We start from the raw sequence: 55,103 nt of genomic DNA on the forward strand, positions 1-55,103 counted from the left end.
CTTCTTTCACTTCCCTATCCCTTTTAATTAAATGGCTTTTGTCTTTATCGCGGTGGCGGGGTTTCGGTTTCCCGCGCCCACGTCCGGGCTGATGCGTCAGCCCGCGCTTCGTTAATCCACCAAGGAGACAGACATGACAGCGTCGCAACAGCATGCGGGCGGCTTGCCGCTCTCGAAGGAAGAACTGCTGGGCGCGTATCGCAAGATGCGCACGATCCGCGATTTCGAGGAGCGTCTGCACGTCGATTTCGGACGCGGCGACATTCCCGGCTTCGTGCACCTGTACGCGGGCGAGGAGGCGGCGGGCGTCGGCATCATGAGTCATCTGACCGATGGCGACCGCATCGCGAGCACGCATCGCGGACACGGACACTGCATCGCGAAGGGCGTCGATCCTGTCGCGATGATGAAGGAGATTTACGGCAAGAAGGGCGGTTCGTGCAACGGCAAGGGCGGCTCGATGCATATCGCCGATCTGTCGAAAGGAATGATGGGCGCGAACGGCATTCTCGGCGCTGGCGCGCCCCTGATTTGCGGCGCGGCGCTCGCGGCGAAGTTTCGCGGCAAGGGCGAAGTGGGCATTACCTTCGCGGGCGACGGCGCGTCGAACCAGGGCACGTTCCTCGAAAGCCTGAACCTCGCGGCCGTGTGGAATCTGCCGGTGATCTTCGTGATCGAGAACAACGGCTACGCGGAATCGACGGCGCGCGATTACGGCACGGCGGTCGATAGCTACGTCGATCGCGCGGCGGGCTTCGGCATTCCGGGCGTGACCGTCGACGGCACCGATTTCTTCGCGGTTCACGAGGCGGCGGGCGAAGTGATCAAGCGCGCGCGCGAAGGCGGCGGCCCGGCGCTGCTCGAATGCAAGATGATCCGTTTCTACGGCCATTTCGAAGGCGATGCGCAGACTTATCGCGCGCCGGGAGAACTCGACGATATCCGCTCGAACAAGGATTGCCTGAAGAAGTTCGCGGCCGCCGTCACGCAAGCCGATGTGATTTCCCCCGCCGAACTCGACGCGATCGACAAGGAAGTCGCCGCGCTGATCGACCGCGCGGTGCAGGAAGCGAAGGACGCGCCTTTGCCGACCGCCGCCGATCTGCTCACCGATGTCTACGTCAAATACTAAATCGAGGAGATAACCACCATGGCCCGCAAACTGAGCATGAAGATGGCGATCAACGAAGCCATCGATCAGGAAATGACGCGCGATCCGAGCGTGATCGTGCTGGGTGAGGACATCGTCGGCGGCGCAGGCGCGGACGGCGAGAAAGACGCGTGGGGCGGCGTGCTCGGCGTGACGAAGGGACTCTACGCGAAACACGGCGACCGGTTGCTCGACACGCCGCTGTCGGAATCCGCGTATGTCGGCGCGGCGATCGGCGCGGCGGCGTGCGGCATGCGGCCGGTCGCGGAGCTGATGTTCATCGACTTCATGGGCGTGTGCTTCGACCAGATCTTCAATCAGGCCGCCAAGTTCCGCTATATGTTCGGCGGCAAGGCGGAAACGCCCGTCGTGATTCGCGCGATGGTCGGCGCGGGCTTTCGCGCGGCGGCTCAGCACAGTCAGATGCTGACTTCCCTGTTCACGCATATTCCGGGTCTGAAAGTCGTCTGCCCGAGCACGCCTTACGACACCAAGGGCTTGTTGATCCAGGCGATCCGCGACAACGATCCCGTGATCTTCTGCGAGCACAAGAATCTCTACGGCTTCGAAGGCGAAGTGCCCGAGAACTCGTACGCGATTCCGTTCGGCGAGGCGAACGTCGTGCGCGACGGCAAGGACGTGTCGATCGTTACGTATGGACTGATGGTGCATCGCGCGCTCGAAGCGGCATCGACGCTCGCGAAGGAGGGCATCGAAGCGGAAGTCGTCGATTTGCGCACGCTGTCGCCGCTCGATCTCGACACGGTGCTCGAAACCGTCGAGAACACGGGGCGGCTCGTCGTCGTCGATGAAGCGAATCCGCGCTGCAATATCGCCACCGATATTTCCGCGCAGGTCGCGCAACAGGCGTTCGGCGCGCTGAAATCTGGCATCCAGATGGTCTGCGCGCCGCATACGCCGGTGCCGTTCTCGCCGACGCTCGAAGACCTGTACATTCCGAGCGCCGCGCAGATCGCCGACGCCGCACGAAAAACCATGAAGGGAGGAAAGCACTGATGTCCGCAATCACACCGATCGTGATGCCCAAGTGGGGCTTGTCGATGAAGGAAGGCACGGTCAATGAGTGGCTCGTGGAGGAGGGCACGGAGATCACCGTCGGCATGCCGATTCTCGATGTGGAAACCGACAAGATCGCCAATGCCGTCGAAGCGCCCGACGCCGGCTTGCTGCGGCGCAAAGTGGCGGCGGCGGGCGATACGCTGCCGGTGAAGGCGCTGCTCGGCGTGCTCGCGGCTTCCGACGTGAGCGACGCCGACATCGACGCGTATGTCTCCTCGTACGTGACGCCCGCCGAAGACGAAGAAGAGGGCGAGGAAGCGGCGGCGTATCACTTCGTCGATGTCGATAGCATCCGCGTGCGCTACGCATCGCGCGGCGGCGACGATGCGAACCGTCCAGCCGTGCTGTTCATCCACGGCTTCGGCGGCGATCTCGACAACTGGCTCTTCAATCTCGATGCGCTCGCGGAGAAGAATCGCGTGTTCGCGCTGGATTTGCCGGGCCACGGGCAATCGACGCCGAAAGTGCCGGGAACGACGCTGGCGGACCTCGCGGGCTTCGTCGGCAAGTTCATGGACGCGGTGTCGATTGAAAAGGCGCATCTCGTCGGGCACTCGATGGGCGGCGGCATCGCGGCGCAGATGGCCGTCGATCAGCCGGCGCGCGTGCAATCGGTATCGCTGATTTCGCCTGCCGGTTTCGGCGATGAAGTGAACAACGCGTACACCGAAGGCTTCGTGACAGCGGAATCGCGGCGCGAACTGAAGCCGGTCGTCGAACTGCTGTTCGCGAATCCCGATCTGGTGAGCCGCCAGATGCTCGACGATCTGCTGAAGTACAAGCGGCTCGATGGCGTCAGCGACGCGCTGACATCGCTCAATGGCGGACTGTTCGCGGGCGGCAGGCAGAGCGCGCAGCCGGGCGGCAAGCTGGCCGCGACGGGCAAGCCGGTGCTCGTGATCTGGGGCGAGAAGGACCAGATCATTCCCGCCGCGCACGCGAAGCACGCACCGGAAGGCGCGACCGTGCGCGTGTTCGAGGACGCCGGCCACATGAGCCAGATGGAGAAGGCGAACGAAGTCAATGCGTTGCTGAAGGAGCACGTGGCGAAGGCAGGCTGACCGCGCCCGAGCCGCACGCGCCCCGCCGGAGAAGGCCGCCGACGGGGCGCGCTCGCTTGTGCGGTTATTCGCTACCATGCTTGGATGGCGTCGCCCGCGACGCGCCCGGACATCGATGCCATGCCCTTCCAACTGATCGATCCCGCTTCCCTTTCCGGCGATCCGCTAGACGCCGAGGAAGCGCTGCTCTCACGCGCGGCCGCCGGCGAGGCCGTCGCGCACGTCTGGGATGCGCCCGTGTCGCTGGTCGTGCCGCGCAGCTATCAGCGTTACGCGGCGCTCGCCGATGCGCGCGAGGCTTTCGCGCAGCGCGGCTGTCCCGTGTGGCTGCGTCTGTCGGGCGGCGGCCTCGTGCCGCAAGGCCCGGGCATTCTCAATCTGAGCCTCGCGTATCCGGTGCGCGCGCCGATGGGCACGCTCTCCGAAACCGTCTACGTGCATCTGTGCAGGATTCTCGCGGATGCGCTCAACTCGCTCGGCGTGCTGACGCACTGGCAGGCCGTCGAAGGCTCGTTCTGCGATGGCCGCTTCAATCTCGCGTGGGGCCCCGGCGACGACGCGCGCAAGGTCGCGGGCACGGCGCAGTACTGGCGGCGCGTGCCGCACGGCGACAAGGATCAGCCGCTTTACGCGGTGCTCGCGCACGCCGTTCTGCTCGTCGATGCCGATCCGATCGAAATCAACGAGCGCGCCAACGCGTTCGAAGCGATGATCGAAAGCGGTCGGCGCTACGAGGAAATGCGCATCGTGACCGTCGCGCAGGCGCTCGCCTACGAATGTTTTTCGATGCCCGCCGACTTGCGCGAGCGCGTGCGCACGGCGTTGATCGACCGCGTGAAGGAAGCGCCGCTGCCGGAACAATAAAAACGCATCGAGGTGGCCATGCCGCTCAGAAGTGCTTCGAACGGGTTCTTCTTCGCGCTGTGGGTGGCCGTGTGCGCGGCCGCGCCCGAATTTCTGTGGCAAGGTCTCTTTTCCGTCTTCGGCCATTTTTCGCTGACCGACGCCGCCGCCGCGCTGCTGATCGGCGCGATTCTCGCGTTCTTCGTCGAACCTGTGCTGGAACGCGTGCGCGGTCTCGGCGACGCGCCCGAGCACACGGAGAAATCGCCGGCCTTCGCCGCGTGCGAGGCGTTGAGCTTCGCGATCGTCGCCGTCTGCGTGCACGAAGCGATCACCGTTTATGTCGCGGCGAGCCATTCGAACGAGCACGCGGGCGAGAACCTCGCGAAAGCCGTCGCGCAGGCTTTGCAATGGGCGCTCATACCGTTCTTCATCACGCTGGCGTGGATGGCGGCGCGCGCGTCGTCGTGGATCGCGTGGTCCGTGGCGGCGCTCGCGGTGATCGTCAGCTTCGTCGCGGGCGTGATATTCGGATGGAGCGCGCACGTGCTCGTGACGAGCGTGATTCCGGCGACCGGCGTGCTGATCGCAGGATGCATCATCGTGCGGGAACAGTGGGATGCGTCGACGTTCAGGCGCTGCGCCCGCGCGACCGGGGTGATCGCGCTCGCCTGGCTCGCGCTGACCGGCGCGCTGCAACTCGTGCTATGGCTCGCGCACGTCGAGGCGTTTCGCGTTTATGAACGATCGGAATTCTGGAGCGACTTGCGGTTTTATATCGGCTGGGTGACGGGCCTGCTCGTCGCACCGGCGTTCGTGCCGGGCGCGCCGCTAAACGCCATCGACGACGACCAGCGCGTGCGGCGCTGATGACCCTGTCAGTACGCTCCAGGCGGCGGCTGCCAGCCCGGCGGCGGAGGCGGCGGCGGTGGTGTGGTGCTGTACGCGCCGGAAGGCTGGACGGTGCGCGTGGCGCCGCGCACGGGCACCTTGTCGCCGGCGGCGTACATGCATTGCAGATACGCGTAATCGTAGCGTTGCTGCACGTTGTAACCCGATGCCTGCGATGCGCCGACGCCGAACGCGCTGCCGGTCAGCAAGCCCGCTCCCGCGCCGATGGCCGCGCCCGAGCCGCCGCCGAACGCCGCGCCCGCCGCCGCGCCGAGCGCAGTGCCTACGACCGCGCTGCCGACCGCGCTATTGGTTGCCGCCTGATTGGCGTCGACGCCGCCGACCTGATTGAGGGCGAACTGGCGGCATGAGGAATCGTCGGCGCGGAACTGGTCGAACGTTTTGGTGCTGCCGGGCAGCGCCATCACGCTCGGGCCGGTAGGCATCACGGTGCAGGCCGAAACGCCGATTGCCGCGAGGAGCAGGGCAAGCCTTGAGTAGTTCATGGAGTCTTGCGAATTCGCTTCGTAGTCTGTTTCGGGGCGCAGAAAAGGCATCAGTTCGACGGCGGCGGCGTGGCCGGAACCGGACGCCAGGCGTCGGAACATTGCTTCACGTACGGGTAGTAGGCCCTCGCGGAGTCGCAGTAGTACCACATGCCGGCCTGCTGGGCGGGCGCGCCCGGATCGGCGGCGGCCTGGCCCTGCTCGACATACTGAACCGGCGCGGACGGCTGGACGACCACGGGCGGCGGCGGATAGTAGTAATACGGCACGGGCGCGACGGGATACGGGTAATACACGGGTCCGCCGACCCACACGCCGACGCGCGCCCATGCATACGCGTTGGCGGTCACGCCCGCGCTCGCGATCAGCGATAGCGCGATAAAAGCCTTCAGGCGATTCACGACCTTCTCCAGAAAAATTGTTTGCGGTGTCGATGCCTATAACGGAAAACCGACCTCCGCTGTTGACTGGACATGGCGCATCTTTCAACGCTATTCCACTTGCCGGAGAAATTCAATTACACGAGCGGTCCGGTATTTTTCGGCGCGTTACCCGGTAAGAAATTGTCGCGGTTTCAGGCGCGCAGCACGGTAATTCCGGCCTGTTCGATCGGCTCGGTCAGCTTCGTGTCGGCTGCTTCCTCGACGATGATCGTCTGCGCGAGTTCGATCCCGCCGATCTTGTAAGCCGACGCCGCATTGAGCTTCGCCGCCGACGCGAGCACGACGGTTTCCGCCGCCCGCGCCGCGAGCGCGCGCTTGATGTGCGCTTCCTCGAAATCGCCGGTGGTGAGTCCGGCCGTCGGATGCACGCCGGTCACGCCCATGAAATAGATATCGGCATGGATGTGCGACATGGCTTCGACGGCGGCCGCGCCCACGGTGACGATCGAATGCTTGTAGAGCTTGCCGCCGATCAGCACGACTTCGACCGATGCGTGTTCCGCCAGCGCAACCGCGACGCTCGGGCTATGCGTGACGATCGTCGCGCGCAGATTCTCGGGCAGTTGACGCACGAGCAGCGCGGACGTCGTGCCGCCATCGACGATCACGACCTGTCCCGGCGCGATCGTTTCCGCCGCCTTCTTCGCGATGCGCCGTTTCGCGTCCGATTCCATTTCCTCGCGCCGCGCGAACGGCGCGATCGCGGGCGAAGCGGGCAGTGCGCCGCCATGCACGCGTTGCAACAGTCCTTCGGCGGCGAGTTCGCGCAGGTCGCGCCGTACGGTGTCCTCGGAAACGCCGAAACGCGCGCTCAGTTCCGTGGCGAGCACCTGGCCGTCGCGTTTCAGGGCGTCGAGGATCGCTTTCTTGCGTTGGCTGGTCAACATGAGATTGCACGAATTATCTTGATGTTGCACGAAATTGCACGTTACCATGAGTCCAACGAGTTGTCGAACAGGTGATCCGATGGAAACGAAAGACCGCGTGCGCATCCTCAAAACCGAAGTGCTGTCTGACGACTGGTACGTTCTCAGGAAAGTGACTTTCGATTTTCAGCGTCGCGACGGCGCGTGGCAGCGTCAAAGCCGCGAAACCTATGATCGCGGCAACGGCGCGACCATCCTGCTGCGCGATCGCAAGACCGGCAACGTGCTGCTGACGCGGCAGTTCCGTATGCCCGCGTTCGTCAACGGACACGACGGCATGCTGATCGAAGCGCCCGGCGGCCTGCTCGACGACGCAACGCCGGAAGAGCGCATCCGCGCCGAAGTGGAAGAGGAAACGGGCTACCGGGTGCATCACGTCGAAAAAATCTTCGAGGCGTTCATGAGTCCCGGATCGGTGACGGAGAAGCTCTACTTCTATATCGGCGATTACGACGGCTCGATGCGCGTGTCGGCGGGCGGCGGCGTCGAGGAAGAGGGCGAGGAGATCGAGACGATCGAAGTGCCGCTGCAAACGGCCATGCAGATGATCGAGCGCGGCGAAATCATGGACGGCAAGACGATCATGCTCCTGCAATACGCCGCGCTCAAGGCGCGCTCAGGCGAGTAGCGACACCGTCTTGACCTGCGCCCACAGGCGCATGCCTTCGACGATCGCGAGCCGGTCCATCGAATAGCGTGTGACGCGCGCGAGCAGCGGCGAGCCGTCGACATCGAGGCGCACCACGGCTTGCGACGGATTGGCGTCGCTCGCAATGCCGACGACCGTCGCGGGCAGCACGTTGAGCACGCTGCTGCGTTCATGTTCGTGCGTGCCCGTGATGAGACTCACGTCGCGCGCCTTCACGGCCACGCGCATCGATTTGCCTTCCGCGACGGGCGCATGCACGACGGCGAGCTTCGCGCGCGAACCCGGCAACGCGAGCGTCAGCAGGCCGTACGCGCTGTCGTATCCATCGACGATGCCTTCGAACACGACCGATGCATCGTCGGCGACCGCTAGCGGCAGGTCGAGGCGGGCGAGCGTATCGGCGATCGGGCCGCTCGCGAGCGCGCGGCCGCCTTCGAGCAGCACGAGGTGATCCGCGAGGCGCGCGACTTCTTCCGGCGCGTGGCTCACGTAGAGCACCGGGATATCCAGCTCGTCGTGCAGGCGTTCCAGATAAGGAAGGATTTCGAGCTTGCGCTTCTGATCGAGCGACGCGAGCGGTTCGTCGAGCAGGAGCAGACGCGGGCTCGTCAGGAGCGCCCGCGCGATGCCCACGCGCTGCCGCTCGCCGCCCGACAAGCCGGCGGGCATGCGCTCCAGCAGATGCCCGATGCCGAGCAGTTCCGCCGCTTGCGACAGATCCACGCGCCGCTCCGCCGCCTGAACGCGATCGAGCCCGAAGCGCAGGTTCTTCTTCACGCTCAGATGCGGAAAGAGGCTCGCTTCCTGAAAGACATAGCCGAGCGGCCGCTTGTGCGTCGGCAGAAAGATGTTGCGATCGGTATCGAGCCACACTTCGCCATTGACGACGAGCCGTCCGACGCGCGGCCGAGCGAGCCCCGCGAGACATCGCAGGAGCGTGGTCTTGCCGGAACCGGAATGGCCGAAGATCGCGGTGACGCCGCGCCCGGGCAGCGTGAGATCGAGATCGAACGTGAAGCCCTTGTGCTCGACGAGAAAGCGCGCCGCGATGGCTTCGTCGGAACGGGTGTGCGCGCGGCCGAGCGTCAGACGGGAGGAAGTGAGTTCAGACATGAGCCGCAACGGAACGTCGGCTGGAATAGAGCATGAGAAGAACGACGAACGAGAATACCACCATGCCGCCGGCGAGCCAGTGCGCCTGGGCGTATTCGAGCGCCTCGACGTGATCGAAGATCTGCACGGACACAACGCGCGTGCGCCCCGGAATATTGCCGCCGATCATCAGCACGACGCCGAATTCGCCGACGGTATGCGCGAAGCCGAGAATCGTCGCCGTGACGATGCCCGGCCGCGCGAGCGGCAGCGCCACCGCGAAGAACGTGTCCCACGGACCGGCGCGCAGCGTCGCGGCTGCTTCGAGCGGACGGCGGCCGATTGCTTCGAACGCGTTCTGTAACGGCTGCACGACGAAGGGCAGCGAATAGATCACCGAGCCGACCACGAGCCCGGTGAACGTGAACGGCAACAGGCCGATGCCGAGCGCCTGCGTCAGCTTGCCGACATAGCCGTTCGGCCCCATCAGCACGAGCAGATAGAAGCCGATGACCGTCGGCGGCAGCACGAGCGGCAACGCCACCACCGCGCCGACGATGCCTTTCACCTTCGAGCGCGTGTGCGTGAGCCACCACGCGATCGGCGTGCCGACGAGGAGCAGGAGCACCGTCGTCAGCGACGCCAGTTCGAGCGTCAGCGTGATGGCCTGGAGATCGGCGCTATCGAGCGGCATCGGCGGAATTACAGTTGATAGCCGTAGGACTTGATCACCGCGGCGGCTTTCGGTCCCTTCAGATAATCGATGAACTGCTTCGCGACCGGATTGTCCTTGCCCTTGTTCAGGATCACGGCGTCCTGCTTGATCGGCTCATGCAGGTCGGACGGGACGATCCACGCCGAGCCGCTCGTGATCTTGCCGTCCTTGTAGATCTGCGACAGCGCGACGAAGCCGAGTTCCGCATTGCCCGTCGCGACGAACTGCTGCGTCTGCGAGATGTTCTGACCTTCGACGACCTTCGGCTTGATCTCCGTGGTCAGGCCGAGCTTGTCGAGCGTCTGATAGCCGGCGAGGCCGTAAGGCGCGGCCTTCGCATTGGCGATCGCGATATGCCGGAAGTCGTTCTTCTTCAGCACTTCGCCCTTGTCGTCGACGTAACCGTCCTTCGCGGACCACAGCGCGAGCGCGCCCGTCGCGTACGTGAAGCGGCTGCCGGGCACCGTCACGCCTTCGCTGTCGAGCTTGGCGGGCGTGGAATCGTCGGCGGCGAGGAACACTTCGAACGGTGCGCCGTTCTTGATTTGCGCGTAGAACTGACCCGTCGCGCCGAAGGATGCGACGACCTTGTTGCCCGTATCTTTCTCGAAGTCGGCGGCGATTGCCTGCACGGGCGCCGTGAAGTTGGCGGCGACCGCGACCTGCACTTCACCCGCGAGCGCCGACGTGGCAGCGATGCTCGCGGTGACGCCGACAGCTAACGGAACGAAGGCGGAAAGCAAAGCGCGCAAAATACGAGTCTTCACGTAAAACTCCTTGGAATCGAGTTGAAATTCTGTTTATGGATCGATCTTGGACGGCACGTTGGAGGCCGCGAGCGTGCGGCAGTACGGTTCCGCGAGCACCGTAATATATACGACTATATTACGTCGGCGCATGCTGGCTTTATGACATGTTGGGTATGAGTCTCGTCGGATGATTGTCGCGTCACGCAATTGTGAGTGACGCTCAAAGAATTGAGTTGACGTTTTGCGCGTTTTTCGAAGACACTAAACGATCAACGCCGACAGGCTGCCTATATAAACTGAGTAACGCTCAAGTCGAGTACATCAGGGAGACGACACCGTGACCGACGCATCGAATCTGCAACGCCTGAAGCTCGGCATCGAAGGACACGTCGCGCGTGTGACGCTCGATCGCCCCGACGTGCGCAACGCCTTCGACGACGCGACCATCGTCGAGCTGACCGCCGCCTTCCGCGCGCTCGACGACGACGCCAACGTGCGGGTCATCGTCCTCGCCGCGAGCGGCCCGGCGTTCTGCGCGGGCGCGGATCTCAACTGGATGAAGCGCATGGCGGGCTATTCGGAAGCGGAGAATCGCGCCGATGCGCTCGGCCTCGCGACCATGCTCAACACGATCTACGCGTGCAGCAAGCCCGTGATCGCGCGCGTGCAGGGCGACGCCTATGCGGGCGGCATGGGGCTCGTCGCGGTGTGCGATATCGCGGTCGCGGCCGATACCGCGCACTTCTGCCTCTCCGAAGCGAAGCTCGGCCTGATGCCCGCGACGATCGCGCCCTACGTGATCCGCGCAATGGGCGCGCGCGCGGCGCATCGGTACTTCGTGACGGCGGAACGCTTCGACGCCGCCGAAGCGCTGCGACTGGGCTTCGTCCATGAAGCAGTCGCCGCCGATCAACTCGACGTCTGCGTCGATGCGATCGCCGCGAGCATCGCCGCGAATAGTCCGAACGGCGTGCGCGAATGCAAGCGGCTCGTCGCGGATTTCGCGGGCAAGGACATCGATGAAGCGTTGATCGGGGAGACCGCCGAACGCATCGCGCGGATTCGCGCATCGGACGAAGGTCGCGAAGGCGTGCGCAGTTTCCTCGAAAAGCGCAAGCCTTCCTGGCTCGGCTGAGCGGAGCATATCGACGTGATTACGCTGCATCACTGCGTGAGCGCGCGCTCGTTCCGGCCGCTGTGGGCGCTGGAAGAGATCGGCGTGCCGTATGAACTGAAGATGTTGCCGTTTCCGCCGCGCGTGTTCGCTCGCGGTTTCAAGGACGTGAATCCGCTCGGCACGATTCCCGCGTTCGAGGACGGCGCGCTCTTCATGACGGAATCGTCGGCGATTTGCCAGTATCTGGCGGCGCGCTATTCGCCGGGCGCGCTCGATGTCGCGCCGCACGAGGCGGATTTCGGCCGCTATCTCAACTTCCTGCATTTCGGCGAAGCGACGCTCACTTTTCCGCAGACGCTCGTTCTGCGCTATGCGCATCTGGAGCCGCCGGATCGCCTGCAGCCGCAGATCGTCGATGATTACGCGCGCTGGTTCCACGCACGCTTGCGCACGCTCGCGCCGCTTCTCGACGCTCAAACTTTTCTGTGCGCGGGGCGTTTCACGGCGGCGGACATTTCCGTCGGCTATGCGCTGATGCTCGCGGAGTTTCTGGATTTGAGCGAAGGCTTCGCGCCATCGATTGCCGCGTACTGGCGCCGCCTGCGCGAACGCGAAGGCTTTCTCCGCGCGATACGCGCGCAGGAAGCCGCGGCGCTCGCGCAAGACGTTCCGACCACGCCCTCGCCGCGCTTGCGTCCGTAGTTACCCTCCTTCAAGTCCCCCCGTCCGGAGGGCTGTGCGAAGCATCGCGCGGCCGTACTCTTCACATCACGCGCTGACGTTCACGCGCGCCGATTCAGAGAGACTTTTCTTGACGAGGTTGGCGATGGCCTTCATTTCCTGGTTCCTGTCGGTGGTTGTTGCGCTGCTCGCGACGGCCACTATTGCGATGGCGCTGCCGCGCTCCGCCGCGGACGAATTGAACGCCACCGCGCCGCAGTCGATTTTCAGCATCGAGATGAATCGCATCGACGCGATACTCGCGTCCTGCATGCCGAACGCCGACTGAGCCGGCGGGCGCGAACGGGGCGCGTCGCTGGGCGGTGGGTGTAAGCGTTGTCGAATCAATGCGTTGCAGCAAAACCCAAAACGATATCCACAGGCTTGTGCACCAAAAATGTGGACAACATAAAGCATCGAGGCCTAAGAGCCTGGGAAGGTAACCCCAAGCCTTGCGCGCGGGGCGCGTCGGGAGACCAACACAGACGCAGCAATACGCGATCGCCGGAATCGCAGCCGCGCCTCGCCGGGGAGAGGCGCGGTTGCGTGGGCGACATGTTCCGACAGGTCGAATCCGTCGATAATGACCGCTCCAGAACAACCGGCGTCCAACCAGAACTGCATGACCGCCAATCTTTCCACCGTCTGGGGCGACGATTACCGGCGCTGGCTCGCCGATCTGAAACTACGCGTCGAGCGAGCGCGCCAGCGTGCCGCGGCCAGCGCGAACCGCGAACTCGTCACGTTGTATTGGCAGATCGGTCGCGACATTCTCGATCGCCAGCGTCGACAAGGCTGGGGCGCCGGCGTCATCGATCAGCTCGCGCGTGACCTGAAATCCGCGTTTCCCGACATGCGCGGATTCTCGCCGCGCAATCTCAAGTACATGCGCGCACTGGCGCAGGCGTGGCCGGACGAAGAATTCGTGCAGCAGCCTGCTGCACAATTGCCGTGGTTCCATCTCTGCACACTGCTGGACAAGCTGAAGAATCCCGACGACCGGAGCTGGTACGCGGCAAAGGCGCTCGAGCACGGCTGGTCGCGTCAGATTCTCGTGATGCAGATCGAAACCCTCGCGCACGCGCGCAACGGCGGCGCCGTCACGAATTTCGGCGAGCGGCTGCCGCCGCCGCAATCCGATCTGGCGCGCGACGCGCTGAAAGATCCCTATATCTTCGATTTCCTCGGATTGACCGAGAACGCGCAGGAACGCGATATCGAACAGGCGCTCACGCGTCACATCACGCGGTTTCTGCTGGAACTGGGGGCGGGTTTTGCTTTCGTCGGCCGGCAATACCGGCTCGACGTGGGCGGCGACGAGTTTTTCATCGATCTGCTGTTCTACCACCTGAAGCTGCGCTGCTACGTGGTTGTCGAACTGAAAACGACGTCGTTCAAACCGGAATACGCGGGCCAGCTCAATTTCTACCTGTCCGCCGTCGATGCGCAACTCAAAGCGCCCGAAGATCAGCCGACGATCGGGCTTTTGCTGTGCAAGGAGAAGAACCGGCTCGTCGCCGAATATGCGCTGCGAGGCGTCGCCAACCCGATAGGCGTGGCCGAATATCAACTGCTTCGGGAAGTTCCGGCGTCGCTGGAGACCACGCTGCCGTCGATAGACCGGATCGAGGCCGAATTGCGCGGTGAAATGCCGGACGAGCGCTAGCGCAGAGAGCGGCGAAAAAAGGCCAAAAAAAAGCCCGCTTCAGTTGAGCGGGCTTGAATCCACATCGGTTGAGACATGGAGGAGACAGGTGTAAGTATAAACCCTTAAGCCTCCGAGTCAACACCTAAAACAAAAAAAATCGCAATCGGGTTTGTACCGCAGCAAATTTGCAACAGTTTGTCGCCGTTCACTGCTTGCCGAGGCTGTGGTAGTACGCCGCCAGATTGGCGACATCCGCATCCGACAAGGTTTTCGCCATCATCGACATCATCTCGTTCTTGCGCTCGCCCGAGCGGAAATCGTTGAGCGCCTTCACGAGATATTCCTCCGTCTGCCCGGCGAGATTGGGCGCTTCCGGCAGTTTCGACATGCCGTCGATGCCGTGACACGCCGCGCATGCCGTCGCTTTCGCACGCCCGGCTTTGACATCGCCAGCGGCGAACGCGGCGTGCGACATCGCCGCGAGCACGCCCGCCAGCATTGCCGCCGTCAACGCGATCCTCATTTGGCCCCCGTATACGAGATGCGATAAATCGCGCCCGCGTAGTCGTCGGAGACGAGGAGCGAACCGTCCTGCAGCATCTGCACGTCGACGGGGCGGCCCATGTATTCGCCCGTCGACGTGAGCCAGCCTTCCGCGAAGACTTCCGCTTCGCCCGCGGTGCCGTCGTCCTTGATCGGGATGAACATGAGGCGCGCGCCGATCGGCTTGGTGCGGTTCCAGGAGCCGTGCTCCGCATCGAAGACGCCGCCCTGATACTTCTGCGGGAACATCTTGCCGTTATAGAACGACATGCCGAGATCGGCGGCGTGCGCGGCGAACTCGACCTGCGGGAACACGACGCCCGCCGGCGGATTCTGGTCCTTGTATTCCACCGTGCGCACCTTGCCGCCGCCGTACCACGGGAAGCCGAAATTCTCGCCGCCCTTGGTCGCGTGGTTCAGCTCGCCGGGCGGGATGTCGTCGCCCATGCCGTCGACCTGGTTATCGGTGAACCAGAGCGTCTTGTCCTTCGGATTGAAATCGAGGCCGACCGAATTGCGCACGCCATGTGCATACACTTCGCGGTTCTTGCCGTCCTGATCCAGACGGATGATGCCGGCGAGCCCGTTGCGATCGAGCTCCGCGAGCTTGTCTTTCGGCGGCACGTTCCACGGCTGGCCGAGCGCGACGTACAGCTTCTTGTCCGGCCCGATGCGGCAGTAGCGCGCACCGTGATTGAAGCTTTCGAACTGCGTCGGAATCAGCTTGCCCTGCGGCACGACGACCGCCGCCGCGACATCCGGTCCGCCTTCGCCGAAGAACTGCGCGGCCGGAAAACCCAGCACGCGATTCTGCTCGACCACGTAAAGCACGCCGTCCGGCGAGAAGCACACGCCGTTGGGCACCTTGAACGTCACCGACGACGCGAACTGCACCACATCGCTCGCGACGCGCTGCTTGGTCCGATCGGTGACCTGCCACACGCGATTCTTGCGCGTGCCGACGAACACGACGCCCGTCGAAGGCTCGATCGCCATCGCGCGGGCTTCCGGCACCACCGCATACAGTTCGATCTTGAAGCCCGGCGGCAGCTTGATCTGTTCGAGATTCTTGCGCAGCGCGTCGGCGGTCTGGCCGGCTTGCGGGATGGTTTCCGCCGGCGTGGCGTTGCCGGTCTGACGGAAGTTCGACAGCGTGTTGACGTTGTCCTGCGCGGCGTTCGCATACGGCAGGCAGGCGAACATTGCACCGACGGCCAGCGGCAAAAGCTTCAGCGTTGCATTCATCTGGTTTGTCTCCTGTTGTTGTCGACCGGATCGGGCGCCTCGGCGCCGTGGACCGGTTCCATGCAAAGCAAGACTCCTTCGGGAAATTGCACTGAACGACACACGACTACGATCGCCGAAGCGCGCGACCGGAAACGACTGGACGCGAGCGCCGCGACGCTGCCTGCAGTGAAACAATCTTAGGATAGAAAACGCTTATGTAAGCATTGGATGACTAATTTTCAGGGCCGCGCAACGATCCATGCGGCATCTATTTCCGGCCATCAAAAAGAAACACGTCGGACCGATTCGGGCTTGGCAGCGCCACGATGAGACGCGCGCTGTCGAGCACCGCGTTACCGGTCACGGTCGCATCGGGAAGCGGGCAGGGCGCGGGGCCGAACGTCACCGAGACGTCGTATGCGTTCGCGCCTTCGTGCGGCGCCGCGGTGCCCTTGAAGATGCAGCCGGATGTCGTCGTGCCGGCCAGATAGCCGTCGCCTGCGATCGTGATGCGCGTCTGCGTCGTGCCGCCGAGCGCCATGCCGCGCCCGCTATACAGTCCGCCCAGGTTGGCGCGGGTCGGCGCGATGTCGAGTATCGTCGCGGCGCTGGCGGAGAACGCGAGCCCCGCGCTGCCGTCCTTGTTCGCGATGGTTCCATCGACGACGGGCGCGTGCGCGAAGTCCGCGTTGAACACGGCCGGCGATGCGCTTCCCCGGCCGATGCGGTAGTCGAACGCGGAGTCGCTGGTGAAGCGCCCGTTGCCCGATTGCGCGCCGTTCTTCGCGACCGCGACGCCCGCGAGTCCCGTGCCGCCCGCGCCTCCGTAGAAGAGATACGCGGTGCCGTCGAAGAGCATGAGCAGGGTGGCTTCGGCGGTGCTGCCTTTGAGCGTGCCTTTGTAGATGCCGCCGGAGGGCAGCGTCGTCGTCGTGGTGCCGGGCGGTGGTGGCGTATTGGAGCCGTCGGTGGAACACGCAGCGAGAGCGACGGCGCAAACCACCATGGGAATCGCGTTTCTTGTCATTCAGGACTCCGGTCGCGAGCGGTGAGAGTTCTGTATAAGCGCTTCAATCATGAAGGTCAAGCGCGCCGCGCGTCATCATTCAGCGCTCATTCAGCCTCTTTACGATGCATTCCATGGCAACGCGACACACGCAGCGCGAGCCGAACCCAACAAAGACATCGTCCGATCTGAGGAGCAAAAAATGAACAAATCGACTATCGCGGTATGCGCGCTTGCCGTCGCCTGCGCGGTGGGGATGAGCGGCTGTGCGTCGATGGGCAGTTCCGCCGACGTGTACAACAGCATGCAGACGCAGCACGAAGAAACGGTGCGCATGGCGACCGTCGAAAGCGTGCGCGGCGTGACGATCGAAAACAACAATGGCCAGTCGAGCCCGCTCGGTGCGCTCGGCGGCGGCCTGCTCGGCGCGGTCGCGGGCAGCGCGGTCGGAGGCGGACACGGCTCGTTGCTCGCGGGCGTGATCGGCGGACTGGCCGGCGCGGTGGCGGGCGATCAGGTGCAGGACCATTTCGAACGGCAGAAGGGACTCGAGATCACGGTGCGGCTCGACAACGGCGATCTGCGCGCGATCACCCAGGCAGCCGATGGCCAGATGTTCTATGCCGGCCAGCGCGTGCGGCTCCTGTCGAGCGGCGGCATCACGCGCGTGACGGCCTGACGCTGTACGCCACGACGAACCGGCTCCGGCCGGTTGCGTCGCGCGAAGGCTCGCACAAACGCGAGAAGAGGCCGCTCATCGATGCGGCCTCTTGTATTTTCGTGTGTGCGTCCGCCGCCTGGCTTCAACGATAAATCGATGCCCGCGTGCCGCTCTTCGCGCGGCCCCAGATCTGCTCGTCGGTGAGTGTCGTTTCGATGAGTTCGACGGGCGCTTCGCCGTCTCGAATCACCGCGACGCGAAAGCCGTCGATCGGTTCGTAGGGGCCGAGCAGCACCAGCTTGCCTTCGATCGCTTTCGTCAGATCGCTGACCTTGAACGCGACATGCGGCACGGTGCGCATCAGCTCGGGCAGCGTGCTGCCTTCGTCGAAACGGTGATATTGCACGCGCATGAGTTCGCAATCGGCGTCGCTCGTATGCATGCGGAACTGCGCGCTGTAGCGCTCGCCTTCGCGCGGCTCGCGCGTCGGGATGCCCATGTGATGGAACTCATAGGTAACGCCGTTTCGGATGAACATCGGGTGCTCCAGAGTTTCGGATTCAATACGCGCCGGCCATCGGCAAAAGCAGATAGGGCAGGAGGTCTTCGTAGCGCATCGGTTCTGAAGAGGCGATGCCGTCGTCGCGCGTTTCTCCGGGCGATGCATCGCGCTCACCGTCCCCCGCGATCAGCGATGCGGCCACGATGGGCGTCGGTTCGATCTTCATCTCTCCCTCCTGTCATGCAGCGTGTGAGAGGAAGTTTGATCGGGGAGAATTAGACGATCGTGAGGGCGTCTCCGCGTCTTTCCCGCTGCCCGAAAGGAGGCCATCTGGCAAACGCTCGCTCCGTGTCGAAGCCGCGCATCGTCATCTTCGGCGCATTCGATCGGCACAACTTCGGCGACATGCTGTTCGCGCACGTCGTCGCGCATCTGCTTGCGGAGCGTCGTCCGGATGTCGATTTGATATTCGCCGGATGCGGGCGGCGCGACTTGCGCGCGCACGGCGGTCACGATGTCGCCGCGCTGTCGCAACTGGCAAAGCGCTGCCGCGACGAACCCATCGCGCTGATTCACGCAGGCGGCGAACTGCTGACGTGCGACGCATGGGAAGCGGCCGTGATGCTACAGACGCGCGAAGAAGCGCAAACCCGCATCGCCCGATACGGCTCGCGCGCGGCAGACCGCGACGCATGGGCGCGCGCCGAACTCGGAACGGATGCGCTCGCGCCCTATGTCATCGGCCGGGAGACGTTCGCGCAGGCCGCGTCGATCTGCTTCAACGCGATCGGCGGCGCGACGCTCGACGCCCGCGAAATTGCCTTGCGCGAGGACGTGCTGAACAAGCTTCGATCGGCCGACCAGATCAGCGTGAGGGACACGCAAACGCAAGCGACCTTGAAGCGCGCGGCCATCGATGCGCAACTCGTCCCGGACCCGGCATCGATGGTCGCCGAGCTTTTCGATGCGCGCATCCGGACACACTCGGATGCACGCCGCGGCTATCTGGCGGTTCAGTTCAGCGCGGATTTCGGCGATGACGCCACGCTCGCGCAGATCGCGCATCAACTGGACTTGCTCGGCACAACGACGGAACTCGGCATCGTGCTGTTTCGCGCGGGCGCGGCGCCGTGGCACGACGATATCGCCGTCTACGCGCGCCTCGCCGCACGCATGCGCCACGCGGCCGTGACGATCTTCGAGTCGCTGAACGTCTGGGACATCTGCGCGCTGATCGCGAACAGCGATGGTTTCGCGGGCAGCAGCCTGCATGGCCGGATCGTCGCGATGGCGTACGGTTTGCCGCGCGTGAATTTCCAGCACGTGGATGCCGCGAAGCAGCGCGCGTATGTGTCGACTTGGGAGATCGCGGATGCGCCGGGCGTCGTGCGGGTCACGGACCTGTATGCAGCGATGCGCGACGCGCTGACGATGGATCGCGCAACGCTTCGCGACAAGGCATCGGCGCTGGCAAAGGCGTATCGCGCGGGATTCGAACCTATCGCGCAGTGTGCGCTTCGATCATGAAGCCGCGAAATCCAGATACGCCCTGACCGCCGCCGCGCGCTCGAAGCGGCGGTAGACCATCGCCACTTCCGACGGCACCGCTTTCCCCGCGATTTCCCGATACTCCACGCCCGGCACCGTCACGCACTGCGCGAGCGAGCGCGGCACGACGGCGACATCGCCGCCCAGCGACACATGCGCGAGCACGTCCGCGAGCGTGCCGGGCTGCGCGACGACCCGCGCCGTGAAGCGCCCGCGCCGCGCCACTTCGAGCGTGCCGGATTCCTGCTCGGGCACGACGAACGACTGATCGCACAGTTGCGCCGGCGTGATGACGCTCGACGCCGCCAGCGGCGAATCGGCCGGCAACGCGACGATGAACGCATCGCGATGCACGGTGCGCGCCTCGACGCCTTCCGGGTACGGCACCGGCGGCCGCACATAGGCGATATCGATGCGCCCTTCCATCAACAGCGTGCCGGCCTCGCGCATCACGATTTCCTCGATGCCGATCTCGACGAGCGGATAACGCGCCCGAAAGCCGCGCACCGTGGCCTGTAGCACGCCCGAATAGACCGCCGACCCCACATAGCCGATGACGATCTTCCCCAGTTCGCCGCGCTCCGCCAGCGCCGCGCGTTCGGCGCCGCGCGCGAGATGATCGAGCGCGCTGACGGCCTCGCCGAGATAAGCCTCGCCGGCCGCCGTCAGCGCGACCGATCGCTTCGTCCGATGAAAAAGCCGCACGCCGAGCAGCCGTTCGGCTTCCTGAATCTGCTTGGTGAGCGCGGGCGGCGCGATGCCGAGCTCGTCCGCCGCGCGCGCGAAATGCAGATGACGGGCAACGCTCAGAAAACAGCGCACATGACGCAACTCGACAGGCATGTCCGTATTTACGAATTCGATAATTATTCGACGATTCTATGCCAATGACAGGAAAGACGGACGCCACTAGCATCGGGAGACTCTTTCGCTTTCATCGCGCACGCCATGTCGAACACATCCGGGAACCGCTTCGTCCTGCTCACCGCGTCCGCGACGTGTGCGCTGATCACGCTCGACACGAACGTCGTCGCGGTGGCGCTGCCGTCCATCGCACGCGATTTCCACGCCGGTTTCGCCGATGTCGAATGGGTCGTGAGCGCGTACATGGTCGCGTTCGCCGCGTGCCTGCTGCCCGCGGGCGCGCTCGCCGACCGCATCGGCCGCAAGAAAATGCTGATTGCGGGCCTCGCCGTGTTCTCGCTGGCGTCGCTCGGTTGCGGGCTCGCGCCGTCCGCGCTGGCGCTGAACCTCGCGCGCGCGGCGAAGGGCCTCGGCGCGGCGATGCTGCTGACATCCGCGCTCGCGATCATCGCGAACACGTTTCACGAAGGCGCGGCGCGTGCCCGCGCGTGGGCGGTGTGGGGCACGTGCATGGGCGTATCGACGACCATCGCGCCGCTCGTCGGCGGCGTCATCACGCAATGGGCGGGCTGGCGCTGGATCTTCCTGATGAATCTGCCGATCTGCGCGCTGCTCGCGGCGTGCGCCTGGCGCGGCATGCGCGAATCGCGCAATCCACACGCGGGATCGCTCGATCTCGCCGGCAGCGCGCTCTTCGCCGCAGCGCTTGCGCTCGGCATCTGGGCGCTGATCGATGCGCAGGCCGACGGCTGGACCGACTGGCGCACCGTCGCGCGCCTCGTCGCGTGCGCGGTGCTTTTCATCGTCTTCGTGCGGGTGCAGCGCTCGCGCACACACGCGATGATCGACCTCGCGCTGTTCCGCCAGCCGCGCTTCGTCGCCGCCGTGCTCGCGATGTTCGGCTACGCCGCGTGCGCGCAAGTGATGATGACCTTCCTGCCGCTCTACTTGCAGAACGCGTTCGGCTTGCCGGCGGTGCGCGCGGGCCTCGGCATGCTGCCCTTCGCGATCGCGATGATCGTCGGTCCGCATATCGGCGCGTCGCTGAGCAGGCGTGTCCCGCCGATGATGCTTTTGACGCTCGGCCTCGCGATCATCGGCGCGGGCAATCTGCTGACGGCGCTCTTCGCGGGCATGTCGAGCTACGGGATGATCGCGGTCGGCATGATCGTCACGGGACTTGGCGCGGGCGTGCTCAACGGCGATACGCAGAAGGCGATCATGGCCTGCGTGCCGCCGAACCGCACCGGCATGGCTTCCGGCATCAGCACGACGACGCGCTTCACCGCGATCGTCACTTCAGTGGGCGTGCTGGGCGCCGTGCTCGCGACGCGCACGCACGCCGCGCTCGATACCCACGCGTCGAGCCTCGCCGATCCGCAACGCGTGCTCGATGCCACGTTCCTCTCGCGCCTGCTCGCCGGCGATCTCGTCCATGCGGGCGGAAGCCTCGCGGGGCCGCAGGGCGTGGCGATCATGCGGATCGCGCGGGAGAGTTTCGCGAGGGGCTTCGCGTCATCGCTCGGTGTGGCGGGCGTATGCGCGCTGACGATCGCGGCGGCGGTCTGGTTGCTCGCGGGCCGTTCGACTGTCGAAGGCGGCGCGACGGGATCGGCGCTGGCCGAATGACGCGAGGTGAACGACTCGCCGCACGCCACGTTCCGTCCTATCCTTCTTCTGGCGCCATTGAACGGAGTGATCACGCAATGAACAGCCTGGAAGGAAAAATCGTCGCCATCACGGGCGGCTTCGGCAGTCTGGGACTCGCGACGGCGCGCGTGCTCGCCGAGCGCGGCGCGCGCGTCGCGTTGATCGGCCACGGAGGACCATCGGACGCGTTGCCCGCGCCGCTCGCCGATGCGTGCGTCGTCACCGGCATCGATCTGACGGATGCGACGTCGGCGCAGAAGGCCATCGACACCATCGTTCAGCAGACGGGCGGCCTGCACGCGCTGGTGAACGTGGCGGGCGCGTTCAGTTGGGAAACGATCGCGGACGGCAGCGTCGACGCCTGGCAATCCATGTTCGACGTCAACGTGAAGACCGCGCTCAATGCATCGAAGGCGGCGCTCGCGCAATTGAGCGCGAAGGAGGGCGGGCGCATCGTCAATATCGGCGCGCTCGCGGCGATGAAAGCGGGCATGGGCATGGGCGCGTATGCGGCATCGAAGGCGGCGCTGCTGCGCCTGACCGAAGCGCTCGCGGAAGAACTGAAGGACAAGGGCGTCACGGTGAACGCGGTGTTGCCCTCGATCATCGATACTGCGCCGAATCGCCGCGACATGCCCGACGCCGATTTCTCCCGCTGGGTGAAGCCGGAGGAACTCGGCGCGGTGATCGCGTTCCTGCTTTCGCCCGCGGCGCAATGCATCACGGGCGCGGCGATTCCGGTGACGGGGCGCGTCTGACGCTCAGCGGGTCTGCGCCTTGAACGTTTCACCCCGCATGCCCGCGCGATCCACGGCCGCGATGCGATTGCGGCCATTGTCCTTCGCTTGATACAACTGCGCGTCGGTGAGATTGATGAATGCCGTGACGTCCATGCGTTCGCCGGGCACGACGGTGCCCACCCCGAAGCTCGCCGTCACTTGCTGATCGTGCGGCGAGCGCACGTGCGGGATCGCTTTTTCGGCGATCAGCGCGCGGCAACGCTCCGCGATGCGCATCGCGGCTTCGGCGTCGGTATCGGCGAGGATCAGCGCGAACTCTTCGCCGCCGAAACGGCCGAGAAAGTGTCGCGGACCGGCCGCTTCGCCGAGCACGCCGGCGATGCGCTTCAGGCATTCGTCGCCCTGCACGTGGCCGTAATAGTCGTTGTACGACTTGAAGAAGTCGATATCGATCATGACGAGCGACAGCGGCGTGCCCGATTCCTTCGCGGCATTCCATTCGCGCGCCATCACGTCGTCGAAACGGCGGCGGTTGCCGACGCCCGTCAGGCTGTCGCTGAACGACAGGCGCTCCAGTTCCCGCTGCAATTGCGCGAGCTTTTCTTCGGTGCGCTTGCGTTCGCTGATATCGAACATGAAGCCGATCAGCGCCTCGACCTCGCCTTTCTCGTTGCGCTCGACGTGCACGACGTCGCGCAGCCACACGTAGCCGCCGTCGCGGGTGAGCGCGCGGTAATCGGCCTCGTGATCCGTGCCGGCTTTGGATTGCGAAACGCAGAAGGTGACGACGGCTTCGCGATCGTCCGGATGCATGCGCTCGGCCCAGTCGTGGACCGTTTTCCACGATGACGGAGCCCAGCCGAGCAGCGACTCGATCTGCGGCCCGATGTAGGCGAATTCCATCGTCGCCCAGTCGATCTTCCAGGGAATCGCTTTGGTCGATTCGAGCAGCGTGCGGTAGACGGCGTGATCGTCCTCGCCCAGTGCGCGGTCGGGCGGCGCGAGGGTGTCTTCGTGGCGCAGGAATGCGGCTTTGAGCGAGGGGGCGGAGGGGGCGCGAGTCATCGTGTGGGGGGAGGATGGGGTGGCGGTTGGGTGTGTTAACGGCGGGGCGTTGAAGATTCTGAAGGGTGACAAGCGTCTAGGAATGGCGATGCGGGTGTGGGGTTTCGGACTTTGCTTGTGGCTCGTTGAGTAGCTTTATCGCTATGCAAGGTGGTCTCGTAGCTACGCCCAGTTGCCGGCCTCAGACGAAAGCGTAAGCTCCCTGTATCGAGCGAGATACCGAACTGGGGTATCACCAAGAAGAAGCTTGAATGTGGCGGTGAAAGCGCTTGTGCTGCTGTATCCGAGATCGGCGGAGATATCTTTTACGCTTTCTCCCTGGCTGAGTCGGGACAAAGCCTCGAGCACGCAAACCTGCTGTCTCCAGACGACGAAGCTGACGCCTGTCGCTTCGCGAAATAGTCGAGTGAAGGCTCTGCGACTCATATTCGCCATCTTCGCCATTGCGTCGATCGATATCGACTGCGTTGGTGCATCGAGCATACGTCTGCATGCTTTTGAGAGTCGTGGGTCTTGCGGGAGCGGTACGCTTAAAGGCAACCGGGGCATACCGCTTAGTTCGTCGAGGAGGATCGATTCAAGACGAGCGCGTCGCGCGCTCATGCCGCTTGGCAAAGCCAGCATCGCATCGAACAGGTGCCGAAGTAAGGCAGAGACACCGTAGACCTGACAGGAGGGCGGCAAGGCGGCGAGCTTCGCGGACTTGTGTTCAATGAACGTATTCAGCATCGTCACGGCGCCATGCATATGCATTTCGTGACCGATGTTGGCTGGAACCCAGATCGCTCGCTGCGCAGGCACGATCCAGTTTCCCTTATCCGTGAACATCGAGATTCCGCCGCTCACCGCATATGCGAATTGTCCTTCGTCGTGCGTATGTCGGGCAAAAACGTCACCGGGTTTGAATGTACTGGTTGTCACGACGACACCAGTCGACTCGAGATATATGTCTGCTTTCCGTCGTTCGCCTGCCATTCCGCGTAGTTCTGAATTCAATCGAGAGTCGCCTCGAAATAATGGGACTTTGGCAGTCAGCGTGCGCGATGCACGAGGCTCCTGCAAGTCAGCCGGACTGGTTCTCGCTCATCTCGTATTTAGAGCCCGATTTTGTCATAAGAGTGCCCGATTCTGCAATCCGGCTCGATCGCACGCAGGATAGTATCCTGCTTCGATAAATGAACGGGGTCAGTGATAAATGAGTAGTACTTTTGTTATATTGTCACCACGGCGAAGATGCGAAAATTACGTGAGACATTTCTCAACATTCCTGACGATATGGGGGCGGCAGTTCTTTACAGCACCAGTCAGAACTTCCGCTCCGGGCTTGAGCTCACAGAAATTAAAAGTCAAACCTGCTTACCGGACACCCCCTTACTGCGCAGGAAAGCGTGTCGCGAGGTGTCGCGCAATACATCGTGCCGGTGGGTGCGGCCTTGGATAATGCAATCGAACTCGCAGCGATCGCAGCTTCCCATGACAAATCACGAATCATTCACGCGTTAGTCTGTCTGCTGCAATAACGCTTCTCGCTGCGCTAGCGCCGATTGATCAGTCGTGCCGAATAGCTCCGCCGCCGTCTGGTCTTTCTAAGCGGTTCCGAACGCACCACCACCAAAAAAGCTTCCATTGGAGAAAGCATGAAGAAGAAGCACCTTGCCCTCGCCTTACTGGTCACATTCATTTGGGGCATTAATTTCCCGATCACCAAACTTGGTCTGAACTCGATCGATCCGTTTGTGTTGACCGGCATCCGCTTCATGTTGGCCGCTATTCCGCTTGTGTTTCTAATTCGCAGGCCATCAGTCCATTTCGGTTATGTCGCGGCATACGGGCTGATCTTTGGCGTCGGTATGTGGGGAGCGATTAATTACGGAATTGCAGCGGGTGTCGCACCGGGTATCGCATCGTTGATCATCCAGCTCAGCGCTTTCTTCACGATGTTCTGGGGCGCACTCTTGTTTCGGGAAACTTTGCGCCCCACGCAATGGATCGGTGCGGTCGTGGTTCTCGTTGGGCTGTGCGGAATCTTCGTCGCGCAGAAAGGCGCGCACCAGGTCCTCGGTATTGCGCTGATCGTTCTGAGCGCAATCGCGTGGAGCGTGGGCAACGTGATTATCAAGAAGTCTGGAGTCAAGGAAATCTTTTCGTTCATGGTCTGGGCCAGCCTCTTTCCACCGCTTCCCTTGCTGCTCGGCACCTGGCTCATGCAGGGAGAACGTCCTTTCCTGATGAGCTGGGAAAACATGGACGAAATGGCCTTCTTCTCTCTGCTGTTTCAGGTGTACCTTGCCACGCATTTCTCGTATTGGGGCTGGAACTCGTTGATGAAGTTGTATCCGGTTTCGACGGTAGCCCCGTTGTCGCTCATGATCCCGGTATTCGGCATAGCCACTTCGATTCTGCTGGTCGGGGAGCAGTTGCATCCGGTGGAGATGGTATCGATCGTGGTCGTTATCGTTGGTCTTGCTATCGGGATTTACCGGAGGAGCAAAACGCCGGGACTGACACGACCCACTCCCACCACTGCTTCCAAGACTTGACGACGCAATAGAGCGTTGGCGTCCCGGCAAGTGTCGCCACGACGAGATTTAGTGCCTTGACGGTGTGCCGACTCGCGTCGGCTATCTGAGAACTCACTACCCTGCGATATGCTCCCTTCCCGGAATCTCGGGAAGCGCACACGCATTCGGTGAACACCTGCTTCTGCGGATAACGCCCTAACGACCGCGCGCGACAGCCCCGGACGAGCCCACCCTCGCTTCAGCCTTCGCTTGCCGAACGATCTTGACGGCCGACGTCAAGGCAAGCGTCGCCATGATTGCGGCGACGGCCAGATCCGGCCACCCCGCTCCGGTTCCGAACACGCCCAACGCGGCCAGAAGCACGGCAATATTACCCAGCGCGTCGTTGCGCGTGCAAAGCCATACGCTGCGCATGTTGCTGTCACCGTCGCGGTAGGTCAACAGGAGCAGTGCGACAACACAGTTCGCGAGCAAGGCGCTCAAGCCGACGATACCCATCGTGGGTACGCTCGGCACAGCGCTCGAGGTCAGGTTCCAGATCGCCAGGCCAATCACCCACACGCCGAATGCCCCCATCGAAACCGCTTTTATCCGCAATGCATTGGCGCGTGCCGTCACGCTTAGCCCTAACACGACAAGACTAATACCGTAATTTGCAGCATCGCCCAGAAAGTCCAGCGAGTCAGCCAAAAGCGACACGGAACCGCTCCGCAAACCAGACATGATCTCGACGAAAAACATCGTCAGGTTAATTGCGAGGGCTATCCACAGAATCTTTCGGTATCGGCCCTGACGAGCACGCGGCTGAACTTCGCAGTCATTACAGCAGCCTCCGGCCATGATCCACTCCGACACGAGATTGGTTAAAAGCACTATCCTGAACCCTGTAGCCACTACAGAGTCAAGCAAATGAGCGCCACCTACTCGATCGGTACGCTGGGCCGCCTGTCTGGTGTGAACATCGAAACGATCCGCTATTACGAACGCGTCGAACTGCTGCCCGCGCCGGTGCGCGGTGAAAACGGGTATCGGCGCTACGATGCCGATGCCGTGGAGCGACTGGCGTTCGTGCGGCGAGGCCGCGAACTCGGCTTCTCGGTAGACGAAATTCGAACGCTTCTGAAACTGGCTGACCATCCTGAGCATCCCTGTGCCGATGCGGACGAGATGGTCGTCGAACATCTGGCGGATATCGACGGCAAGATTCGTGATCTGAAACGAATGCGCAAAGCTCTCCGCGAACTCGCGCTTTGTCATAGCGAGACGGCAGCGCACTGCCGGCTTGTGCAAGCCCTTGCATCGAAGAGCATCGACTGACTCAAATCCGCGAAGAACCCTTTCCCGACCCAAACTCACCCGACCACGAAGTGCACAACCCCCGTCCGCCCTTCCTCGAACGCCGCTTCGCAATAAGCCAGATACAACCCCCAAGTCCGCAAGAACCTCTCATCAAACCCGAGCGCACGTACCTCATCGACACGCGCTTCAAACGCACCACGCCAACATCGCAACGTGCGGGCATAGTCCTCACCAAACGACAGCGCCACATGCGCCCCCATCCCCGCCCGCCGCGCCGCACGCACGAACCGCTCCGGACTCGGCAGCATTCCCCCCGGAAAAATCGTCTCCCGAATGAAATCGCTCGACGCGCGATAAGCCGAAAACCGCGCATCGTCGATAGTGATCGACTGCACGAGCGCCTTCGCGCCCGGCGCCAGGCAGCGGCGCAGCGTGCGGAAATACGTCGGCCAGAACCGCTCGCCAACCGCCTCGAACATTTCGATCGACACCACCGCATCGTACTGACCGCGCAGATCGCGATAATCGCGCAACTCGATATCGACGAGCCCGCTCAGCCCTTCACGCGCGATGCGCTCGACAGCGAACGCATGCTGTTCCGACGATATCGTCACGCCGTGAACACGAATCCCGAGACGCGCCGCATGCCGCGCGAAACCACCCCAGCCGCAGCCGATCTCCAGCACGCGCACGCCCGCCGTCAGCCCGAGCGTATCAACGATGCGCTGATACTTCCGATGCTGCGCGGCTTCGAGCGAAAGATCGGCGTCGCCGTCGAACCAGGCGCTCGAATATGTCCACGTCGGATCGAGCCAGAGCGCATAGAACGCATTGCCGATGTCGTAGTGCGCGTGAATGTTGCGTCGGCTGCCCGCACGCGTGTTCATGCGCAGACGATGTCGCACGTTGTGCCAGCACTGCGCGAAAAAACCGCCCGCGACGGTGCGCCCGATCGCCGGCTCGTTGCGGATCGCGAGCCGCAGCAGGGCGCAAGGATCGGGCGTGTCGATCCATCCATCGCGATACGCCTCCGCAAAACCGATGTCTCCCGCGCGCAGAATCGCGCGGCAGGCGCGCCAGTCGTGTATGGAAAGATGCGCGGCCGGCTGCATGAGCGGATCGCCGAACACGCAGCGGCCGCCGTCCGGCGTCACGAGCACCAGATGCCCGATGCGGATGCGACGGAGAAGGCCGAGAAAGATCCGTGCCGACAGCGGCATGGACGATGATGCGTAGAAGGACCGCAACAGGTTCATGGTCGGGATTTGGCGGTATTCGGTGGATGCTTGCCGTGAAAGGGCACGCGCTTCATCCATAGCCGCAGCGCCTGCCAGTGAATGCGAACGATGACGCTCGCGGCGAAGAGCGGCGCGCGCAGCATCGCGCGCCACACGAGCGCGCCGGTGAGCGGCCGCGCGGCGAGACCGATCGCGGTGCGAATCAGAAGGCCGTCACCATCGCGATAATCGATCGAGACGGAAAGACGATCGCCGTGCCGCCGCACGCGAAACGCGTAATCGCCCGCGATCTCGCAAAAGGGCGAGACATGCAGCGTCTTGCGGCAGACGAGCACGGTGTCATCGGCGATCGGTGCATGATCCTTCGCGCTCAACAAGTAGCCGCGATGCTCGCCGAACGTGTTGCGCACATCGGCGTAAAGCGCGCGCAATGCGCCCGCGCGGTCGTGACAGAACCAGAAGCTCACGGGATTGAACGCGTAGCCGAACACGCGCGGAATCGTCAGCAAATGGATTTCGCCATCGGCGGGAATGCGCGCTTGCGCCAGGCACGAGCGCATCCAGAGATCGAGATCGCAGTCGTCGCGCGGACCGTAATCGCGCCTGAAAAGAGCAAGCGGCCGAATGCGGTCGATGCCGAACCACACGCGCCGAAGCGCATCGAGTTGCGCGACGTCGCAATAAACGTAGCTCACCGGATATTCGAAGCGATGTCGCGTCGGGCGCAGCCGTTCGTGCATCACGCGGCCCGTCAGCCATTGCGCCGTTCTCATGGTTTCGCCCATGCCGGCTGCACGCCGAAATCGCGCGCGACGCGCAACGCCGACTTCAGTCCGTCCTCGTGAAAGCCATAGCCGGTCCACGCGCCCGCGTACCACGTGCGGCGCGCGCCCTGAATGCGCGGCAGACGCGTCTGCGCGTCGATGGCGGCCAGATCGAAAAGCGGATGTTCGTATTCGTACCGGCCGAGTTCCGTGCCGGGCGCGGGTTCATCGACGGGATTGAGCGTCAGGACCACGGGCGTCCTGAATGGCAAGGGCTGAAGCTGGTTGAGCAGATAGCTCACGCAGACCGGCTCGGCCGCTTCCCGCGCAAGCCCCGCGCGCGCGCCGATGTAATTCCACGCCGACCACACCCGGCGATTGCGCGGCAGCAGCGCGCGATCCGTGTGCAGCACCGCACGATTGCCCTGATAGCGCACGGCGCCGAGCAATGCGCGTTCTTCGGCGGATACGTCGTCGAGCAGGCGAAGGCTCGTCGGCGCGTGCGTGGCGAGCACGACGGCATCGAAGCGCTCGGGACCGGCATCGTCGGTCATCACGGTGACGCCGTCGTCGTCGCGGCGAACGCCTCGCACGGGCGTATGCGTACGCACGTCGTCGAGCGTCGCCGTGATGCGCCGCACATACTCGCGCGCCCCGCCCGCGACTGTCTTCCACGGCGGCCGATGGTTCACCTGCAAGAGCGCGTGATTCAGGCAGAAGCGCAGGAACGTGGCGGCGGGAAAGCGCAGGATATCGTGCGCCGCGCTCGACCAGATTGCCGCGGCCATCGGCAAAAGATAATGACGTTGAAACGGCGCGCCGTAACCGCCTTCGACGAGCAGTTCGCCGACCGAGCAGCGATTCACGCTCACGCGCTCCAGATGCGCGTGCGCCGATGCATTGAAACGCAGGATATCGCGCAGCATGCCGAGAAACGACGGCGAAAACAGATTGCGCCGCTGCGCGAACACCGTGTTGAGATTCGTGCCCGCCCATTCGAAGCGCCCGCCGTCGAGCGAAACGGAGAACGTCATCTCGCTTCGATGCGCGAGCACGCCGAGTTCGTCGAAGAGCGCGACAAGGTTCGGATACGTGCGGTCATTGAACACGAGAAAGCCCGTATCGACGGGATGCTGCATGCCATCGAGCGCGACATCGACGGTATGCGTGTGTCCGCCGAGATAATCGGCTGCTTCGAAGAGCGTCACGCGATGCGCGCGCGAGAGCAGATACGCGCTCGCGAGACCGGCGATCCCCGCGCCGATCACCGCGATACGCTGCTGTCTTCCTTTTGTCGATGCATTCATGCCGGGCGGTCTCCTCGCGCCAAAAGGTCTCCTCGCGCCACATGGACGTGGCTGTTTCCAAGAGATACGAAACGCACGCGCACGCGGATGCATGAGCGTGGCGTGACGTCGCGTCACTCGCGCTGACCGGGGCTCTGAAATCCGGGCTGTCCGATTTGTTCGGGCGATTGCGGCACGCGACGGAATCGCGCGATGTCGTAGCCCATCGCGTCGAGGCGCGCCAGCAGCGAGCGATAGACGTCGTCGCTCATCGATGGCTCGCGCGAGAAGATCCAGCCGAGCTTCTTGTTCGGATAGCCGAGGATCGTGTAGCGATAATCCGGATCGACGTAGAGCGTGAGTTGCGTCACGTGGACCGGCCAGAACGGTTGCACGCTCCATTCGCCGCCATCGCTGCCGGGCTTCACGGTATCGACGAAATGATGTGTCGTTTCCGCTTGTTCGAAACCGTTCTTGCGGCCATGAAAAACGTCGTCGATCTTGCCGTCGGGGCGCAGCGACCATTCGACGTGCGTACCGACGAAGTCACGCTCTGCGAAGTACGGAATGTTCGCGATGACATACCAGCGCCCCATGTAACGCGGCACATCGACGGGCACGGTCTGAAGCGGCTCGCCCGCACGCGGATTCGGATTCGGCGGGCTCGAACAGCTCGCCAGCGCCGCGACGACGCCCGCCGCCACGAGCGTAACGACCAGCACGCGATGTACATTTTTCATGTCGTCACCTTCATCGGACGCTTCTCGAACAGAAAATGCGCGACGCCCCATTCGCTGCCGCGCGCGTAGCCGAAGAGTTCGGCGACCGCCATGTAGAACATGCGCCAGCGCTGGAACCAGATCGCGGCTGCATCGCCGTAGACGTCGCGGAACATCGGCATGACGGTATCGCGTGCGGCATCGAGCGCGGCGAGCCATTGATTCGCGGTACGCGCATAGTGCGTGCCGTTCATCCACCACTGACGCGTCGCGCGCAGATCGTCCTGGAAATGCAGCAGCAAGGACGCCGATGGCATCGTGCCGCCGGTGAAGAAATAGCGCGACATCCAGTCGCCGCCATCGTGCGCGGTGAAGTGATACGCGAGCTTCTTGTGCGCGAAGTGGTGGACAAAAAGTCGTCCGTCATCGGCGAGCCAGCGCGCGATCTTCGCGAGCAGCAAGCCGTAGTGCTTCATGTGCTCGAACATCTCGATCGAGGCGATGCGATCGAACGGCGCTTCTTCACGCCCGAATTCGAAATCGACGATATCGCCCGTCATGACGCGCACATTGCCGAGCCCGCGCTGCCGCGCCCGCGCTTCGATGAACGCACGCTGCCCGTGCGAATTCGACAACGCGACGATCTGCGCGCGCGGATAACGCTGCGCCGCCCACAGCGCAAACGAACCCCAGCCGCAGCCGAGATCCAGAATGCGCTGGCCATCGGCGAGTTGCGCGCGCTCCGCATAGCGTTCGAGCATCGCGAGTTCGGCCTGCGCCAATGACTCGTCGCCGAGCGGATAGAAGCCGCACGAATACTTCAGACGCGGTCCGAGATGCGCCTCGAAGAATGCGTCCGGCAATTCATAGTGCTGCGCGTTGGCGGCTTGCGTATCGATCGCGATCGGGCTCGCGCGAAGTTCGGCGAGCAGGCGTTCGAACGCCTCCATGCGCAGCGCGTTGTCGTTCGCGTGTTCGTCGGTGAGACGCTGGCGGATCAGCATGCGCATGCCGGCGCGCACGAGCGCATCGGGTACGAAGCCGCGCTCGCACGCGCGAATGATCCGGCTCTCGTCGTGCGCGGGCATGTCTGCCGGCGTTGCGGGCGTCTCGTGGGCGGTGATGTTTATCGGCATATCGTTCCTCTGTTCACACGCGTTTGCGCGGCCACGGAATCAGCGCGCTCGTCGTGCGCATGTAGTCCCGATAACCGTCGCGCGTTTCGGCCAGACGCGCCTCCAGAATCGGAATGCCCGATACCTTCAGCAGCAGCCACGCCATAAGCACGGGCGGCGCGAGCGTGGCCCAGCCCCACGGCAGTTCGATCGACAGCACGGCGTAGGCGAGCCAGTGCACGCACTCGAAGAAGTAGTTCGGATGACGCGAATAGCGCCACCATCCTTCGCGGCACACTTTCCCGCGATGCGCGGGATCGGCGACGAAGCGCTTCAGTTGACGGTCGGCGGCGGCTTCGCCCGCGACGGCGATGATCCAGACCGCGACGAAACCCGCGACGCCCAGCGGACTCGCCGCATCGTCCGCATAGGCGGGTACGAAGAACGCGATGGCGAGCAGCATCGAAATGAATGCCTGCAACTGGAAGAAGCCGAACATGTTGAGCGCGGCCCGCGCGCCCCAGCGCTCACGAAACGCGCGATAGCGCGGGTCTTCCGGCTTGCCATGATTGCGCCGCCACAGATGCCGCGCGAGTCTCGCGCCCCAGACCGCGCCGCCTGCCGCGACGCACACGCGATTGACCATCGCGCCGGTTCCGCTAGCGGCGATGAATAGCGCGGCCGCGCCGAGCGATGCGGCCCAGACCGGATCGACCATGCCGGCGTTTTCCGTGCGCAACTGCCAGAGCCACACGACGGAAAACACCAGCACGAATCCGATGACGACGACAAGAATGGTGACGATGACGGGCATGACGGCTCCGCAAACATGCGTTCACAGAGCAATACGGATGCCGCACACGAGCGGATGCAGCGTGATGGGGACGAACGAAAAGTGGACATGCGCCGACAGCAGTCGGCGCACGAAGAAAGCAATCGTCAGGTCGAATGCATCTGGCCGGTCGCGAGGACTGTGCCGGTCGGCGCGCCGGTCGGCGATCCGCCCGGCGGTTCGTCCGATACCGCGAGCACGGCCTGCGCGTTCATCTGCGCGACGATCTCCGGCGGCAGTGTCATCGTCGCGGGCTGATCGGCAGGGAAGACGCCGAGCGCGATCGGCTTCGCGTTCGGCGGGATGAGCCAGAGTTCCGTCGTGCGATTCGCGGGCACCGCCGCACGCGACGCGGGCACGAGGACCATGCGCGCGCGCCGCAAGTCGACAGTCGCGGTCCAGTGCACGAGGCCGTCCTTGCGCGCGATCGTCGCGACGAGATATTCGCTCGGCACGGCTGCCGTCGTCGGCGGCGCTTGCGGCGGCTGGCGCAACAAGTTGAAGGTCACGCCGAGCAGCACCAGCGCGGCGACGCTCGCGCCGATCGTGAGCCAGCGCCAGACGCTCAGGCTGTCCCACCAGCGCTTGCGTTCCGGCGTGCTTTGCGGCGTCATGAACCCCAGATCGCGACGGATGCGCGTCCATACGCGCTCCGGCGGCGCGATCGCACGGATGTCTTCGGCGAGCGGCGCGAACCGTTGGTGCCAGTCGTCGAGCGCGCGCTGCAATGCCGGATCGCGGGACACATCCGCTTCGAGCGCGGCGCGTTCCTGCGCATCGAGCACGCCGAGCGCGTATTCGGCGCAGCGCTGATCGTCGTCGTCGTCGCGGGCGGGCGTGTTCATTGTTCGAGGCAGGTCTTGAGTTGCATCAGGCTGCGGCGAATCCAGCTTTTCATCGTGCCGAGCGGCACGGCGAGCCGTTGCGCCAGTTCGCTATACGTCGCGCCGGTGAAGAAGGCCTCGCGGATCGCACTCTTCTGCTGCGGTTCGAGCCTGTCGAGACATTGTTCGAGCCGCTGCCGCTCCTGGCTGGATTCGGCGGCGACGGCGGGCGTCGGAGATTCGTCGGCGATCTCGGTCGTGTCGTTCTCGCCGAGCAGTTCCTCGCGATGCTGCCGCATGCGGTCGATCGTACGATTGCGCCCGAGCGTGACGAGCCAGGTGACCGCACTGCCGCGCGCCGGATCGAAGGTATCCGCGCGGCGCCAAGCAGTGGCGAAAACCTCTTGCAGGATGTCCTCCGCTTCGCCGCGGTCGTGGATCATGCGCACGATCACGCCGAACACGCGCGGCGATGTCGCGCGATACAACTCGGCGAACGCGCGCTCGTCGCCCTTCGCCACGTTCGCGAGCATCTGGTTGGCGCGCTCGCGACGCAGCCGGCCGGCGTCGTCGGAGGAATCCGGGGCGAAGTTCTCGGTGCCGCCTGAGGTGTTGTCCGTCATGGGCAAAATGAGCCGGGCTGCGCTTCGGGCTGGGTATGTCGCGCAATATAGCATTGCGCTTCGCGATTCACTTGCCGTATTCATGACTATGCCGATGGTCTCGCGACCCATGTCGCCTCGTTCGACGATACGGATCGCGAGCCCGCGGAGATGCAGCGCGAACGCTACTTGCGCGACGACAGCATCGTTCCCCGGCAGCTCGACGCGAGACATCGGCAGGCATAGAGCCGCTTCAACGCGGCGGTGCGGCGGCCATCGACGGTCAGGCAATAGTCTATGAACAACTCCTGCCCCTTCCCGATCGGCCGGATCGCGCGGATGAACACGCGCTCGCCGTCCTGCTCCGCTTCGCAGTTCGGCGCGCAACTGTGGTTCAGCCAGCGTGCGGAATTGCCGCCGCGCGCGCCGTCGATGACGCTGCCGTCATCGAGGCCGAAGAGGAAGGTATGGCCGTCTCCCGCAGTCGATTTCGCGTGCATGCGCTGCGCTTCTTTCCACGACAGTCGCTGGCCTTTGTATTCGAGGAGCAGCGCGCCGATGGGCAGATCGGCGAGAGCGAAAACGCCCCGGCCATGAACGGGCGAAGTCCGGACAGTGATTCGACGCATGGTGTGGCGGTTCACAATAATGAGGTTGAATATTTGAGTGCGGGCGTGAGCATCGTTATGATGTGGCCGTCATAAATCGCTGTCACGTCCAATGCCCGCAGTTTCTCCCCGCAACAGCAGGAAGCGCAAGCCGTTACGCGGCTCGCTTGCGCGATATCACAACAGGATCGTCGAAGTGCTTGGGGAGGCGCGCGGCCAGCGCGTGATGATACGGTCCATCCATGACGATGGCGTCGAGCGGCGCACCGCAGTCAAGTGGATCAACCTGCTGCCGCTGGACACCGAGTTGTTCTAGTTCCAGCCGGCATCTAACTCCGAGCCAGTCCGCGTGCCTGTTCGAGCAACGCGGCCGCGGCGAGAAATTCCTTCCTGCCGGCCATCGTGAGCGCGGCGATCGCGGTGTCCCTGAAGAGCTCGTCGTCGGATGTGAGCGGCGCACGCAATTCGCCGGCGCGCGCCTGACGCAGCCGGAAAAACGCCAGCATCTCGAACGCCTGAGCGCGTTGATCTCCACTCAGGCTTGCCGCGACCAGTTCCGCCGCGCCCGTCAGTTGAGCCAGCGCGCTTTCGTAGTCTGTCCGTTCCATCGTCGCGTTTCTCCCGGATGATTGCCGGTAATTCTCGCGCGTTTTGGTTCAAACTGTCGCATCTGACATCGACGCGAAGCAACGAACGGAGACGACGCATGGTGGCAAGCGAAGCAGTAATGGCATTGCGTGAAGCGCTGGGCGCGCAGGTCGTGGCGTTGCCCGACGAATTCGGCGACAGGCGCGTCGCGGACTGGAGCGGCTTGCCCGGTGCGACGCCGCTCGCGATCATCCGGCCGCGCTCCACCGATGAAGTCGCGCAGGCGCTCGCCATCTGCGCGAAGCACAAGCAGCCGGTCGTGACGCAAGGCGGTCTCACGGGACTCGTCGGCGGCGCGAATCTGCTCGGCGGTGAAGTGGCGCTGAGCCTCGATCGCATGAACCGCATCGTCGAGATCGACGATATCTCCGCGACGATGACCGTCGAGGCCGGCACGCCGCTGCAAGTGGTTCAGGAAGCGGCGAGCGCGGCGGGCTTCTACTTTCCGCTCGATCTCGGCGCGCGCGGCAGTTGCTCCATCGGCGGCAATCTCGCGACGAACGCGGGCGGCAATCGCGTCATCAAGTACGGCATGATGCGCGATCAGGTGCTCGGCGTCGAAGCGGTGCTCGCGAGCGGCGAGATCGTCGGCGGGCTGAACAAGATGATCAAGAACAACAGCGGCTACGACTTGCGGCACCTGTTGATCGGCAGCGAAGGCACGCTCGCGGTGATCACGCGCGTCGTATTGCGTCTGCGCCCGAAGCCCACGGCGACCGCCACCGCATGGTGCGGGCTGCCGGATTTCGCCGCGGTCACCACGCTGCTCACGCGCGCGCAGGCGAGTCTCGCGCCGGGCGTGTCCGCGTTCGAGGTGATGTGGGCCGGCTATCACGATACGGTCATCGCCAATCTCGGGAATCTGCGCGCGCCGCTCGCCGATGCGCATCCGTTCTACGTGCTGCTGGAAAGCGTCGGCACCGATCCCGTCCGGCACGGCGAAGCCTTCGAGGAATTTCTCGGCGCCATGCTCGAAGCGGGCACCGTGACCGATGCGGCGATCGCGTCGAACGAAGCGCACGCGCGCGATTTCTGGGCGATCCGCGACGCGCCCGGCGAATACGATCGCTTCATCCCGAACTACGCGGCGTACGACGTGAGCTTCTCGATCGCGCAGGTCGGCGACGCGGCCGCGCAATGCGAAGCGCGTTTGCGCGCGCGCTGGCCCGATGCGATCGTGATGACGTACGGCCATCTGGGCGACGGCAATATTCATATCGTCGTGGACCTTCCCGGCCGAGGAAAGCAGGATCACGACGACATCGATGCCGTCATTTACGACGTCACGCGCGAGTTCGAAGGCTCGATATCGGCGGAGCACGGCATCGGCATCAAGAAGCGCGACTATCTGCACCTCGCGCGCCGCGCAACCGATATCGCGTCGATGCGCGCGATCAAGGCATCGCTCGATCCGCTCGGCCTGCTCAATCCGGGCAAGGTGTTCTAGCCGTGCTTGTGCGCGTGCCGGTGATGAATGTCGGGGAAATGCGCGTGTGAATGCGTGATCGGCAGATGCACGTGCGGATGCGTATGCGGCTCGTCGCCGGAATACGGAAAGTCGTGCACATGCCGATGATGCTCGTCATGCACATGCCGATGCGTATGTTCGAGCCGCTCGTGCGTGTGCATGTGTTCGTGGCGCTCGCGCACGTGCAGCCATACGCCGAGCGTCATCAGCGCGGCGGCGATCCAGAAGGACGCGCCCGGCGTCTGCGGCCACATCGCGAGCGAGAGCGCGACGCCGAAGACCGGCGCGACCGAAAAGTACGCGCCCGTGCGCGCCGTGCCGAGACCGCGCAGCGCGATCACGAACAACACGAGACTAACGCCGTAGCCGCCGAAGCCGGTCGTCATCGCGCCGGCGACGATGTGTAGCGCGGGCAGATGCGCGCCCATCGCGAGCGCGATGCCGAGATTCACCGCGCCCGCGACGAGGCCCTTCGCGCAGGCGATCAGCATTGCGTCGGCGGTCGAGATTCTGCGCGTCAGGTTGTTGTCGATGGCCCAGCACAGGCACGCCAGCGCGATCAGGAGCGCGCCTGTCGTAGCGTGCGCCGCGCCCGGCTGCCAGGCGAGCACGACGCCGCCCGCGACGATCGCGGCCATGCCGAGAAACACGGAAAAATCCACGTTCTCCCGAAACACGATCCACGCGATCGCCGCCGTCAGCACGCCTTCCAGATTGAGCAGAAGCGAACTCGTCGCGGCCGGCGTGCTTGTGAGTCCGAGCATCAATAGAGCCGGCCCGGCGACGCCGCCGAACGCGATCGCGCCGATGAGCCATGCGATTTCCCGCGCGCGCAGGCCTTCGTTTGTCGCGCGCATGAACGCGCGGCCGAGCAGGATCGCGCCGAGGCCGACGCCGCTGCCGAGATAAAACAGGCCGGCGACCATGAACGGCGGCATCGGGCCGAGCAGCGCCTTCGCGATCGGCGTGGTCGCGCCGAAGAGCGCGGCGGCGGCGAGGGCGGTGAGGATCGCGGTGAATCGGCTGTGCATGGGGAGGATCGTCAGTGAGCGCCGATTTTTCAGTGTAGACGACACCGAACCCTCGGATGATTCGCGTCTTTCGCGCGCTCATTTTTCGCTCATTTTCGTTGGGCAGAATGCTTCCATCGACAAACAACTGCAATCCAGGAGACGGGAAATGAGAGCGATCAAATACGCGATGGTGGCCGCCCAACTGACTTTCGGCCTTGTGACGGTGGCGCAGGCGCATCCGTTCATCGGCGTGGGGATCGTGGGCGGGCCGGTGTTCCCGGTCGCATCGAGCGCGCAGAGCGCGCCGCCGCTGCCGGTCTATCAGCGCGCGACGGATTCGGGCCCCGCGCCGCTGCCGCTCGACGCGCGGCCGGTGCGTTTCGCGGAGCCGGCCATCGGCAATATTGCGGCGATCATGGGGCGGGGGGATGGTGCGGGGCTTCCGGGCGGTGCTTGAATGGACAATCCCGCTCACATCGACGCTAAAAAGATTCGTTTGTAACGCCGGCCCCACCCGCGTTAGCCTCAACGAATGAGCGAAACCATCGACTACGCAGCCATCGCCGATGCCGCCCGCGACGGCTACATGAACCGCGTCATCTCGAGCGTCAACGATCACGATGTCCATATCAGCGTGATGGACGCGCCTTATCGATGGCACTTTCATCCGAATTCGGACGAGACTTTCGTCGCCGTCGAAGGCACGCTCGTCATCGAATTCGAGGAAGGCGCCGTCGAACTGCGCGCGGGGCAATTGCTCACCGTGCCCGCAGGCAAGCCGCATTGCACGCGGCCGGGCGGCGCGCGATCCGTCAATCTGACATTCGAGAAGAAGGACGCGCAAACCGTGTTCTGCGACGCGCCGCGTTAGCGCGCGGCCCGCGTTTCCAGATGCTCCACGAGGCGTCGCGCCGCCGGCTGCAACGCTTCGAAATCCCTGAAGCACACGACGAAGCGCCGTTTCGCGAACGCATCGGAAAGCGGAACGGCTTCGACGCCGAGCGCCTGCCGATACGTTCCCGCGACTTCCATCGGCACGACGCTGATGCCCAGTCCCGCCGCGACGACGCGAAACGCCGCGTCGAAGCTCGACACGATCACGCGATACGACATCGTCTTGCCCGCCTGCGCGGCCGCGCGTTGCAGCATCGTATGAACGGCCGTCGCGGGCGGCAGACCGACGTGCTCGAAGTCCAGCGATTCCTCGAAGCTCACCGAAGGCCGCCGCGCGAGCGGATGATCGGCGGGCACCGCGAGCGCGAGCCGGTCATGCCGATACGCGCGATGCTGCAAGCCGCGCAGATCGACGCTGTCCCAGCACACGCCGACCGACGCCACGCCTTCGCGCAGTTGCCGCACGAGATCGTGCGACAGGCGCTCTTCCACATCGACCTTGATGTTCTGATTCGCGGGCTCGCGCATGAACGACGCGATATCGTCGAGCAGCGCTTCCGCAATCGCCGATGCCGACGCGCAAATGCTCACGCGCCCCATCAGACCGCCGCCGAACGCGGCGACATCGTTCGCGATGCGCTCCATCGTGAAGAGCACGCTGCGCGCGTGCTCCAGCAGCGCGATGCCCGCGGGCGTCGGTTCGACGCCGCGCCGCGAGCGCGATAGCAGCGGCACGCCGAGCGACGTCTCCAGTTGCGCGATGCGCTTGCTGATCGCCGAAGGCTCGATATGCGATTCCTGCGCCGCGCGCGCGATGTTCTGGTGCTCGCAGACCGTCACGAACAGGCGCAGCGTTTTCAGGTCGATATCGCGCATGGGCTGACCACTCCTCTGACGTTCCGAACGGGAAGCATGAGCCTTCCAAATTACCGCTTTAATGGCGTTTGCGGAATCTCTAAAGTCGAGACCATACACACAAAAGACTCGGAGACAAAGCCATGCCCGCGTTCCCACAGCGCGCCGTGATCCGTGAGGTCGGCCTGCGCGACGGCCTGCAAAGCATTCGGACGATCGTGCCGACCGAACGCAAGTTCGAATGGATCGGCGATGCCTACGCCGCCGGTCAGCGCGAAATCGAAGTCGGTTCGTTCGTGCCCGCGCGCCTCCTGCCGCAACTCGCCGATACCGCCGAACTCGTCGCCTACGCCAAGACGTTGCCGGGGCTTTTCGTCTCCGTGCTCGTGCCGAATCTCAAGGGCGCCGAGCGCGCCATCGAAACACAAGCCGATCTGATGCTCGTGCCGCTCTCCGCGAGCCGCGCGCACAGCCTCGCGAACCTGCGCAAGACGCCGGAGGAAGTCGTCGCGGACGTGGCGCGCATGAGGGCGGCGCGCGATGCGTCGGGTTCGAAGACGATGATCGAAGGCGGCATCGGCACGGCGTTCGGCTGCACGATTCAGGGCCGCGTCGATCCCGCCGATGTGTTGCGCTGCATGCAGGCGTTGCTGGATGCCGGCGCGGACCGCGTCTCCATCGCCGATACGGTCGGTTATGCCGGGCCGTCTGCGGTGCGCGATCTCTTCGAGAAGGCGCGTGTCATCGCGGGCGAGCGCTTCTGGTGCGGCCATTTCCACGACACGCGCGGCCTCGCGCTCGCCAACGTCTACGCCGCGCTCGAAACCGGCGTCGCGCGCTTCGATGCGACGCTCGCGGGCATCGGCGGTTGTCCGCATGCGCCGGGCGCGAGCGGCAATGCGTCGAGCGAGGATCTCGCGTTCATGCTCGCCGATATGCGCATCGATACCGGCATCGACATTTCCGCGTTGCTCAACCTGCGCGCGAAGCTCGCGCGCTGGCTCGACGGCGAAACCCTGCGCGGCGCGCTCGCGCTCGCGGGCTTGCCGGTCACGTACGAATCAACCGCTGCAATCGAAGCCTGAGGACGATATGAGTCATTCAACCCTGCCGCTCGAAGGCGTGCGCGTGATCGAATTCACGCATATGGTGATGGGCCCGACCTGCGGCATGATCCTCGCGGATCTCGGCGCGGAAGTCATCAAGATCGAACCGCCCGGCGGCGACAAGACGCGCAATCTGCCGGGGCTGGGCATCGGCTTCTTTCGCTCGTTCAATCGCAACAAGAAAAGCGTCGTCATCGACATCAACACGGAAGAGGGGCGTGAAGCCGCGATCGATTTGATCGGCCAATGCGACGTGCTGCTCGAAAACTTCCGCCCCGGACTGATGGCGAAGTTCGGGCTCGACTACGACACGCTGTCGAAGGCGCATCCGAAGCTCATCTACGTGTCGCATAAGGGCTTCCTGCCGGGCCCGTATGAAAAGCGCCTCGCGCTCGATGAAGTCGTGCAGATGATGGGCGGCCTCGCGTACATGACCGGTCCGGCGGGCCGTCCGCTGCGCGCGGGGACGTCGGTGAACGACATCATGGGCGGCATGTTCGGCGCGATCGGCGTGCTCGCCGCGCTGCGCGAGCGCGATCTCACGGGACGCGGCCAGGAGGTGCAGAGCGCGCTCTTCGAGAACTGCGTGTTTCTTTCCGCGCAACACATGCAGCAATACGCGATGACGCACGAGGCGCCGCCGCCGATGCCATCGCGCGTATCGGCGTGGAGCGTGTACGACGTGTTCACGCTGGCCGAAGGCGAGCAGCTTTTCATCGGCGCGGTGAGCGACAAGCAGTTCGTGACACTCTGCGACGTGCTCGAACGCCCCGATCTGGCGCAGGAGTCCGGCTTCGCGACCAATGCGATGCGCGTCGCGGTGCGGCCGCATCTGCTCGAACGGCTCGGCGAGATTCTCGCGAATCATCGCGCGGACGAACTCGCGCCGAAGCTCGAAGCGGCCGGCATTCCGTACGCGCCGATCATGCGCCCCGAACAGTTGCTCGACGATCCGCATCTGAAGGCGAGCGGCGGACTCGTGCCGATGCAGACCGACGACGGCGGCACCACCGACGTCGTATTGCTGCCGCTCACGATGGGCGGACGCCGCCCCGGCGTGCGGCAACCGCTCGCGCGCGTCGGCGAGCATACGGACGAAGTGCTGGGGCAACTCAGGAAGAACGTCACGGCGTGAAGCATCGCGGCGAGCGCATATAAAAGCCGGCGCCGTCGCCCACTCAGGAGACAAAGCAATGCAACCAACCTTCAGCGCGATCGCCGAGCCGCTCGCATCGCCCGACATTCGCGTCGCCACGACGCCCGGTGCGCAGATCTCCGCGCGCATGGATCGGCTGCCGATCACGCGGCATCTGTGGATGCTCGTGTTTCTCATCTCGCTCGGCGGCTTCTTCGAAATCTACGATCTGATCTTTACAGGCTATATCGCGCCGGGCATGGCGAAGAGCGGCCTCTTGCAAACCACCACGCACGCGTTCTTCGGCTTCACGGGCATGGCGGGTTTCATCGCGGCGACGTTCGCGGGGCTTTTCATCGGCACGTTCTTCTTCGGCTGGTTGCCGGACCGCTACGGGCGACGCAGCGTGTTCACGTTCTCGCTGCTGTGGTACTCGGTCGGCTCCGCGATCATGGCGTTCCAGACCACGCCCGAAGGCGTGATCTTCTGGCGCTTCGTGACGGGCATCGGCGTGGGCATCGAGATCATCACCATCGACAGTTACGTGACCGAACTCGTGCCGCAGCACATGCGCGGCCGCGCGATGGCCTTCAATCAGATGGTGATGTTCGCCGCCGCGCCCGTCGCCGCGCTGCTGTCCTACTGGCTGGTGCCGGAAACCGTGTTCGGCCTCGATGGATGGCGCATCGTCGTGCTCGCGGGATCGGTCGGCGCGGTGGTCGTCTGGTTCATCCGGCGCGCGGTGCCGGAAAGTCCGCGCTGGCTCGCGATGCATGGCCGCAACGAGGAAGGCGAACGCGTCGTGAGCGAGATCGAGCGCGTGGTCGAGCGCGAATCGGGCGCCGCGTTGCCGCCGCCCGCGCCGGTCGTCGAGCAGCCGGCGCATCGGCGCGCGTCGATTCGCGAGTTGTTCGATGCGCCGTATCGCTCGCGTCTCATCATGCTCGTCGTCTTCAATTTCTGTCAGGCGATCGGGTATTACGGCTTCGCCAACTGGGTGCCGACGCTGCTCATCGGCCAGGGCGTCACCGTGACGAAGAGTCTGCTGTATTCGTTCGTCATCGCGTTCGCGCTGCCTGTCGGACCGCTCCTCGCGATGCTCTACGCCGACCGCATTCAGCGGAAGTATCTGATCGTCGGTGGGGCGCTCGTCGTGATCGCGAGCGGTCTCGCGTTCGGGCAGATGAAATCGCCCGCCGCGCTCATCGCGCTCGGTGTGCTGATCTCGCTTGCGGGGCAAACCATCTCGGTCTGCTATCACGCGTATCAGACCGAGCTCTTTCCGACGGCCGTGCGCTGCCGTGCGAGCGGCATCGTGTATTCGGCGAGCCGCGCGGGCGCGATGATGTCGGGCTTCATCATCGCGTCGCTGCTGAAGGACTTCGGCGTGCCGGGCGTGTTCGTCGGCATCACGGTGTGCATGTTGCTGGTCGCGCTGGCGATCGGGCTGTTCGGGCCGAAAACCAACGGATTGCGTCTGGAGGAGCTGAATCACTGAGCGGGTAGCGCCACGGCCATCGGGCTTTCACGAACCCATGCGCGGGCGTATGTTCGAAGGGCAGTGCAATCGGACATACGCTCGCGCACGCGGCATCCTATGCTAGTGCGGGAACAACTCCTGCAATGCATGGCTCCAAGCGAGCGACGCAGGCGAACCAGGCCGCGATCAAGGCCGCGATCAATCTTCACATCCACTTCGACGACACCGCTCTCAATCGCACGAGACGCCGTATTTTCAGCCTCCGGCGATGAGCGCAGGCTTGAGCAATATGGACACGCAACTGAGTGAACAATGTAAGTCTCGCCTGTACCGCTTGAAATTCGAGGCGCCGCTCGAGAGCGTCGCGTTCGTTCTGGCGGACAGCCGCGAGGCGGCATGGCGCATCGGCAAGACGGTGATGGCGGTGCTGCACGGGGTCGGCATTCAGACGGTCGCGCTGCACGATATCCTCTCGCTGCGGGAACTCGTGCGCATGGGCGTGAGCGACGACGAGGACATGCGCATCTTCGAACTCGTCGTTGCGGGCGGCAAGGTGAAGCAGTGGGCGCACACGCCGTACTTCCTGACCGACGACGCCACGCTGCTCGGCAAATGGGCCGAACTGCGCGCCGATCTCGCCGCCGATGTCGCCCGCACGGCGATGCGCCGCGCCAGATAAGCGCCACACATCACGGCCGTGCACGGGAACGTCTCGTGCTGAAGGCACGATCAGACGCCGTGCATCGTTGCGGTGCGCGGCTTTGCGTCGTCTCAGCGTGACGGGGTGCTCCGATGATCCGGTCGTACAACCACAAAGGCTTCGTGCTCGAAGTCGCGATCGAAACCAGTCACAGGCTCGTGCCTGCTCCCGGCGCGACGCACTATCTGGCGATCGTAACCATCAGCCGTTCGGGAAGACCGGTTACAGCGTTTTCGCCGCTGTGCATCGAAAGCATGCGCTATTCGAGTTTCACGTCGGCTGAAGACGCGCTGATGAGCGCGCATACGGCGGCACGCACATTCGTCGATGAATGGGTGCGAGCGGCCTCGTGATGCCGTCGTGCGATGAGGAGCGAAGTCAGGCGGCGACGCGCCGGCTCTGCTGACCGTCCTGAGCGTCGGCGGCCGTGTCGAGTGCTTGATCGAGCAACGCGAGCTTGCGTTGAAGCGAAGCCACACGATGACTCTGCGACGGGACGAGATCGTAATCCTCATCCAGTTGCGAAATGCGCATGTTCCAGTATCTGGCGGGCAGACGGTCCGAGGACGTGCTGCCTTCGACGAAACTCGCCAGGATCCGTTCCAGGTGTTTTAGTTCGCCCTCCGCGAGTTGCGCTGGGCGTCGCTGTCGAAAGGCTGGGACGGTGGTTGCATCGGCGTTTCTTTTCATGTTGCTGATTCCGGCTGGATTTGCAGAGACCTCTATTTAAGCAATCAATGTTCCGGAGAGGCGATTCAAGGCAATTCAATTTGTTTCGAAATGAAACTCCGGATGTCCGATGACCGCCGCATGCCACGGCAAACGTTTGACAGGCAGTTACATTTCTTGAAGAAGTTTCCCTCTAATTGCCGAACGTCGAGGCGACGGCTGTAACTTCGTCGCTCCGAATCGGCGGGAACTCTCGCAAAAATTTCAAGGCATCGAGATATTCTCAAGAACATATCGGCGGTATCGATGCGAATGAATAGCGTTTCGACAGGCAAATGAAAGAAAATCCCCTGCATTCTACCAAATGGTTCGGGTACCTGATTATTTGGGACGAAACGGGATTATGCGCGAGGCTAAAACGCGCATATTGAAGTGCGCTATGCGGGCAGTCGAAGAATCGGAATCGAATCCGAAAAGACGAATTAAAACGGGGCGGTCTCCTCTCGCGAAACCGCCCCGTGTCCTCAGAATATCTGCTTCGGAGACCTGTAGACACGAACGAGCTTAGCAAATACCGCCGTTCGTTATAAACCGCATTAGGCGAAATGGAGTTCTCCAGAATCCGCACCAATAACGTCGTCGATGTGCAACAGAAGAATCATCGTCGAAGGCCGGCTGGCGGGGCTAAGCGCTTGACCTTAAACGAATATGAAGGATTTGCGCACCCGGTTGCAGAATCGGCAAATGATTATTGCGCGCGATACGCCGACACTTCGGTTGTCCGTCGAATAAAGTGTGTCCCAGTTTCACGAGGGCAAACGGCCATCGATACGGTTCGTCAACCCCGGAAGCTTTCGCTTTAAACAGGACACTAGAGAACCATGAAAAAAACCCTTCTCATCGCGGGCATTCTCGGCACGTTCGCAGTAGCAGCCCACGCGCAGAGTAGCGTTACGTTGTACGGCACGCTTGACGCAGGTCTCGTCTATACGAACAACTCCGGCGGCCATAACAACTGGCAGCAAGGCAGCGGCGCGGTTTCCGATACTTACTTCGGCCTGAAAGGCAGCGAAGATCTGGGCGGCGGGTTGCACGCGCTCTTCAAGTTGGAGAGCGGCTTCAACCTCAATAACGGCCGCTTCAACGAAAGCAACACGATGTTCAATCGCCAGGCGTATGTCGGCCTGCAACACGATCAATACGGCACGGTCACGCTCGGCCGCCAATATGATTCGATGGTTGATTATCTGTCGCCGTTCGCGGAATCCGGCGCGGGCTACGGTAACAACCTGGCCGCGCACCCGTTCGATAACGACAACCTCGATCACTCGTTCTCGATCAAGAACTCGGTCAAGTATCAGAGCGCGAGTTACGCGGGCTTCAAGTTCGGCGGCCTGTACGGCTTCTCGAACGACGCCGGTCAGTTCGCGAACAACCGTGCGTGGAGCGCGGGCGCTTCGTATGGCAACGGCCCGCTGAACTTCGCGGCGGCCTATTTGCAGACGAACAACTCGCGCGGCAACGCGAATGCGGGCGGCGCGGTTTCGGCGGGTCAGGGCAACAACGCCAATCTGACGGCCGAATTGCAGCGCACGTTCGGCGCGGGCGTGAACTACACGTACGGCCCGGCGACGGTCGCCTTCGTGTGGACCAACACCCATTACGACAACCTGCTCGCCGCGTCGCAAGGCGGCACGACGGTCGCGCTGCCGGGCAACACGAATCTGCATCTGAACAACTTCGAGCTGAACGGCCGCTACGCGCTGACGCCGGCACTGAGCCTCAACGCCTCGTACACGTTCACGGACGGCAAGGTGACGGGCGCGAACGGTTCGGGCGATCCGAAGTGGCATACCGCATCGCTGCAAGCCGATTACGCACTCTCGAAGCGCACCGACGTGTACGTCGAAGGCGTGTATCAGCACGCGTCGGGGGATCTGGGCAATGCAGGCGCGAACGTCGCGATGATCAACACGCTGTCGCCGTCGTCGACGCAGAATCAGGTCGCGGCGACGGTGGGTCTGCGTCACCGCTTCTAAGCGCCACGGAGCGTCATCAAAGCGCAACGGCCGCGATCGATGAGATCGCGGCCGTTTTTGCTTTGCGCGCTACTTCTTCTCCTGCTCCGAACGTCTGACGAGCTGGCCGATGTCATGCCCCGCGCCGCCCGTGCCCGCCGCGAGCCGCGCCAGCGCGGACGCGGCCGTGTCGCGCCGCACGCCGCTCTCGGGGCGAAACTGCTTCGGCAGCGCCAGATGAAAAGTCGCGCCCTGACCGGGCGTGCCGTCGGCCCAGGCCTTGCCGCCATGCCGCTCGATGATGCGCCGCACGTTCGCCAGGCCGATGCCGGTGCCGTCGAACTTTTCGTTCACGTGCAGGCGCTGGAACACGCCGAAGAGCTTGTCGACATAGCGCATGTCGAAGCCCACGCCGTTGTCGCGCACGAAATAGACGACGTGGCCGGCCAGTTCGCCCGCGCCATCGTGTGCGCCGATCTCGATCGTCGGCTGGTCGCGCTGCGCGCTGAACTTCACCGCGTTGGACATGATGTTCGCGAACGCCACGTGCAGAAACACGAGATCCGCCTCGATGGACGGCAGCGCATCCACCTTCCAGTGCACGCGCGCCGACGCGTGTTCTTCGATATCGTTCTGGATCACCGTATGGACGAGCGCGTGGACATCGACCTTGTGCGGACGCAGCGCCGCGCGGCCGAGTTGCGCGAACGAAAGCAGATCGTCGACGAGACGGCCGCCGAAACGCGCCGACGTCACGATGCGCTCCAGATAGCCGCGCCCGCGCTCCGACAGCTTCTCGCCGTCGATCTGTCCGAGCAGGTCCGCGAAGCTCACGATATGCCTGAGCGGCGCGCGCAGATCGTGCGACACCGTGTACGAAAATCCTTCGAGTTCGTGATTCGCGCGACCCAGTTCGGTCGCGAGTTGCGCGATCTCTTCCGCGCGCCGCAGCACGATGCCGAGCACCGCCGCGCGGAATTCCAGCGCGATCTCGCGCTCGGCCGGACGCCACGGCAAGGACCGATGACGCACGACATCGGTCCACGTATCGAAGCTCACACGCGGCGACAGCGAATCCGCGAGGCCCGTGAGCTTCGCGCGCGGGTCGCCGGCCCATTCGATCGTCTGCACGACTTCGCGGCGGAACCAGATCACGTAGTTGCGGTAAATCTTCGAGATCGACACCGCGAGAAAACCGGCCACGTCGGACGAATCCGCGAGCGCGGGGCATTCCTGCGAGGCGCGATCCGACATCACGACGTCCTCGCTCTGATCGTCGAGCCAGTCGACGAGCGCCGTCACGCCATGCTCGCCCGGCGTCACGCCGATGAGCGACGTGCGTCCTTCGAAGATCACCGCCGCGCCCGACGAGCGCGTGAAGCCGAGCAGATCGGATGCGTCGTTCACGAGCGCGTCGACGAAGCTGTCGGTGTTGGCCATCGACGAAAGCAGCTTCGACAGCATGCGGCGCAGTTCGAGCCGGTAGTGCGCCTCGCCCTGCGACTCGCGCGCCTCGATCTGCAGCGAGACGATCTGCGCGACATGCTCGCACGCGGTGCGCACTTCGAACGGCGGCAGGCGCGGCGTCGCGTGATGGCAGGAAATCAGGCCCCACAGCTTGTCGTCGACGAGAATCGACATCGACATGGAGGCGAGCGTGCCCATGTTGCGCATGTATTGCAGATGCACGGGCGACACGCTGCGCAAGGACGCGTAGGTGAGATCGGTCGGGCGGCCCGTCGCCGGATGCAGCGCGGGCACGAGCGGCGCGGCTTCGTAGTCGGCGTTCGAGATGAGGCGAATGCGATTCCTGCGATACAGCTCGCGCGCCTGCGCCGGAATGTCCGACGCCGGAAAGTGCTGGTTCAGATACGACGGATAGCCCGGCTCGACGGCTTCGGCGAGCACGTTGCCGTTGCCTTCTTCATCGAACCGATAGACGAGCGTGCGCCCGAATCCGGTGATGCGCGCGATTTCATCCGCGGCGAACTGGCAGAGCTGCTCGATGGTGCGCATCGATTGCACTTCGGTGACGAAGGAGCGCACGAGCGGGTAAATGGTCGAGAACACATCGGCGGTGTCCTGCGCCGGTTCGACTTCGACGAACAGCAGCCCGTCATGCCGATGCACGACGATCGCGACCGGCCCGCGCAGCGTCCAGCCGTCGAGCACCACGTTGCCGGCGTGGATCGTCGCGCCATCGCGCGTGAGTTGGCGGAGGCCCGCGCTCGCGCGTTCGGCGGCGGGCTCGCCCAGCACGGCCGATAGCGCGAGGCCGAGGCACGCGTCGGGCGCGATGTGCGCGAACTGCGCGACATTGGCGCTCACCTGAAGGATGTGGCAATGCGCATCGACGCTGAAGAGCACGCCGTGAGGCTGGATGCCGCCGGGAATGTGGATCGGCTCGCGCGCGCATTGCGCGTCGATATCTGCGGTGGAGGTTTTGTCCATCCCTGTCCTGGTCATGCGGCTTCGGCTGGTCATCGAGCCGATCGTCTTCGAATCATAGATGGGTTGTGCGTTCGACACATGCGTCGCGCGTGAGGCGGTGATTTCTACATGTCGAATGATTCGCCCGGCGTCATTTCTACGTGAACCGCGATGGATACGCTTACTGCACGAAACGTTCCGCGACATCGCTGATACCATGCGAAGCCGACCCACGCGACGAACGCCGGAGGATACATGCTTCATGATCGCCGCGCGCGACTAATCGATTGAAACGCGCACGCGTTGCCGCGACGGTCGTGTCGGCTGCGATCGTCTGCATCGTTCCTGCACGCGATGCCGCCGCGCAGTCGTATCGCGATGTCGCGCCGATTGCGCCGCCCGCCGAGGAACGGCCGCGCGCGTCGCCATCGCGGCCCGAGCCGCGCGATGACTCGCAGGACATCGCAATCCGCGATCTGCGCGGCATCGCGTTCGTGCGCGCGGATGCCGCGGAGCCGACGACGCAATCGGCGGCCAACAACGCGATCACCGCGACGGGCGCGCCATTGCTCACGCGCGAATTTCTCGACGGCTTCTCGGCCGATCTCCACAAGCCTCTGACGTTCGCGCGTCTCGCCGGGATACGGCGCGCGGTCGTGCAGCGATATCGCGCCGCGGGCCAGCCGCTCGTCGATGTGTACGTGCCCGAGCAGGACGTGAGCGATGGCGTCGTGAAGATCGTCATCGCCGAGTTTCGCGCGGGGCGTGTGATACCCCAGGGCAATCGCTACTTCTCCGATGCGCTGCTCATGCGCGAGATGCCGCTCGCGAGCGGCGAGCCGATCCGCGAAAGCGATATCGCTTCGGGGCTCGCGCTGCTCAACGCGAATCCGTACCGGCGCGTGGATGCGATCTATGCGCCGGGCGCCGCGCACGATACGACCGATGTCGTGCTGCAAACCGAGGATCGCTTTCCGTTTCGCATCTACGGCGGCTATAACAACGACGGCGTGCGCGATCTCGGCCGCGATCGCATTCTCGCGGGATTCGATTACGGCAATCTGTTCGGCATCGATGCGCGCATCGGCTATCAGATGACCGCGAGTAACGATCTTCTGAGCGGCAATCCGGATATCGAAGGGCGGCCGGATCGTCCGCGCTACATCGCGCACGCGTTCAATGTCGTGGCGCCCTTGCCGTGGCTCGATCGCGTCGAGTTGTTCGGCGTGTTCGCGCAGAGCACGCCGCGTTTGCCGGACAGTTACGGGCAAACCGGTCTAAGCTCGCAGATCAGCTTTCGATACGACTGGCGCTTGCCGCCGCTCGATCACGCGGGCGCGTGGCAGCAGCAAGTGCAGTTCGGCTATGACTTCAAGCGCTCGAACAACGACCTCGAATTCGGCGGCTTTCAGGTGTTCAATGCGAACACGCATATACATCAGTTCGTCGTCGCCTACGATCTTTCGAAGAGCGACGTTTCCGGCGATACGCATCTGAATGCATCGCTCTTCGTGAGTCCGGGTTATTTCGACAGCAACAGCAACGACGAAGCCTACGATGCCGCGCGCCTCGGCGCGAAGCCGCGTTATCAGTACATGCAGTTGTCGGCGCAGCGCGACATGCCGCTCGGCACGTCGGGCTTTTCGGTGTCGGCGCGCGGGCTTTTTCAGTGGACGGGCAGCACGCTGTTGCCGAGCGAGGAGCTCGGTCTGGGCGGCGATGCCACGGTGCGCGGCTATGAGCCGTACGCTGCGCAGGGCGATCGCGGATGGAACCTGCAGACGGAACTGCGCGCGCCGGCGATATCGGCGGGCATCGCGGCGATGCAGCCGTTCGTGTTCTTCGACGCGGGCCACGTGTGGAATCGCATCGCCGAATTCGGCGAAGTCAACGATGCGTCGCTGGCGAGCGTCGGGGCGGGGATTCGCGTGCAGGTCGGGCGCTTCGTGAGCTTTCGCGGCACGTATGGATTTCCGCTGAAGGCCGTGGTGCCGAATGGATCGAAGGCGCCGGTCGGCGAGATCTTTCTCGTGATCGGAAGTTAGCGCGACGGGTCTTCATCGACGAGACCGATCCCGGCAACCGGGTTCCTTCAATGACGTCAGGTCGACGACAGCCGCCGCATCAACGCCGATGTGCTGCACGGCCAACCCACGCGTCCGAACCACGCGCCGCCGGAAATCGTGCCAGCGATGACGAGACCGTACACCACGAGCGCCGCGCCCTGCGCCAGGAATACATGTACCAGGTCGCCGCCATAGCGCAGGGAAAGCCATCCCCCGAATCCGGCCACGGCCAGGCGCAAGAGGTTGCCGATCACGGGCCACTTCAGGCGTCCCGTGCCTTGCGAAGCAAAATGCAGCACCTGTCCGAGACCGAAGAACCCGTACAGCGGACCGACCGCGCGCAGATATTGCACGCCGGCCTCCAGCATCGCGGGCTCGTTGCCGAACAACAGCAGCCAGGGGCGCGGAAAGATCGCCGCCGCGAGGCCGATGGCCTCCGTGATTGCGAAGGTCATCACGGCGCCGACCCACGCGGCCCTGAGCGCGCGCTCCCTGTCATTGGCGCCGATGCATGTGCCGACCATCGCCAGCAGCGGCGCGCCAAAGCCGAACGCGAGCGGCACCAGCAGATACTCGAGGCGCGCGGCGGTGCCGTAACCCGCGATCGCGTCCGGACCGAAATGCCCCGTCAGCGCAGTCGCGATACCAATCGACAAGTTGGTGGACACGGTTGCAATCGCGCCGACGAGACCGACACGCAAGATGTCTCGAAACAGTGGCCAGCGAAGCCGAACGCCTGCCAGCTTCGGCCTGAGAAGGCTCTTGGGCGAGCGCAGATACATCCAGAGCGCGAGCGTTCCGCCGAGGTAGTAAAGGAGCAGCGCCATCGCGCCGCCCGCGATGCCCATGCCGGGAATGGGCCCCCAGCCGAAGATAAGCAAAGGCGATAGCGGGATGAGCACCACCGCGCCCGCGACGGTCACGTTAGCCGGCACGGCCATGTTGCCGGTGCCGCGAATCACCGCGCTCAACGCGTTGAAAAGCCAGACCAGCACGGCACCGGCGAATATCCAGTCCGAGTAGATGAGCGCAGCGTCGAGCGACGCCCCGGTGCCGCCCATTTGCGTGTATAGCCATCGGCCGCCCGACAGCAGCGCCGTCGTGAACGCGAGGCCGAAGCCGAGCGCTATCAGCATCGCGTGAATCACCAGTGCATCCGCATCGTCCCGGCGTCGCGCGCCGAGCGCTCGCGCAATCGACGATGCAATGGCGCCGCCGATCGCGCCGGCAGAACTCATCTGCATCAGCATGAGAATCGGAAAGACGAGCGCCATCGCGGCAAGCGCGTCGTTGCCGAGCTTGCCGACGAAATAGGTTTCGATAAGTCCGACTGAGGCCTGCACGACCATCACTAAAACGTTGGGGGCCGCCAGTCGTAAGACGGTCGGTACGATGGGCGCTTCCAGAAGAAGACGCGTGCGAGGATCGATCTGCGTCATGGGGTTTGTCTCCGTTATTTAATGTCGTGCGTCTGAGCACGTCATTTAACGGGGGCCGTTGCCATGAAGCAAGTGAAATCGCCTAATGCATGTCATGCATGAGATTCATGCTGCCGACGAAGGGCAATCGATGACGGGAGCGAGTCCCGCCATTCGCTCGCCGTCTCGTCGATCTCGTCAGGGCTGCGCCTGCTGCCACTGCAAGACGGGATGCGTCGCCCCTGCGGGCATCGCCCAGACGCCGCCCGACGGAATGTTCCAGTCGAGGTAATTCGACGCGTTGCTCATCTGCGCGGTGCTGAGACCGTTCGAATCGGGCGGGACGGTTCCCGAATTCGATCCGGCCGCGCTGGTACGAATCGTCGTGTCCTTGTTCCAGTAGACGTTGTTGTGAATCGCGCCCTGGTTGTACGCCGCGATGCCGCCTTCCGGGTCGCCCGGAGGCCCGCCGCCACCGACTTGCCCCACCGCGAACGATTCGTTGATCACGCCGTTGGTGCCGTTGACGAACACGAGTCCGCCGCCGCCGAAGCCGCCCACGCTGCCCGTCGCGTAAGACTGCGTGATCAGTCCGTTGTTGAAGGCGACAAGCCCGCCCGTTTCGCCGTGCGTCCCGGCCTGAGTCGCGCCGGTCGCGAACGATTGCGCGATGGTCCCGTTGTTCACGCCCACGAGTCCGCCCGCGGGAATCTGATAGCCGACATCCGCCGTGCTCGACGATCGTTCGATGGTCCCGTTGTTCACGCCGACGAGCCCGCCCGCGCCCGCTCCGCCGAAGCCGTTCTGCCCGACGCCGCCCGTCGTGTTGACGTAGGTGACGAGGCCATTGTTCTGACCCGCGAGCAAGCCGAACGCGCCCGACGAATAGTCGCCCGTGCTGGCGTTGGTGAGATTCAGATTGCGCACGACGCCGCTCGCGCCGATCACGCCGAACATGCCGTAGCGGTCGTCGTTGAGATTCGCCACCGTCGCGAGCTTGTCGATCGTGTGGCCGAAGCCGTCGAACTGGCCGGTGAACGGCGTCTGCGTTGCGCCGATCGCCGTGAAGAAGTTCGGATAGGCGGTCGCGCTCGCATCGATGTCCTTGCCGAGCGCATAGACGCCCGCGAGGTCTTTCGACATGCCGGACAGATCGGCGAGCGTGTTCACGAGCTTGTACGCCGTGATTTGCGTGACGACGCCGCTATACGGCGCGGCCGTCCATCCGCTGTTGGTCAGCAGCGTGCCCGGCGCGTAGCTGCCGTTCATGTCGTAGAGCGCGCTGACGATCCCGCCGCTCTTAGACCAGTCGATCGTGCCGCTGTTCGTCACGCTGCCGCCGTTGTCGATGCCGCCCGCATCCGCGCGCAGCGTGAGATTGCCGTTGCCCGTGTTGCCGATGGCCGCGCCCGGACCGACCGACACGCCATGCGCCGCGCCGAGCGTGAGCGATGCATTGCCGTTCCACTGGACGTTGCCGCCCACGGTCAGATCGCCGCCGCTGGCTTCGACATCGACCGATGTGCCGTTGCTCAGACTGCGCGCGAGCGAGTCCGCGTTCGCCTGATCGACCGTGAATGTCGGCGCGCCGAGCTTCCATGTGCGCGCCTGCACGTTCGCGCCCGCGACGTCGAGCGTGTTCGCGCGCGTCTCGACCGTGCCGCCGCCGCCGTCGGCGTTCGTCGCGGCGATCGCGCCGTTCGCGTGCACCGCGCCCTGGTCCGCGACCAGCCAGACGTGGCCGTCGCGCGTCGCGGTGCCGGTCGCGCGGATCGCGGTGTTGTTGCCCGCGAGCGCGTAGACGTTGCCGTCGGCGGCCTGAAGGTTGGCCTGCGCCGCCTGGATCATGCCGCCGTTCATCGCCGTGCCGCCGCTGCCCGCCTGCACGAAAACCTGTTGTCCGCCCGACGCGTCCTGCAACAGCACCTGATTGCCCGCCGCGATTTCCGCCGTGCCCTGCGGCGCGCTGATGCTGCCGCCGTTCACCGCCGCCGTGCG

The 55,103-nt window shown here is 64.1% G+C and carries 57 protein-coding genes (1 of these 57 running past the window's edge); 26 read left to right on the plus strand and 31 right to left on the minus strand.

Annotated features, from left to right (window positions below):
* The first annotated feature begins 133 nt into the window (after positions 1 to 133).
* From QCE73_RS21665 to QCE73_RS21685, 5 genes are all read left to right on the plus strand, one after another.
* Positions 134 to 1,132, plus strand: coding sequence for a thiamine pyrophosphate-dependent dehydrogenase E1 component subunit alpha (locus QCE73_RS21665; protein WP_035507112.1), 999 nt, complete (start codon positions 134 to 136; stop codon positions 1,130 to 1,132).
* A gap of 18 nt (positions 1,133 to 1,150) precedes the next feature.
* The gene (locus QCE73_RS21670) at positions 1,151 to 2,167 is read left to right on the plus strand and encodes an alpha-ketoacid dehydrogenase subunit beta (protein WP_035507110.1); all 1,017 of its coding nucleotides are present in this window, start codon (positions 1,151 to 1,153) and stop codon (positions 2,165 to 2,167) included.
* Positions 2,167 to 3,291 (plus strand): acetoin dehydrogenase dihydrolipoyllysine-residue acetyltransferase subunit, encoded by a 1,125-nt coding sequence (locus QCE73_RS21675; protein ID WP_309883507.1) that lies wholly within the window; start codon positions 2,167 to 2,169, stop codon positions 3,289 to 3,291. The genes QCE73_RS21670 and QCE73_RS21675 overlap by 1 nt, the downstream gene beginning before the upstream one ends.
* A 120-nt stretch (positions 3,292 to 3,411) precedes the next feature.
* Positions 3,412 to 4,155, plus strand: coding sequence for a lipoyl protein ligase domain-containing protein (locus QCE73_RS21680; RefSeq protein ID WP_309883508.1), 744 nt, complete (start codon positions 3,412 to 3,414; stop codon positions 4,153 to 4,155).
* Positions 4,156 to 4,173: 18 nt separating this feature from the next.
* A complete protein-coding gene (locus QCE73_RS21685; RefSeq protein WP_309883509.1) occupies positions 4,174 to 5,004 on the plus strand; it encodes a hypothetical protein in 831 nt (276 codons plus the stop codon).
* Between the two features lie 8 nt (positions 5,005 to 5,012).
* On the opposite strand, the gene QCE73_RS21690 is transcribed toward QCE73_RS21685, so the two are convergent.
* The 3 genes from QCE73_RS21690 to QCE73_RS21700 form a co-directional block, all read right to left on the minus strand.
* Positions 5,013 to 5,531 carry a YMGG-like glycine zipper-containing protein gene (locus tag QCE73_RS21690; RefSeq protein WP_309883510.1) on the minus strand — a complete coding sequence of 173 codons (519 nt, stop codon included), beginning with the start codon at positions 5,529 to 5,531 and terminating at the stop codon, positions 5,013 to 5,015.
* A 50-nt stretch (positions 5,532 to 5,581) separates the two neighbouring features.
* Positions 5,582 to 5,932 (minus strand): hypothetical protein, encoded by a 351-nt coding sequence (locus QCE73_RS21695; protein ID WP_035507099.1) that lies wholly within the window; start codon positions 5,930 to 5,932, stop codon positions 5,582 to 5,584.
* A 173-nt stretch (positions 5,933 to 6,105) separates the two neighbouring features.
* A complete protein-coding gene (locus QCE73_RS21700) occupies positions 6,106 to 6,909 on the minus strand; it encodes a DeoR/GlpR family DNA-binding transcription regulator (protein WP_309883511.1) in 804 nt (267 codons plus the stop codon).
* Positions 6,910 to 6,940: 31 nt separating this feature from the next.
* On the opposite strand from QCE73_RS21700, the gene QCE73_RS21705 reads away from it, so the two are divergent.
* Positions 6,941 to 7,528, plus strand: a complete 588-nt coding sequence (locus tag QCE73_RS21705; protein ID WP_035507094.1) for an NUDIX domain-containing protein — start codon at positions 6,941 to 6,943, stop codon at positions 7,526 to 7,528.
* Here the strand turns inward: QCE73_RS21705 and modC are convergent.
* From modC to modA, 3 genes are read right to left on the minus strand one after another with little or no spacing between them, the layout of a single operon-like run.
* Complete coding sequence (gene modC, locus QCE73_RS21710) at positions 7,517 to 8,662, minus strand: molybdenum ABC transporter ATP-binding protein (protein ID WP_309883512.1); 1,146 nt, start codon at positions 8,660 to 8,662, stop codon at positions 7,517 to 7,519. The two genes, QCE73_RS21705 and modC, sit on opposite strands and share 12 nt — an antisense overlap.
* The gene (modB, locus tag QCE73_RS21715) at positions 8,655 to 9,335 is read right to left on the minus strand and encodes a molybdate ABC transporter permease subunit (RefSeq protein ID WP_035507089.1); all 681 of its coding nucleotides are present in this window, start codon (positions 9,333 to 9,335) and stop codon (positions 8,655 to 8,657) included. The genes modC and modB overlap by 8 nt, the downstream gene beginning before the upstream one ends.
* Positions 9,336 to 9,343: 8 nt before the next feature.
* Positions 9,344 to 10,099: a molybdate ABC transporter substrate-binding protein gene (gene modA, locus QCE73_RS21720; RefSeq protein WP_404989806.1), complete on the minus strand. Its 756-nt coding sequence runs from the start codon at positions 10,097 to 10,099 to the stop codon at positions 9,344 to 9,346.
* A 343-nt stretch (positions 10,100 to 10,442) separates the two neighbouring features.
* On the opposite strand from modA, the gene QCE73_RS21725 reads away from it, so the two are divergent.
* From QCE73_RS21725 to QCE73_RS21740, 4 genes are all read left to right on the plus strand, one after another.
* Positions 10,443 to 11,240: an enoyl-CoA hydratase/isomerase family protein gene (locus QCE73_RS21725; protein WP_309883514.1), complete on the plus strand. Its 798-nt coding sequence runs from the start codon at positions 10,443 to 10,445 to the stop codon at positions 11,238 to 11,240.
* A 15-nt stretch (positions 11,241 to 11,255) separates the two neighbouring features.
* Positions 11,256 to 11,924: a glutathione S-transferase family protein gene (locus QCE73_RS21730; RefSeq protein ID WP_309883515.1), complete on the plus strand. Its 669-nt coding sequence runs from the start codon at positions 11,256 to 11,258 to the stop codon at positions 11,922 to 11,924.
* A 124-nt stretch (positions 11,925 to 12,048) separates the two neighbouring features.
* Positions 12,049 to 12,231 (plus strand): hypothetical protein, encoded by a 183-nt coding sequence (locus QCE73_RS21735; protein ID WP_035507079.1) that lies wholly within the window; start codon positions 12,049 to 12,051, stop codon positions 12,229 to 12,231.
* Positions 12,232 to 12,564: 333 nt separating this feature from the next.
* Complete coding sequence (locus QCE73_RS21740; RefSeq protein WP_309883517.1) at positions 12,565 to 13,608, plus strand: PDDEXK nuclease domain-containing protein; 1,044 nt, start codon at positions 12,565 to 12,567, stop codon at positions 13,606 to 13,608.
* A gap of 187 nt (positions 13,609 to 13,795) precedes the next feature.
* Here the strand turns inward: QCE73_RS21740 and QCE73_RS21745 are convergent, their stop codons facing one another.
* The 3 genes from QCE73_RS21745 to QCE73_RS21755 all read right to left on the minus strand — a co-directional run bounded on the left by QCE73_RS21745 (position 13,796) and on the right by QCE73_RS21755 (position 16,387).
* Positions 13,796 to 14,113 (minus strand): cytochrome c, encoded by a 318-nt coding sequence (locus QCE73_RS21745; RefSeq protein WP_250485706.1) that lies wholly within the window; start codon positions 14,111 to 14,113, stop codon positions 13,796 to 13,798.
* On the minus strand, positions 14,110 to 15,378 hold the full coding sequence (locus QCE73_RS21750) for a PQQ-dependent sugar dehydrogenase (RefSeq protein WP_309883518.1): 1,269 nt from the start codon (positions 15,376 to 15,378) through the stop codon (positions 14,110 to 14,112). The genes QCE73_RS21745 and QCE73_RS21750 overlap by 4 nt, the downstream gene beginning before the upstream one ends.
* A gap of 250 nt (positions 15,379 to 15,628) precedes the next feature.
* Positions 15,629 to 16,387 (minus strand): hypothetical protein, encoded by a 759-nt coding sequence (locus tag QCE73_RS21755; RefSeq protein WP_309883519.1) that lies wholly within the window; start codon positions 16,385 to 16,387, stop codon positions 15,629 to 15,631.
* 181 nt (positions 16,388 to 16,568) lie between these two features.
* On the opposite strand from QCE73_RS21755, the gene QCE73_RS21760 reads away from it, so the two are divergent.
* Positions 16,569 to 17,045 (plus strand): glycine zipper 2TM domain-containing protein, encoded by a 477-nt coding sequence (locus QCE73_RS21760; RefSeq protein ID WP_309883520.1) that lies wholly within the window; start codon positions 16,569 to 16,571, stop codon positions 17,043 to 17,045.
* A gap of 124 nt (positions 17,046 to 17,169) precedes the next feature.
* Here the strand turns inward: QCE73_RS21760 and QCE73_RS21765 are convergent, their stop codons facing one another.
* Both QCE73_RS21765 and QCE73_RS21770 read right to left on the minus strand, forming a co-directional pair.
* Complete coding sequence (locus QCE73_RS21765) at positions 17,170 to 17,565, minus strand: hypothetical protein (RefSeq protein WP_309883521.1); 396 nt, start codon at positions 17,563 to 17,565, stop codon at positions 17,170 to 17,172.
* A 22-nt stretch (positions 17,566 to 17,587) separates the two neighbouring features.
* Positions 17,588 to 17,755: a hypothetical protein gene (locus QCE73_RS21770; RefSeq protein ID WP_309883522.1), complete on the minus strand. Its 168-nt coding sequence runs from the start codon at positions 17,753 to 17,755 to the stop codon at positions 17,588 to 17,590.
* Positions 17,756 to 17,877: 122 nt separating this feature from the next.
* Here QCE73_RS21770 and QCE73_RS21775 point away from each other — a divergent pair, with 122 nt between their 5' ends.
* Positions 17,878 to 19,056, plus strand: coding sequence for a polysaccharide pyruvyl transferase family protein (locus tag QCE73_RS21775; protein ID WP_309883523.1), 1,179 nt, complete (start codon positions 17,878 to 17,880; stop codon positions 19,054 to 19,056).
* Here the strand turns inward: QCE73_RS21775 and QCE73_RS21780 are convergent.
* Positions 19,051 to 19,920 (minus strand): LysR family transcriptional regulator, encoded by an 870-nt coding sequence (locus tag QCE73_RS21780; RefSeq protein ID WP_309883524.1) that lies wholly within the window; start codon positions 19,918 to 19,920, stop codon positions 19,051 to 19,053. The two genes, QCE73_RS21775 and QCE73_RS21780, sit on opposite strands and share 6 nt — an antisense overlap.
* A gap of 105 nt (positions 19,921 to 20,025) precedes the next feature.
* Between QCE73_RS21780 and QCE73_RS21785 the strand changes: the two genes are divergently transcribed.
* Positions 20,026 to 21,570 carry an MFS transporter gene (locus tag QCE73_RS21785; RefSeq protein WP_309883525.1) on the plus strand — a complete coding sequence of 515 codons (1,545 nt, stop codon included), beginning with the start codon at positions 20,026 to 20,028 and terminating at the stop codon, positions 21,568 to 21,570.
* 77 nt (positions 21,571 to 21,647) lie between these two features.
* Positions 21,648 to 22,349, plus strand: coding sequence for an SDR family NAD(P)-dependent oxidoreductase (locus tag QCE73_RS21790; RefSeq protein ID WP_309883526.1), 702 nt, complete (start codon positions 21,648 to 21,650; stop codon positions 22,347 to 22,349).
* Positions 22,350 to 22,352: 3 nt separating this feature from the next.
* On the opposite strand, the gene QCE73_RS21795 is transcribed toward QCE73_RS21790, so the two are convergent.
* On the minus strand, positions 22,353 to 23,396 hold the full coding sequence (locus QCE73_RS21795) for a diguanylate cyclase domain-containing protein (RefSeq protein ID WP_309883527.1): 1,044 nt from the start codon (positions 23,394 to 23,396) through the stop codon (positions 22,353 to 22,355).
* 162 nt (positions 23,397 to 23,558) lie between these two features.
* Positions 23,559 to 24,371, minus strand: coding sequence for a helix-turn-helix transcriptional regulator (locus QCE73_RS21800; RefSeq protein ID WP_309884181.1), 813 nt, complete (start codon positions 24,369 to 24,371; stop codon positions 23,559 to 23,561).
* 662 nt (positions 24,372 to 25,033) lie between these two features.
* Here QCE73_RS21800 and QCE73_RS21805 point away from each other — a divergent pair.
* On the plus strand, positions 25,034 to 25,936 hold the full coding sequence (locus tag QCE73_RS21805) for an EamA family transporter (RefSeq protein WP_309883528.1): 903 nt from the start codon (positions 25,034 to 25,036) through the stop codon (positions 25,934 to 25,936).
* A gap of 177 nt (positions 25,937 to 26,113) precedes the next feature.
* Here QCE73_RS21805 and QCE73_RS21810 read toward each other — a convergent pair whose 3' ends face one another.
* Complete coding sequence (locus tag QCE73_RS21810; protein ID WP_309883529.1) at positions 26,114 to 26,758, minus strand: cation transporter; 645 nt, start codon at positions 26,756 to 26,758, stop codon at positions 26,114 to 26,116.
* A 69-nt stretch (positions 26,759 to 26,827) separates the two neighbouring features.
* Here QCE73_RS21810 and QCE73_RS21815 point away from each other — a divergent pair, with 69 nt between their 5' ends.
* A complete protein-coding gene (locus QCE73_RS21815; RefSeq protein WP_309883530.1) occupies positions 26,828 to 27,235 on the plus strand; it encodes a helix-turn-helix domain-containing protein in 408 nt (135 codons plus the stop codon).
* Positions 27,236 to 27,270: 35 nt separating this feature from the next.
* Here the strand turns inward: QCE73_RS21815 and QCE73_RS21820 are convergent, their stop codons facing one another.
* The 10 genes from QCE73_RS21820 to QCE73_RS21865 all read right to left on the minus strand — a co-directional run bounded on the left by QCE73_RS21820 (position 27,271) and on the right by QCE73_RS21865 (position 35,813).
* On the minus strand, positions 27,271 to 28,473 hold the full coding sequence (locus QCE73_RS21820) for a cyclopropane-fatty-acyl-phospholipid synthase family protein (RefSeq protein ID WP_309883532.1): 1,203 nt from the start codon (positions 28,471 to 28,473) through the stop codon (positions 27,271 to 27,273).
* Complete coding sequence (locus tag QCE73_RS21825) at positions 28,470 to 29,228, minus strand: DUF1365 domain-containing protein (RefSeq protein WP_309883533.1); 759 nt, start codon at positions 29,226 to 29,228, stop codon at positions 28,470 to 28,472. Before QCE73_RS21825 ends, QCE73_RS21820 begins: the two co-directional genes overlap by 4 nt.
* The gene (locus QCE73_RS21830; protein ID WP_309883534.1) at positions 29,225 to 30,526 is read right to left on the minus strand and encodes an FAD-dependent oxidoreductase; all 1,302 of its coding nucleotides are present in this window, start codon (positions 30,524 to 30,526) and stop codon (positions 29,225 to 29,227) included. The genes QCE73_RS21825 and QCE73_RS21830 overlap by 4 nt, the downstream gene beginning before the upstream one ends.
* A 113-nt stretch (positions 30,527 to 30,639) precedes the next feature.
* Positions 30,640 to 31,245 (minus strand): lipocalin family protein, encoded by a 606-nt coding sequence (locus tag QCE73_RS21835; protein ID WP_309883535.1) that lies wholly within the window; start codon positions 31,243 to 31,245, stop codon positions 30,640 to 30,642.
* Positions 31,242 to 32,312: an SAM-dependent methyltransferase gene (locus QCE73_RS21840; RefSeq protein ID WP_404989807.1), complete on the minus strand. Its 1,071-nt coding sequence runs from the start codon at positions 32,310 to 32,312 to the stop codon at positions 31,242 to 31,244. Before QCE73_RS21840 ends, QCE73_RS21835 begins: the two co-directional genes overlap by 4 nt.
* A gap of 61 nt (positions 32,313 to 32,373) precedes the next feature.
* A complete protein-coding gene (locus tag QCE73_RS21845; RefSeq protein WP_309883537.1) occupies positions 32,374 to 33,153 on the minus strand; it encodes a DUF1295 domain-containing protein in 780 nt (259 codons plus the stop codon).
* 125 nt (positions 33,154 to 33,278) lie between these two features.
* The gene (locus tag QCE73_RS21850) at positions 33,279 to 34,016 is read right to left on the minus strand and encodes an anti-sigma factor domain-containing protein (protein ID WP_309883538.1); all 738 of its coding nucleotides are present in this window, start codon (positions 34,014 to 34,016) and stop codon (positions 33,279 to 33,281) included.
* A complete protein-coding gene (locus tag QCE73_RS21855; protein ID WP_309883539.1) occupies positions 34,013 to 34,618 on the minus strand; it encodes a sigma-70 family RNA polymerase sigma factor in 606 nt (201 codons plus the stop codon). Before QCE73_RS21855 ends, QCE73_RS21850 begins: the two co-directional genes overlap by 4 nt.
* Positions 34,619 to 34,782: 164 nt before the next feature.
* Entirely contained in the window at positions 34,783 to 35,226 is a 444-nt protein-coding gene (locus tag QCE73_RS21860; protein WP_309883540.1) for an SET domain-containing protein, read from the minus strand.
* A 308-nt stretch (positions 35,227 to 35,534) separates the two neighbouring features.
* Entirely contained in the window at positions 35,535 to 35,813 is a 279-nt protein-coding gene (locus QCE73_RS21865) for a hypothetical protein (protein WP_309883541.1), read from the minus strand.
* Positions 35,814 to 35,911: 98 nt separating this feature from the next.
* On the opposite strand from QCE73_RS21865, the gene QCE73_RS21870 reads away from it, so the two are divergent.
* Positions 35,912 to 37,300, plus strand: coding sequence for an FAD-binding oxidoreductase (locus QCE73_RS21870; protein WP_309883542.1), 1,389 nt, complete (start codon positions 35,912 to 35,914; stop codon positions 37,298 to 37,300).
* Here the strand turns inward: QCE73_RS21870 and QCE73_RS21875 are convergent.
* Positions 37,297 to 38,352, minus strand: coding sequence for an EamA family transporter (locus tag QCE73_RS21875; protein ID WP_309883543.1), 1,056 nt, complete (start codon positions 38,350 to 38,352; stop codon positions 37,297 to 37,299). The two genes, QCE73_RS21870 and QCE73_RS21875, sit on opposite strands and share 4 nt — an antisense overlap.
* A 148-nt stretch (positions 38,353 to 38,500) precedes the next feature.
* Between QCE73_RS21875 and QCE73_RS21880 the strand changes: the two genes are divergently transcribed.
* Both QCE73_RS21880 and QCE73_RS21885 read left to right on the plus strand, forming a co-directional pair.
* Complete coding sequence (locus QCE73_RS21880) at positions 38,501 to 38,791, plus strand: hypothetical protein (RefSeq protein ID WP_309883544.1); 291 nt, start codon at positions 38,501 to 38,503, stop codon at positions 38,789 to 38,791.
* 75 nt (positions 38,792 to 38,866) lie between these two features.
* A complete protein-coding gene (locus tag QCE73_RS21885; protein ID WP_309883545.1) occupies positions 38,867 to 39,205 on the plus strand; it encodes a cupin domain-containing protein in 339 nt (112 codons plus the stop codon).
* Here QCE73_RS21885 and QCE73_RS21890 read toward each other — a convergent pair.
* Positions 39,202 to 40,104 (minus strand): LysR family transcriptional regulator, encoded by a 903-nt coding sequence (locus QCE73_RS21890; protein ID WP_309883546.1) that lies wholly within the window; start codon positions 40,102 to 40,104, stop codon positions 39,202 to 39,204. The two genes, QCE73_RS21885 and QCE73_RS21890, sit on opposite strands and share 4 nt — an antisense overlap.
* A 122-nt stretch (positions 40,105 to 40,226) precedes the next feature.
* Between QCE73_RS21890 and QCE73_RS21895 the strand changes: the two genes are divergently transcribed.
* From QCE73_RS21895 to QCE73_RS21915, 5 genes are all read left to right on the plus strand, one after another.
* A complete protein-coding gene (locus QCE73_RS21895) occupies positions 40,227 to 41,168 on the plus strand; it encodes a hydroxymethylglutaryl-CoA lyase (RefSeq protein ID WP_309883547.1) in 942 nt (313 codons plus the stop codon).
* Between the two features lie 7 nt (positions 41,169 to 41,175).
* A complete protein-coding gene (locus QCE73_RS21900; protein WP_309883548.1) occupies positions 41,176 to 42,324 on the plus strand; it encodes a CaiB/BaiF CoA-transferase family protein in 1,149 nt (382 codons plus the stop codon).
* Positions 42,325 to 42,382: 58 nt separating this feature from the next.
* Complete coding sequence (locus QCE73_RS21905) at positions 42,383 to 43,822, plus strand: MFS transporter (protein ID WP_309883549.1); 1,440 nt, start codon at positions 42,383 to 42,385, stop codon at positions 43,820 to 43,822.
* Positions 43,823 to 44,138: 316 nt separating this feature from the next.
* Positions 44,139 to 44,483, plus strand: coding sequence for a hypothetical protein (locus QCE73_RS21910; RefSeq protein ID WP_309883550.1), 345 nt, complete (start codon positions 44,139 to 44,141; stop codon positions 44,481 to 44,483).
* A 113-nt stretch (positions 44,484 to 44,596) separates the two neighbouring features.
* A complete protein-coding gene (locus QCE73_RS21915) occupies positions 44,597 to 44,857 on the plus strand; it encodes a hypothetical protein (RefSeq protein ID WP_035504365.1) in 261 nt (86 codons plus the stop codon).
* Positions 44,858 to 44,882: 25 nt separating this feature from the next.
* On the opposite strand, the gene QCE73_RS21920 is transcribed toward QCE73_RS21915, so the two are convergent.
* The gene (locus QCE73_RS21920) at positions 44,883 to 45,194 is read right to left on the minus strand and encodes a hypothetical protein (RefSeq protein WP_075583895.1); all 312 of its coding nucleotides are present in this window, start codon (positions 45,192 to 45,194) and stop codon (positions 44,883 to 44,885) included.
* 860 nt (positions 45,195 to 46,054) lie between these two features.
* On the opposite strand from QCE73_RS21920, the gene QCE73_RS21925 reads away from it, so the two are divergent.
* Positions 46,055 to 47,212 carry a porin gene (locus tag QCE73_RS21925; RefSeq protein WP_035504368.1) on the plus strand — a complete coding sequence of 386 codons (1,158 nt, stop codon included), beginning with the start codon at positions 46,055 to 46,057 and terminating at the stop codon, positions 47,210 to 47,212.
* A 69-nt stretch (positions 47,213 to 47,281) separates the two neighbouring features.
* Here the strand turns inward: QCE73_RS21925 and QCE73_RS21930 are convergent, their stop codons facing one another.
* Positions 47,282 to 49,642 (minus strand): ATP-binding protein, encoded by a 2,361-nt coding sequence (locus tag QCE73_RS21930; RefSeq protein ID WP_035504501.1) that lies wholly within the window; start codon positions 49,640 to 49,642, stop codon positions 47,282 to 47,284.
* Positions 49,643 to 49,908: 266 nt separating this feature from the next.
* Between QCE73_RS21930 and QCE73_RS21935 the strand changes: the two genes are divergently transcribed.
* The gene (locus QCE73_RS21935; protein WP_309883551.1) at positions 49,909 to 51,666 is read left to right on the plus strand and encodes a ShlB/FhaC/HecB family hemolysin secretion/activation protein; all 1,758 of its coding nucleotides are present in this window, start codon (positions 49,909 to 49,911) and stop codon (positions 51,664 to 51,666) included.
* A 56-nt stretch (positions 51,667 to 51,722) separates the two neighbouring features.
* On the opposite strand, the gene QCE73_RS21940 is transcribed toward QCE73_RS21935, so the two are convergent.
* Both QCE73_RS21940 and QCE73_RS21945 read right to left on the minus strand, forming a co-directional pair.
* The gene (locus QCE73_RS21940) at positions 51,723 to 53,126 is read right to left on the minus strand and encodes an MATE family efflux transporter (RefSeq protein ID WP_309883552.1); all 1,404 of its coding nucleotides are present in this window, start codon (positions 53,124 to 53,126) and stop codon (positions 51,723 to 51,725) included.
* A gap of 177 nt (positions 53,127 to 53,303) precedes the next feature.
* A protein-coding gene (locus tag QCE73_RS21945) for a filamentous hemagglutinin N-terminal domain-containing protein (RefSeq protein WP_309883553.1) crosses the window boundary here: on the minus strand, positions 53,304 to 55,103 show its 3' portion. Its footprint extends 558 nt past the window's final position; the window shows 1,800 of its 2,358 coding nt (coding positions 559-2,358); its start codon lies beyond the right edge, outside the window; its stop codon occupies positions 53,304 to 53,306.

It is taken from the genome of Caballeronia sp. LZ029 (assembly GCF_031451275.1).
GTDB classification, from domain to species: domain Bacteria; phylum Pseudomonadota; class Gammaproteobacteria; order Burkholderiales; family Burkholderiaceae; genus Caballeronia; species Caballeronia jiangsuensis.

Coding starts and splice junctions, on each gene's coding strand:
- QCE73_RS21665 (WP_035507112.1), top strand. CDS start 134: ATGACAGCGTCGCAACAGCATGCGGGCGGCTTGCCGCTCTCGAAGGAA.
- QCE73_RS21670 (WP_035507110.1), top strand. CDS start 1,151: ATGGCCCGCAAACTGAGCATGAAGATGGCGATCAACGAAGCCATCGAT.
- QCE73_RS21675 (WP_309883507.1), top strand. CDS start 2,167: ATGTCCGCAATCACACCGATCGTGATGCCCAAGTGGGGCTTGTCGATG.
- QCE73_RS21680 (WP_309883508.1), top strand. CDS start 3,412: ATGCCCTTCCAACTGATCGATCCCGCTTCCCTTTCCGGCGATCCGCTA.
- QCE73_RS21685 (WP_309883509.1), top strand. CDS start 4,174: ATGCCGCTCAGAAGTGCTTCGAACGGGTTCTTCTTCGCGCTGTGGGTG.
- QCE73_RS21690 (WP_309883510.1), bottom strand. CDS start 5,531: ATGAACTACTCAAGGCTTGCCCTGCTCCTCGCGGCAATCGGCGTTTCG.
- QCE73_RS21700 (WP_309883511.1), bottom strand. CDS start 6,909: ATGGTAACGTGCAATTTCGTGCAACATCAAGATAATTCGTGCAATCTC.
- QCE73_RS21705 (WP_035507094.1), top strand. CDS start 6,941: ATGGAAACGAAAGACCGCGTGCGCATCCTCAAAACCGAAGTGCTGTCT.
- modC (WP_309883512.1), bottom strand. CDS start 8,662: ATGTCTGAACTCACTTCCTCCCGTCTGACGCTCGGCCGCGCGCACACC.
- modB (WP_035507089.1), bottom strand. CDS start 9,335: ATGCCGCTCGATAGCGCCGATCTCCAGGCCATCACGCTGACGCTCGAA.
- QCE73_RS21735 (WP_035507079.1), top strand. CDS start 12,049: ATGGCCTTCATTTCCTGGTTCCTGTCGGTGGTTGTTGCGCTGCTCGCG.
- QCE73_RS21740 (WP_309883517.1), top strand. CDS start 12,565: ATGACCGCCAATCTTTCCACCGTCTGGGGCGACGATTACCGGCGCTGG.
- QCE73_RS21745 (WP_250485706.1), bottom strand. CDS start 14,113: ATGAGGATCGCGTTGACGGCGGCAATGCTGGCGGGCGTGCTCGCGGCG.
- QCE73_RS21750 (WP_309883518.1), bottom strand. CDS start 15,378: ATGAATGCAACGCTGAAGCTTTTGCCGCTGGCCGTCGGTGCAATGTTC.
- QCE73_RS21755 (WP_309883519.1), bottom strand. CDS start 16,387: ATGACAAGAAACGCGATTCCCATGGTGGTTTGCGCCGTCGCTCTCGCT.
- QCE73_RS21760 (WP_309883520.1), top strand. CDS start 16,569: ATGAACAAATCGACTATCGCGGTATGCGCGCTTGCCGTCGCCTGCGCG.
- QCE73_RS21765 (WP_309883521.1), bottom strand. CDS start 17,565: ATGTTCATCCGAAACGGCGTTACCTATGAGTTCCATCACATGGGCATC.
- QCE73_RS21770 (WP_309883522.1), bottom strand. CDS start 17,755: ATGAAGATCGAACCGACGCCCATCGTGGCCGCATCGCTGATCGCGGGG.
- QCE73_RS21780 (WP_309883524.1), bottom strand. CDS start 19,920: ATGCCTGTCGAGTTGCGTCATGTGCGCTGTTTTCTGAGCGTTGCCCGT.
- QCE73_RS21785 (WP_309883525.1), top strand. CDS start 20,026: ATGTCGAACACATCCGGGAACCGCTTCGTCCTGCTCACCGCGTCCGCG.
- QCE73_RS21790 (WP_309883526.1), top strand. CDS start 21,648: ATGAACAGCCTGGAAGGAAAAATCGTCGCCATCACGGGCGGCTTCGGC.
- QCE73_RS21795 (WP_309883527.1), bottom strand. CDS start 23,396: ATGACTCGCGCCCCCTCCGCCCCCTCGCTCAAAGCCGCATTCCTGCGC.
- QCE73_RS21800 (WP_309884181.1), bottom strand. CDS start 24,371: ATGGCAGGCGAACGACGGAAAGCAGACATATATCTCGAGTCGACTGGT.
- QCE73_RS21805 (WP_309883528.1), top strand. CDS start 25,034: ATGAAGAAGAAGCACCTTGCCCTCGCCTTACTGGTCACATTCATTTGG.
- QCE73_RS21810 (WP_309883529.1), bottom strand. CDS start 26,758: ATGGCCGGAGGCTGCTGTAATGACTGCGAAGTTCAGCCGCGTGCTCGT.
- QCE73_RS21815 (WP_309883530.1), top strand. CDS start 26,828: ATGAGCGCCACCTACTCGATCGGTACGCTGGGCCGCCTGTCTGGTGTG.
- QCE73_RS21820 (WP_309883532.1), bottom strand. CDS start 28,473: ATGAACCTGTTGCGGTCCTTCTACGCATCATCGTCCATGCCGCTGTCG.
- QCE73_RS21825 (WP_309883533.1), bottom strand. CDS start 29,228: ATGAGAACGGCGCAATGGCTGACGGGCCGCGTGATGCACGAACGGCTG.
- QCE73_RS21830 (WP_309883534.1), bottom strand. CDS start 30,526: ATGAATGCATCGACAAAAGGAAGACAGCAGCGTATCGCGGTGATCGGC.
- QCE73_RS21835 (WP_309883535.1), bottom strand. CDS start 31,245: ATGAAAAATGTACATCGCGTGCTGGTCGTTACGCTCGTGGCGGCGGGC.
- QCE73_RS21840 (WP_404989807.1), bottom strand. CDS start 32,312: ATGCCCGCGCACGACGAGAGCCGGATCATTCGCGCGTGCGAGCGCGGC.
- QCE73_RS21845 (WP_309883537.1), bottom strand. CDS start 33,153: ATGCCCGTCATCGTCACCATTCTTGTCGTCGTCATCGGATTCGTGCTG.
- QCE73_RS21850 (WP_309883538.1), bottom strand. CDS start 34,016: ATGAACACGCCCGCCCGCGACGACGACGACGATCAGCGCTGCGCCGAA.
- QCE73_RS21855 (WP_309883539.1), bottom strand. CDS start 34,618: ATGACGGACAACACCTCAGGCGGCACCGAGAACTTCGCCCCGGATTCC.
- QCE73_RS21860 (WP_309883540.1), bottom strand. CDS start 35,226: ATGCGTCGAATCACTGTCCGGACTTCGCCCGTTCATGGCCGGGGCGTT.
- QCE73_RS21865 (WP_309883541.1), bottom strand. CDS start 35,813: ATGGAACGGACAGACTACGAAAGCGCGCTGGCTCAACTGACGGGCGCG.
- QCE73_RS21870 (WP_309883542.1), top strand. CDS start 35,912: ATGGTGGCAAGCGAAGCAGTAATGGCATTGCGTGAAGCGCTGGGCGCG.
- QCE73_RS21875 (WP_309883543.1), bottom strand. CDS start 38,352: ATGCACAGCCGATTCACCGCGATCCTCACCGCCCTCGCCGCCGCCGCG.
- QCE73_RS21880 (WP_309883544.1), top strand. CDS start 38,501: ATGAGAGCGATCAAATACGCGATGGTGGCCGCCCAACTGACTTTCGGC.
- QCE73_RS21885 (WP_309883545.1), top strand. CDS start 38,867: ATGAGCGAAACCATCGACTACGCAGCCATCGCCGATGCCGCCCGCGAC.
- QCE73_RS21890 (WP_309883546.1), bottom strand. CDS start 40,104: ATGCGCGATATCGACCTGAAAACGCTGCGCCTGTTCGTGACGGTCTGC.
- QCE73_RS21895 (WP_309883547.1), top strand. CDS start 40,227: ATGCCCGCGTTCCCACAGCGCGCCGTGATCCGTGAGGTCGGCCTGCGC.
- QCE73_RS21900 (WP_309883548.1), top strand. CDS start 41,176: ATGAGTCATTCAACCCTGCCGCTCGAAGGCGTGCGCGTGATCGAATTC.
- QCE73_RS21905 (WP_309883549.1), top strand. CDS start 42,383: ATGCAACCAACCTTCAGCGCGATCGCCGAGCCGCTCGCATCGCCCGAC.
- QCE73_RS21915 (WP_035504365.1), top strand. CDS start 44,597: ATGATCCGGTCGTACAACCACAAAGGCTTCGTGCTCGAAGTCGCGATC.
- QCE73_RS21920 (WP_075583895.1), bottom strand. CDS start 45,194: ATGAAAAGAAACGCCGATGCAACCACCGTCCCAGCCTTTCGACAGCGA.
- QCE73_RS21925 (WP_035504368.1), top strand. CDS start 46,055: ATGAAAAAAACCCTTCTCATCGCGGGCATTCTCGGCACGTTCGCAGTA.
- QCE73_RS21930 (WP_035504501.1), bottom strand. CDS start 49,642: ATGGACAAAACCTCCACCGCAGATATCGACGCGCAATGCGCGCGCGAG.
- QCE73_RS21940 (WP_309883552.1), bottom strand. CDS start 53,126: ATGACGCAGATCGATCCTCGCACGCGTCTTCTTCTGGAAGCGCCCATC.